This window comes from uncultured Piscinibacter sp. (assembly GCF_937952055.1).
In the GTDB taxonomy this organism is placed as follows: Bacteria; Pseudomonadota; Gammaproteobacteria; order Burkholderiales; family Burkholderiaceae_C; genus Piscinibacter.
In genome coordinates, this window is the sequence record NZ_CALFYO010000002.1 from 55,987 (window position 1) to 109,743 (window position 53,757).

Genomic DNA, 53,757 nt, shown 5'->3' on the forward strand with positions numbered 1-53,757 from the left:
CAGGGGGACTCGGCAAGCAACGTCGATATTCGGTCCCTCACGGAATTGGCAAATTCATCGTGCGCGGTCGCAGCTATATCGAGAACCGAGGTGACACTGTCACTTGGAGATCTCACGTATCCTGGGTTCGAGCTTCGGTGCACGATCCTCAAGCACGCAGAACTCGTAGACAAACTGAATTCGCTTGAGCGAGCTGACCCGATGGAATCGCTGAAGACTCGACTGGCCGCTGCAGCACAGCAGGGCGATCGAGGTCCCTCGAGAACAGACTCCGGTTCCCAAGCGAAGAAGGACTGCGACAAGATGACCTTGTCGTCGATCCTTCAAGGCGGCTCCTGCAAATAGCGCTCGTGCGCCCAGGACGCGCTCCGCTCCAAATCGCAATTTCACCGGCGACTTTCGGGGGGGACTAGCACCCGCCTTTCGAGTGGAAGCCTCGGGCTCGTCGTTCTATCTTCTTGTCCTCGGCACAGGCCGTCCGGCAAGGAGAGCGCGATGTCCACCCCAACCCCTACCGAGCCCACGGTCCCGACCGCGCGGAACGGCGAGCCCACCACGTTCCCTTCGGTCGTGCTCGAGGTGCTCCGAGAGATGCGGGAGCAGCGCCAGTCCTTCGAGCGCTCGGCTGAACTGGCCGCCAAGGAACGAAAGGCCGAGCGCCGCTGGCGCAACCTGTTCCAGGCCATGTTCTTCGGCGCGCCGGTGCTGCTCGGTCTCTTGTACTTCCTGTTCTTCCTGAACTCCACCGGCTTTCGCTGGGGGCCATTCGGGAACGTCGTGGGCATCGTCCGCATCGAGGGCCCCATCGGCGCCACGGAACGGGCCTCGGCCGAGAACATCATCCCGATCCTCGAGAAGGCTTTCGGCAATCCGAACGTGAAGGGCGTCGTGCTGCACATCGACAGCCCGGGCGGAGCGCCCGTGGAGGCCGAGCGCATATCGACAGCCATCAACGGGCTCAAGGCAAAGCACCGGAAGGAAGTTGTCGCGGTGATCAACAACCTCGGAGCGAGCGCTGCCTACATGGTCGCGCTGAACGCGGACAAGATCATCGCCGCGAAGTACTCGTTCGTCGGATCGATCGGCGCGATCATGGCCCCGTGGCAGTTGGACAAGGCCATCGCCAAGGTCGACGTCGCGCAGCGGGTCTACGCCTCCGGCAAGCTCAAGGCCTTCCTCAACCCGTTCACCCCGGTCAGTCCCGAGGTCGACCGGAAGGCCCAGCAACTCGTCGATCAAATGGGGGGCTTCTTCCTGGCCGAGGTGAAGGCCCGCCGGGGCCGGGCCCTGAAGTCGGGTGTCGACTTCGGCACTGGTGAGGTCTGGCCAGGCCCCGAGGCCAAGGAACTGGGTCTTGTCGACGGCGTGGCCACGGTGGATGACTTCGTGGCCACGCACTGGGGCATGAAGACCTACGACTACGGGCCGAGCGCCGACTCGTCACCCTTCCTGACGCGCTCACTGCAAGACGCCATTGCCGGCGCGGTCAGGCGGCTAGCGCTGAGCGGCCCCGCGGTTCAGTAGGACCGCCAGTTCGTCCGATAGTCAGTCCGACGACTGAGGTCGTACCGTCAGGTCCCAGAGGGACCCCTGCCACTTCGAGATCCTGCCCTCAGCTTCGCACTTGGGGCACTTCCAAACAACGGCATCATCCGCGGCCCGCACCGCGGTGACCGGACCCTTCTTGCACTTGAAGCACGTCGGTGCCGCCAGCGAGGCATCCGATTCGTCCGTGGCGTGGGCGACGACATCGACGAGAAACTGGGCCATCGCGCGCGCAGCGCCCTTGATCGGCGCGATCGCGCCGGACCCATCGAGGAAGTGTGTGAGGTCGGTGATGTACATCGAAGTCTCGGAAGTGCGCCAAGTCTAGCCAGCCCAGTGGTCGCTTCCCTCTGCCTTGGCAGTCAGGGCCAGGCCGGCCTTGGCGGTGTAGGCGATTCGGGACCTGCCCGCACCACGCCGCCGTGCGACCGCCAAGCGCCTGGCCGCTACTGCCGGTCGCCGAAGGTGCTTTGGCAGACGGCCCGATGCCCGCAGGTGTCGCACGCCTTCCGGCGCGCCGTCGGCGATGGCGCATGGCCCTGGCCGCGCCTCAGCTCGAGCAGCCTGCGGCGCATCGCCAGGACCTCGTTTTCGTCGAACAGGTCCACGCGGATCGCCCGAGGTTGTCCCTGGCCATGCTGTTTGACCGCCACGTAGGCCACCGAAGAAACGCGCTCGCCGGTCTCCTCTTGCAGAACCAGGCGCTGCACCGAGAGCTCGATGGCATCCGAGGCGTGCGCCGCGTAGTAGCCGCGGGTCTTCAGTTCCACCAAGTGGAGTTCGCCGCCTTGGCGATACGCGCGGTCGAGCCGGGCCACCAGACCAAGGCGCTTGGACTCGAACCGCTTCTCGGCGAACGCCAGCTCACCGTCGGCGATCTCGCGCGGCAACCAGCCCTCGTCCGGCCGATCCCGCTGACTCTTGAGCCAGCTGTATGCCGCTGCGAAGAGCAGCAGCCCCAGCAAGAGCAGCGCGCCTGCGCCGGCGTCGCTCATCGTGCCAGCCTTCGCGCGACCGCCCGTGCGGCCATCCAGCCCGCCAGGACGAGTCCGAGCCTCACGGCCGAGAGCAGCGGCGGATGGCGGCTCAGCAGTTCACACACCGCGGGCCCGAGGCGGTAGTACGTCGCGATGAGTCGCCGGCCTGGGGCGGTGCGGCGCAGGTAGAGGTCCCGGAACGCCCGCAGCGCACTGGTCTCGGCGCACTCGCCAAGCGCCAGGGTCGCGACGAAGCACCGGCCCTTCCGCTCGCTTGCTCGCGCGATGGCCAAGCTGTCCTTGTAGAACTGGTCGTGCGCCACGTTCCCACGATCCTGCGCCACGAGTTGCTCCGGCGACCGCTTCGCACCGTAGCGCCAGTCGAAGTGAGCCACGCGCTCGCAGTAGCCGAGCTGCGCCAGTTCGCTGGCACTCACCAGATCTCGATCAGTCCTTCTCATCCACTTCCCCGAACGCATCGGTCATCTCGGCGATGCTCTGGCCAACGATGGCGCCGCGGGGCGGCGCCAGCGGTACAGCGGCTGTCTGCCCCAGCGGCCTCAGCGACATCGAGATCGGCGGCGCTGCGTGGCCCCGGCTCGAGGTCGCCACGCCACCAAGGCGCCCATGTTCGACCAGCAGCCCGACTCCGGCCAGACCAAGAAGCCGCTTCACTCGCCTTCGAGCAGCGGTCATCCCGATGAGTTCGCGATGGAGCTCGGGGCACTCTTCCGCGCTGATGGTCACCTGCATCACGATTTTCGGTTGGGCTCCCATGGCTGGCTACGCTCCGATCTGAGCCACTTCGACTCGGGCCGGCGCCGTGGCGAACAACTGTGGGTTCTCACGCACGTACTGCTCGCCCATCAGCTGGAAGCCCTTCACGTTCGCATAGAGGGGTTCGTCCACCTCACTGATGGCGATCTCGGGGAACTTCCGCCGAATCGATGCGCGGTACAGATGCATCCCGCCACCCACCACCACGATGTGCTCCAGGTCGTCTGTCGCGCCCAGCTTGCCATGGAGCATCGAGACGGCTTGGTCGGCGATCTTCTCGATCGTGTTGTCGAACTTCTTGAGGTCAACGCTCCGCTTGTAGGCGCGCAGGGGCTTGCGGCTCCTCAGTGCCCTGTCGATCGCCTCAAGGTTCAGGTAGCCCCTGCCAGTCTCGCTCGCGATCGCGGCGGCAATCTTGAGCAGTATGTCGTGCACCCCACGGTTCACCGAGTCGCTCATCTTGCCAACCACCTTGCTGTCCAGCGTCACCAGCCAGTCGAAGGTGCGCGAGCCGGCGTCGATGACCAAGGTTCTGCCATTCCGGAGCTTTGCGTTCGCCTGATCACCGAAGACGGCATACATGGCCCCCTGCGGCTGCGCCACGACCAACACCCGTTTGACCTCGACCGTGCGATTGCGGCCCACCTCGAATTTGCCCGTCATCGCTTTCTGCAGGTCCGCCCTGCGGCGCATGTAGTCCACCACCGGCAGTCCGAGCACCAGCAGGTCGACCCTGTCGACCTTCATGAAGTGAAGGGCCCCAGCCGTGAACGCCCTGTACTCGGGGGTGCGCATGTAGTCGTCGTGATGATTCCGGCCCACGAAGCCGTCGGCTGCAAGCGCAACGTCGGGCCCCACCTCGTACCACATGCCGCCCACTGGCACGCAGACCGTCTTGCGCTTGCTGCCGAGCGCATCGTTCGAGTTGTCATGCGCACTGTCATAGGCGATCGAGGCGAAGTGCGCGCATTCGACCCTTCCGCCTTGCGCGGCCAGCACGTACTTGGTATTCCCGAAACCCACATCGATGGCTCTGACGATTGCTTCCATGGACGTTGCTCTCCGCATTGCGTTGACCGATGGCGACAGCATCGCCAAGAGTCCACGCGCCGCCAACCCGGAAAGGCGGGTCGTAGCCCCCCGGCTTTCTGCGGCCCGCAGCACGCCACGCGCTTTGGACGCGGCACTTGCGACGGACATTCACCAAGACAGCGCCGGCACCGCGTCGCCGATGTCCGTCACACATGGCGGCATCAGCGGCTCCGCGCCGCATCCTGGCTGCAGCTTTCGTCCTGATTCGGTGATGGACCATGGCTCTCGTACTTGACCTTGCTCGCGCCTTCGAGAGCTAGACGGGGAAGCAAGGAAGTCAAGGCCAGAGGAGATTGGATTCGGCAAGGCCGGCGACACACTAGCCACCGCCAGAGCAGCGCCATTGTTCAAGCCCTCCCGGTGTTGACAACCGAGCCTCGCATGGGTTCAACTTCTCCCCGAGCCTGTGCTGCCTGCCACAGCTCTCAATGCAAGCAGGCCGGTGTTGCGGACTCCGAGAACCCGCCGTTCGCAGTCGTGACCTGCACTTCAAGCCCCGGCCCTTCGAGGCCCTGCCGCGCCAGTCGCGGTGCCCTTATCTCCCCATCTCGATCCGTCAATCGGATCTGCCTGAGTGGCCTTCGTTGGCGGCAACGCCGCGGCTGAGGCCATCCGCTGAGCAGCCGTCGTGCTGCTCGCGACAACACCGTCGCCAACGTCGTCAACCCCTTGAGGGTTCTCGGTCATCACTGCCCGTCTGAGGTGGTGCGACCGATTCCAGGCGTGGCCCCGTGCGCTCCGATGGCAGGAGTGCGTTTCAAGCGGCGAAAGACGGTACCCCACGAACTCCCAGAAGCGCCTCGGCATGGACCGAGGTGGGCGCGTCGCATCCCTCGAGGTGTGTGCGTCATGTCGTTCACCGCCGTGGAAGCACGGCGGCGAGCTGCGGGAAACAGAGATTTTTTAACGCCTGCCTGGCCGCCCCGCGCGGCCGAACGCTTGAAACAACGCACCGCGCACGAGGGTCGGCGGTGCGGCCCTGCCCTTGACCTTCGACCTGCTCGCGCGACCCTGGACGCACGTGCGAGCTGGACTTTCGCGTCCGCACCCTTTGACGCGGCTGAAGTGGCTCGCCGGCCTTCAACGGAGCAAGAGATGTCGTCGAAGAAGCAGAAAGCCCCGCCTAAGAAGCTGGTCTATGCGCGGCGGTCGCCGGCGGGCGCGCCGAGGAACCCGCAGAACGTCCTCGACACGGCGCCGCAGGGCACGCGCGACTGGAAGCGCGTGCTCCATTGCGTGCTCGTGATCCACAACCAGGAGCACTCCAAGCTCATCAAGACCGTCTCCCAGAAGACCATGCTCGACCGCGAGCGCTTCTACTTCAAATTCTGGGACGACCTGCGCTTCAACACCACGTTCCGCGAGGCCGACCCGCGCATCCTCACGAACCGCCAGGTGCAGGCCGTCGCGCGGCTGTGGGCCGAGCGCAAGCTCTCGGTGGCCACGGTCCACAACTACCTGAGCTTCCTTCGCACCTACGCGGCCTGGATCGGCCGGCCCGGCATGGTCCGCGACGTCGCCACCTACTTCGGCGACGACTCGCACTACGTGCACCGCGACCGCACGGCCAACTTCGACCGCAGCTGGATCGCGCGCAGCGTCGAGGTCGAGGCCAAGATCGCCGAGGTCACTGCCTACGATCCCTGGGTCGGCATCCAGCTCGAGCTCTGCTACCACTTCGGCCTGCGCGCGAAGGAAGCCCGGCACTTTCGGCCGCACATGGCGGTGATCAACCGCGACGAGGCCAACCCGCGCGACACCCAGCACTTCCCGGACTGCGAGCGGTTCCTGCGGGTGCGCTACGGCACCAAGGGCGGCCGCCCGCGTGACATCCCCGTGCAGACGCCCGAGCAGGAGGCCCTGCTGCAACGCGCTCTGCAATCGGTGGCGCCGGGCCAGTACGTGGGCGCTCCCGGCCGCACCGCGACGCAGAACGCCAACCGCTTCTACAACGTCCTGCGGCGCTTCGGCATCACGAAGGCAGCCCTGGGGGTCACAGCGCACGGCCTGCGGCACCAGCACGCCAACGACCGCTACGAGGAGCTGACCGGTGAGCCGTCGCCGGTGCGCGGCGGTGCCGGCAATGGCGAGGGCGATGCCACCGCACGCCTGGCCGTCGCATCTGAGCTGGGTCACGGTCGCATCGCGATTTCGGATGCGTATTTAGGCAAGAGCCAGGCCCATGCACGCGCCACCGCGCCGGTAGGGGGCGACGAGGCTGTCGCGCCTCCGACTGCGTGACGGGGGCCGCCATGTGCAACGTTCGACATGTTCCACACAGCGCGAGCCGGAAGCTTTCGAGCTCAGTGCCCTCGCGGCGCATTGGCCAGCTCTCGATCACGCAATGGAAACTGGGCTTCGCCAACGTAGACTTGCGGCGTTACAGGAGAACGATTTGGCAAAGTCGTACGGCCAGCTTCAGGCCCAGATTCAGAAACTCCAGGCCGAGGCAGAGGCGCTCAAGGCAAAAGAGGTCAAGGAAGTCATCGCCCGGATCCGCACGGCCATCGAGCACTACGGCATCACGCCCGACCAGTTGTTCGGCAAGGCCAAGAAGGCCACGACGAGCCGGACCGCTGCGAAGAAGGCGCCGGCGCGCAAATCGGCCGCGAAGGGCAAGCCCGTGGCGATCAAGTACCGCGACGGCGACAACACCTGGACCGGCCGCGGCAACAAGCCGCGGTGGTTGGTCGCTCGGCTCGAAGAGGGCAAACAGCTCGCGGACTTCGCCGTCAGCTGAGTTTGTCGGTGCCCTTGGCCGGGCACCCAGTCGATGGCGGGCTCTTCCGGCGCGGGGCTGCAGTCCCGTTGCACCAGCCGAGCAGGCTGAAGCTGGCCGCCAGCGGCTGGGCGTCGGCAAAGGGCATTGCAGGCCCCTCGGGTCACGCCCACCGCGGCAGGTCGATGTCCTCCCACTCGCCGTCGGCCTGCAGCATCGGAAAGTGCCCTCGCGCCCGGCACTCGGCCAGCCGATGCAGTGCCCGCCGGAAGTCGCTGCGGCCGCGCTCCAGGAACGGGCGCATCGCACGGTATACGGCGACGGTGTTCGGCCGGCCCTTCTCGCAGGCGATGAAGGCCCACTCGGGTTCCTCGCCGGTGAGCTGGTAGACGCCCTCGCAGTACATCGCCGCGGACAGCGCGTAGCCGAGCCTGGCGCAGGAACGGCGGAAGCCTTCGAAGGTCACGTCCTCGGCGGACTTCACGTCGGCGAGCGTGCGGGCGTCGTGCCACCAGTCGATCTTGATCTTGCACTTGATCCCGGTGTCGGAGTCCAGCCAGACCAGCGCCACCTCGGCCTCGCCCTTGGCCAGCAGTTCGCGCGCCTTGCGGTGGGTCATCGCGTTATCGATGATCCGCTCGATGGGCTCCTTCCAGGCCTCGGGGTACACGGTGCGCCCGGCCGCCTGCACCATGCATTCGGCATAGCGCTGCTTGCCTTCCTTCCTGGCGCGGTTGACCTTGGGCATCGCGAAGAACCGCGACTCGAAGGTGTCGGGCTCCAGCAGCCGGCCGTGCAGCACCGAGCCGAACAGCAGCGCTTCGGTGGACTCCTCCGGATCGGTGATGCCGCTGAGGAAGTGCGCGGGGCTGATCAGCATGCGCTTGAGCTGGGTCGAGGAGACGGCGCTGCGGTCGCCGTGGTAGTCCTCGTTGCTCATGCCGCGCGTCACACCGAAGGGGATGTCGGGAACCTCGCGGGCTGGCGTGGCCGGCGCTTCACAGGCCTCCGCCACCTCGGTGTCGTCATCGTGCAGGTCGTTGCTCATCACGGTCTCCATTTCGCTGTTGCTACCTGATCACGATACGAAGGGGTCCTGCGTCTTCAAGGTCGGCGGGTGCGGTCACAACGCAAGCGGAGCCAGGGCACCCAGCCACTCTGATCCGTTGCATCCGGTGCCCGGCGACGGCGGCTGGTTTCGGCGGGGGGCCAGGTGGGTTGTTTCGGTTGGACGAATCTCGGCCGCCCTTGCATAGTCGCTGGGTCGGCACCGCGACCTTGCGCTGGCTCGCCGATGCTCACCTCGAGGTCAGGAGACGGTTCGTGAACTCTCTGCTGGAACGCCTGCGGCGCAGGCTTCGCGAGCTGGGCCGGCCCCTGCACGAGGGGCCTTCGTCGGACGGACGCAGATATTCATCTCACGCCCCAGCCAACGATGCTCCTCCGCGCCGGACTGAGATCGAGCTCTCCCACCCGAGCCGAAGCGCAGATCGGGCGGGGAGCGGCGAGCAAGCTCGGCTGTCGGCGCAACAGCCCCCACCGCCTGCGTCGACCCGCCTGAAGGCCGCCGTCTTCTCGAAGAAGCGTCAACCTATGCCGCAACGCCAGGCCGACACGATCTGGGGGCCGACGTCCTTCCTGGGCGCCAGTACCAATACGATCGACGGCTGTTCGGCGCCCCAACCACACTTGTCGAGGATTCCGATGTTCCAAGTGGATCCGGCAAGCGGCGCATCAGAACTGAACCAGGACACGCAAGCATGGCCGACGCAGCTGCCAACAGCGGCTATGGACGCCTTCACCGCCCCCGCCAGCCTAGATCCCTGGTCGTTGGGGCCGAACCGCGCCCCCCAGATGGCGGCTGCCTGCGCAGACCCATCCTCGCTCACATACGAAGGCGCTGCACCGCTTGAAGGCGCTCGCGCATTTGGGCCGGCGGTAGAGCACGCGGTGTCGCCACCTGAGGCCTCAGGGCACGACCTCCTGGGATTTACAGAGAGCGCATGGTAGGCTTGATTTCGTCACGAAATCATGCGCACGGACTCGACCAAACCTCGCCATGGCGGCACCCGAAAGGGTGCCGGGCGCAAGGCTGCCTATGGAGAGCCCACGAAAACCGTACGGGTGCCGCAGAGCCAGGTCTCCGTGGTTGTGGGCTACCTCGAAGGCCTCAAGCGCTCAGAGGCGTCTGGCCAGGCCGCCGGGCTGAGGCCGATCGCATCGCTACGTGAGGCGACCCCTGTGCCGGCACTCGGCCGCCGCGTGCGCGCTGGCAAACCCACTTCCGGCGACGACTACCAAGAGGACGCGGTCGATCTCGGCAAGCACCTGGTGCGCGACCCCAGCAGTACCTTTGTCATGAAGGTGGCCGGCTGGTCCATGCGTGACGCCGGCATCGCTGATGGCGACGAGTTGGTGGTCGATCGCGGCGTGACCCCTGAGGTCGGCCGCATCGTTGTCGCCGACATCGATGGCGAGCTGACCGTCAAGCGCTTGAAGCGCACCGCCACAGGATGGCTGTTGCAGGCTGCCAATCCCGACTTCGCCGACATCCCCGTCGGCAGCAAGAGCGAACTGAACATCTGGGGCGTCGTGACGCGCGTGCTCCACGCCGTCTAGACGCCCGCACTGACTTTGAAGAACCAGGAGGACCTCATGTCTCAAGCAAGCCGAATCGAATGGACCGAGGCAACTTGGAATCCGACCGTGGGCTGCACCAAGATTTCACCAGGGTGCAAGCACTGCTACGCGGAGACCATGGCCAAGCGGCTGCAGGCCATGGGCACGCCGGGCTACGAGAACGGCTTCAAGCTGACGATCTTGCCGGAACGCCTGGCCGAACCGCTCGCGCGCAAGAAGCCGACGGTCTACTTCGTCAACTCGATGTCCGATCTCTTCCACAAAAGTGTGGACGACAACTACATCGCTCAGGTCTTCGACGTGATTCGCCGCTGCCCGCAGCACACGTTCCAGGTGCTGACCAAGCGAGCAGATCGCATGGCCTCGTTCTTCCGGAACCGCGCGGTGCCAGACAACGCCTGGCTCGGCGTGTCCGTGGAAGATCGGCGCTATGGAGTTCCTCGGATCGCGGCGCTGCGCCAGGTCGACGCGCGTATTCGCTTCCTGTCGGTCGAGCCGCTGCTCGCCGATGTTGGCGCGTTAGACCTAACCGATATTCATTGGGTAATCGTCGGCGGAGAATCGGGACCCAAGGCCCGTCCTATGCAGCTCGAATGGGTCGAGAATGTTCGCCAACAATGTGAGGACCAGGGAGTGCAGTTCTTCTTCAAGCAGTGGGGCGGGTGGGGTGCCGATGGCAAACGCCGCTCCAAGAAGGCCAACGGCCGGCTGCTTCAAGGGCGCACCTGGGACGACATGCCAGCACTGTCCGCCCACGCCTGAAGGACCGCATGACGCTGAAGCAATACAACTGGAAGGACGGTCCTGACCTCATCCAACAGCACAGCGTCGCCAAGCACCGCATTCTTGAGGCCTACCTCGCCGCCTACTTCCGCACCCTGGTCAGTTCGCCGAACCAGGACGTTTTGAAGCTCACCCTTGTTGATGGGTTTGCCGGTGGCGGCCTGTACATCCACAACGACACGCGCGAGCCCGTCAAGGGCTCGCCCTTCATCTTCCTGCAAGCCACGCGGGAAGCCGAGTTCAGGATCAACCAGGACCGGCGCAAGCCCGTCCAACTCCAGGTCGACTACTTCTTCACCGAGGCCGACCATCACGCGCACGCGCACCTCCGTAAGGTGCTGACAGAGGAAGGCTACGGCGACAGGATCGGCAAGGACATCCACATCGACCACGCCCGGTTTCAGGACAGGGCTGACGCGATCATCGAGTTCATCAAGAAGAAGAGCCCGAAGAACGGTCGATCCATCTTCGCGCTCGACCAGTACGGCTACAAGGATGTGCCGACGGCCCTGATGCGCAAGATTTTCGAGGCGCTGCCGCGAGCGGAGATCATCTTGACGTTCAACGTCGACTCGCTGATGAACTTCGCGAACGACGGCGACCAGATGAAGGAGTTGCTCGACGGCATCGGGATTCCCGACATCTTCGCTGGCCGATCAGTGGGCGAAATCAAGTCGTCCGAGCGCGAATGGCGGCTGCTGCTGCAGAGCACCTTGTACCGGCGGCTGGTCGAGAACTGCGGTGCCAGGCACTTCACGCCCTTCTTCATCCGCAATCGTGGTGGCCACGGCGACTACTGGTTGATCCACATGTCGCAGCACCACCGCGCTCGTGACGTGATGACGGAAGTGCACTGGGCCAACAACAACCAGTTCATCCACTACGGCGGCCCTGGCCTCGACATGTTCCAGATGGTCGGCTACGACCCGGTTCACGACGCCGCGTTCCTGGGTCAATCTGGCCTGGGGTTCGAGTTCGACGACGTGGCTCGACGTGCCAGTATCTCCGCACTCGGCGCGCAGATTCCTCGACTCGTGTACGCCGACGACACGGGCATCGGCTTCGGTGAGTTGTTCGCCACCACGTGCAACACCTCGCCAGCTTCGAAGGAAATCTACCGCGAGTCGATCGGCATGCTGCTCACCGAGCGGGCCGTCGAGATCGTCGGCGCCGACGGCACCCGTCGTCGGTCGGCGGCTCAGATCAAGGACACCGACCAGATCATGTCGCCGCCGCAGCGAACGCTGTTCGTGATCTGAGCCGCCTCATTGATCCGTGCTGCCACATCATCTTCCGCACCCATGGAACCAACCACTTGCCAGGCCTGCAGCCAACCGCTCGTCGCCCACGACGCCGTCAACTACGGCTCCATGGAAAGCGGCTACCGGCCGCTGTGCGGCCGTTGCTTCAACGAGGCTGCGGCCAGCCAACTCGGGCTCCAAGGATTCGAGCACGTCGTGTTCGAACCCGTCCGCATGCTTGACGCACGTGGGATCGAACACGAGTTCCGGTTCCACACACGTCTATTTGGGCCCGGCGTATCGATCGACGCGTATGAGCTGCAGAACGGCTCCCCAGGCGGCTATCGCTTCCAGGTGATCGGTGACCCGGAGGATGACCCGCTGGAGCTGCTTGGCAAGCTGATTGGCAAGATGCGCCGTGCTCTCGCGCGCACCCATCTGGAAGAGACGAAGCACGGCCTGCAAGTTAACGACGGAATGGTCTTGCGAGGCACCGTTGGCAGCGATCCCGACGAGGGCCACGGCGTCCCTATGGTGGTCATCGATGGCCGCGACGTCTCCTGGGAAGAACTTGGCCGGATGGTCTCGACATTCGAGGGCTGGCAGTTCAAGCTGGAGTTCCGCGACCGCAGCGAAGAGGTCTGAACCGCCGTCCCTGATGCCTCGACGCGGATGGTGGTACCGGCAACGCGCGGCGCCTATGCCAGCCTGAGGCGCTCGCCCTCCTTGTCGAAGTGCAATGGCTTGGACCGACGCTTCGATGCGGGGTCATCGAGATTGACGACGGCGCCGGCTTTGATCAGGCGCAGCAGCGAGGCCTGCAGCTCACCTGGGAACCAGTCCGTTGCTTCGAGGATGTCCGCGAATGCGGCTTTGTCGATTCGGCGTTCGCCGCCGCTGAGGTAGTCACGCCAGTACGCATCGACATCACTCGGGCTGCTTCGTCCTTCGCCGGTCTCGTTCTTTGCATCGTCGGCGAACAGATCACCCATTCCCGTTGATCGTTCCTTTTCTTCCAACTTGGTCGCGGCCCGGACTCGCGTCTGGACGATGTCCACCTTCTCCGAGATTTCCATGAACTCGACGATCCCGGTGTGGTGGCTCGTCAGGTAGACCAGGTGGTACTTGGTCCGTTCCTGTGAAGGATGCATCACCCCGACGTAGGCAGTTCGGGCTCGGAACTCATTGCGTCCCGCTGGAATGCACGCTTTGACACCGTCGCGATACGCGCCGAGCAATGCGTGCTCGCGCTCACTGGGACTCATGCCCTCCACGTTGACCGATCGGCCCAACAGCTGGCGCATGTCCGCTTCGAAGGCCGGTATCGACATCGTCCGGTTGATGAAGTCGTAGATGAAGTTGATCAGGAACTCGGATCGAGGCCGCTTCAGCAGGGGCTCCATCACGTCGATGACGATCGGCGTCCAACCCTTGGGGTCCACGAAGAAGAACGTGAACGCCGACGGCCCACACCAACTGAGGATGTCGGAGCGGAGGTCAACGAAGTCGCCGTTGCGGCATTCGTGCTTGACCTCGGTGGTCGCTCGCTCAGCAAGAAACGAGGACAGCTTCTTGAATGCGGCCTTGTCCTTCTCTATGTAGAGCGCTCGCATGCGCGCATCCACACCACGCGTGGCCAATTCCTGTTTGCAGCCTGCGAGCGTCTTGAGCGACAGCGCGATCGAGGTCCCGTCCAGGTCTTCGTCGTCCGAGCCCCAAGGGCCCGCGAAGCAGTCGACGTAGCAGATTTCAGCCGTGCCGGTCTTCCGACCATTCATGCCGATGATCAGCACCAACTTTTCAAGATAGCTCTTCAGGAGCGTGTGCTTGACGAGCGCCGGTACGCGCCCTTCGTAGACTTCCGGAACCGCTCCTGCCATGACACCTCGCTCCCCGAAGTTGTCTCGTCAGGGTCGATCGCCCACCACCACACGAAGCCGGCGGTGTTCAGGTGGTCGAACGATCCTCTGCCGAGTTGTCTTGGAACCCTTGAACGTGTAGGCCACGGTGAGCCCACATCGGTCGAATCTGCGAGAGGAACGGGTCCTCCCTGAAGCGCTGACAGATGTATGCCAGCTGCTCGGCGCTCAGTTCGAGGGCTTCGGCAACGATCCGGTCCAACTCATCACGTGCCGAATCGAACTCGCCCTGCGCGCTTGATCCATGCGCAGACCTGATGGCAGCAGCAACTTCGGCGATGTTCCCTGCGACGGGGCACGCGCCAATGTAGGCAACAGGCACCTCGGCGTCTTCCGCCAACCGCTTGCGGTCGATCATGTACCAGAGCACAGCGCGAAGGTCGGCGTTGGGTACAGGAAGCTGAAACGCTCCTCCCTCACCTTGGAGGCCGGTTTCGGTGATCTCGATTCCATCCGGCAGGGCGTCGTCCGGTTCGTGAATCGGCAGCACGAAGCCATCGACCAGCGACGACCCGGATGCGATCAGCTGACTCACCGACTGGGCTGCCGATCCGGACAGCAGCGCCTCAACATGCCGCCACCGATCCGCGAGGTTCGCGTCCTTCTCTATGAGGGTTGCAGTTGCTGCCTCCAGGCGCTGACGGAGTTCGTCAGTCACCTGTGCGGGCATCGGGAGCAGGCCGAGAGTCTTTGGGTACCAATGGCAACCGAGGTCTTCGATGATGGTTGAGCGCAGGCAGGTAGCCGCCACGAACATCACAGGCCTAGAGAGGACCCACCCGTTCAGCGGAAACGCCACGCTGAGTTGAATCAGGTTCACCTTGTTGTTGAAGACCACATCGGGCGGCACCGCCGCAATGGTCGGCAGCTCCGACATTTCACGGGCGACGAACAGGCGCTCTGTTGCGAACAAGGCGTCGTACTTGTAGGTGCGAATCTCCGCTGGGGGCACTGTGCCGTCCCAAAGACCCACGGGTTCGCCGCGCAGACCTCCGGGAAAGATGTTCAGACCACGGTAGAAGCCTCGCCCAGTCGGGGTGAACATCTTCTTCCCGCTCGGCATCATCCCCTTGCCGATGAGCTTTCGGGCCTGCCACTCGAACTGGCCAGCCCCAGTCGGGATTTCCGCTGCGACGATGCCGCGATCTTTGCCGCGAACCTTGCGGTACACGGTCTGGATGTAGTCCCGCAGCTTGGCGCCAGCCCCGAGCTTCAGGAGGATGTCAACGTCACCGGCTTGCACCTTGCTCGTCAGCCAGTTCATGCCGCACCTCCGTCGCCGTCATCGTCGTCGGTGACTGCACCGAAGTAGCTTTCGACGAGCAAGTGCTTGCGCCTGATCTGCGATGACGTGGCACGATTGAGGTCGATCTGATCTGTCGCGCTGTCGTAGCACTCGGTCCCGGCGATCCGCATCGTCACCAGATCATCGTCCGTGGCCGGCGTGTTCTCCAGCACGATGATGATGGTCTGCTTCTTCACGCCTCGGAACGTCAGCTTGCGCAGCGCTTCGAGGTCGACGAGTTCGATGATCTTGTACTCGGCCAGCACGCCTCGCAGGCCTTCCGCGTAGCCGGCTTCGAGGACCGCGATGGGGATGATGAAAGCCGTCCTGCCACCTGGCTTCAGCCAAGTGCGCAACGCGCGGTAGAGGAACATGCAGTACAGGTCTACCTGCCCAAACATGATCCGCCCGTACGCCTTCTTGGTCCGCTCGTCGAGCGCAAGCCGGTGCGCGCGGACGTAGGGCGGGTTGGCCACGACCACGTCGTATTGACCGGTCGCGATAGCCTTCAGCCTTCGGCGCACCTGCGTGCCGAACGCACCAGAGAACTTGGCGCCTCCGCTGTCAGCCTGACCGAGGTCGAGTTCGCGCTCTCCCTGCGCTTCCATCGGCTGGTCGTAGGCGTCGAGGGACGTGTGCCCACCCTCGATCATGATGTGGGGAATCAACGCCTTGGCAGTGGTCTTCTGCTCGTCAGGGGTCAAGTAGGCGAATACGTCCAGCAGCTGCCACAGCATTTGAATCTGCGACAGCACGACTGAGAACGGGTTGATGTCGAGGCCGTAGATGCGCTGCAGTACGCTTTGAACAGCTTCGACGTTCAGGGCGTTGGATGATCGAAGCCGTTCCAGCTGCTCGTGAAGGTGTTCGACCAGGAACGTTCCCGAGCCGCACGCGGGATCGAGGACCGTGTCGGCCGGCTTAGCGTTGCAGCGTGCCAGCATGTAGCGGCAGATTTCCGGACGCGTGTAGACCTCGCCGAGCGCTCGACGCTTAGCGACATCGAGGTATTTGTCGTAGACCCCAGCGAGGATGTCGCCCTTGACGGTCTTGAAGTTCCAGCGAGACAGCAGCCACATCGCGTGCAACAGTGCGTCGCTCAGCGTCGGATCGTCACCTTGAACCGCCCAGTCCAGCGCCTCGGCCGAGAACACGCTTGAATACAGATCGCGCGCCTTGCGGTAGACCTCGCGCAGCAGGCCCTGCGCGCCGATGTTGAAGTGCTCGGCGAACTTGGAGAACTGCTCGATACCGCCATTGCAGATGTAGCGCTTGAGCAGGCCGTGGTCCTCGGCGAAGCGCACCATCAGCATCCTGGACAGGATCATCGACGCGGTCTCGTAGCCGAGCGAGTCGATCGCCTTGCCGGCGGAGGTCATCTTCCCCTTCTTGTCCTTCAAGTCGGAGAGCAACGACACCGGCTCGTCGAAGCCCATCCGGTAGGCAGTTCGGGGCAGGACGACGGTTTCAAGCTTCAGGGCCGAGACGTACGGCTCGATCGCCAGTACGACGCGGTCGACCGCGTTTTCGTAGGCGAGCAACTCGGCACCATGAAGTGACGAGGCTTTGGCATAGCTGACCTGGGGCAGCGTGGCGTCGGTCCAGGTGAGCTTCCAGTCGCCCCACTGCTCCTTCAGCGCATCGAGCGCACCGCGCGCCGTGCGAACCTGCCCGATCAGCACGTCACGCACGACGACTTCGACGGCCTCGCGAATCGTGCTCGCCGCAACGCGGACCGCGTCGATGAACTCGCGACGGGTCGTGTCTTCCACGTCGACGTAGGCAAAGCCAGTGACCCCCAGCTTGAATGCTTCGATCGCCGACGAGACGCGTGCAAAGTCCGAGCTGATTGGCCCGAAGGCCTTGATGAACTGATCGTCCTGCGACAAGCGCGACCACGTCCAAGCAAGCCGGTTGCGAACCTCACCGCCTGGATCGACCTGGTATCGGATGACGCGCTTCTGGTCGATCAGGTAGAAATGCCTCGTCGTGGAGGTGATGTACTTCCACTTCTCAGCAAGGACGGCAGCTTCGGACCTCGCCAGGTGGTTGCCTCGCTTGACCTCGATCGACGCGAAGACGTGGGAGGCCGTCACCATCGGCTTGCCCTTTTCGCCCATCAGGTACAGCGTCAGGTCCGGTGCACAGCGCGTCCCTGGAATCGGCGAGTCAATGACGACACTTCCGACGTCACAGCGCGACGGCGATGCCGCATCGGTCAGCAACTTCTTGAGGCTGTCGTATAGGTTTCGCTCGGCTCCTGGGGCTTCACAGAATGCCTGAATGAGTTTCGCTAGTCGCGGGTTCTTGGTCGCCATCGCTCTTCCTTGATTCCATGCTAGCAGGGGACCACGTGGTCTCGGTCGCGGCTGCGCCTTCCCAGCCCACGTCGCCGCCGCCGGGCGTTGCGTTACCGCACCGCAACAACTGGCGCGGTCTTCCGCCCGAGCGCGCTCGGCCACCTCCCCGTGCGGTCATCGCCGTTGCGCCGAGGAGTTCCGTCTGCAGGCACACACCTCCCGCGAACCGTCATCAGCGCTAGGCGAAAGCTCCTTGTAGGCTCCCTACGACCGCGCAGGCCGTGAGCAAGGCCAGTTCACGCCTGCACCCACTTTGACTCCCCCCGAACCGACGGAGCACGAGACCGATGGACAGCGAAGCAGCAAGATCCCGAAGTCTGTCCTCGTCCGCCTCTCGGGGTCGGCCACCGATGTTCGCCAGGAATCCTGGGGGGCTGCCACCGGCGTTTCGATTGGACGGCCAGCGCCCGCTTTGCGACAGTGATGCTCGGCCCCTTCAACGGAGATTCCGATGCGCCACCGCGACTGGCTCCCGGCCTTGCTCATGGCATTCTGGGCAACCTGCACCTTCGCCTGCACGGTGCCACGGGACTTGCGCCCCTACTCGCAGCGCCTGGCCGATGCACCGCTCGCCTTCATCGGCACCGTCACGTCCGTGTCTGGACTGCGCGTCACGTTTGCGGTCCATCACGCCATCAACGGCGCGCCGGGACCGTCAACCGCCGTCGAAACCCTGACGCCGTCCACGTGCTCCATCGCCTTCGCCGTTGGCCAGCGTTGGCTCTATGCGGGACCGGCCACGAGCCAGCCATCGGTCCTGCTCATTGCCAACGCGCGCACTACACCGGCAACAGACTTCGGCAGGCTTCGCCGCGCCGATGATGCCCGAGCGCAGTTTCCGGCAGCCTGGCAGGCTTGCACGGCGAATGCCCAGTGCGAGCCCGTGCCGATCGGGTGCCAGCGGACCGCGGTCAACTCGGCCAATGTCACAGCCGCTCGTGCTCAGTCCATGAAGATCCTGGGTGACCATCGGGCGATGGAGTGCGCGACCCCGCCGCAGGAGATCCAGCCCCTCGCCTCTCCACAGTGCATCGCGTCACGGTGCGGCCACTGGTTCCTGGATCTGCGCCTGGGCGTGTAGCCCGGCCGCGCCTCATCGCCGTGGCACTCACCCACCGACCCAAGTCCTCATGCAGTGGTGCCAGGCGCTGACCGCATCGGTCTGGTTGTCCACCACCAGTTCCAACCATTCCTGAAGCTCGGCCGAGGCCTCGTCGCTGGGCTCTTCGAACAACTGCAGGTCGTAGGGCGCTTTCGGCAGCTCAAGCTGTGAGGCGTTCCGGCGCACCCAGGCATGCATCACGTCGATGCGTTTGTCCGCCGTTCGGCCGATCGGAACCTGGCGACGGGCCGCGAAGTCCCAGGCCATCGAGTCGACGCTGGCGATGCGTGGATGGTCGCTGAGGAAGCGCAGGGCCGTTCCCTTCACCCCGAACAGGTGCAGGCCAACGCCACACGGCAAGACACGGTCGAGCGCCTCTACGATCGCCAGGATGCCGTTCGGTCCGTGCACATGGCGCCGGCACATCGAGCCCACGCCCAGCAGCTTCGGCCATGAAGCCAGCGGCAGATGGTCAAGCGACCACCGGTAGTGGTCGACCTCCCACCCCTGCACAACAGGCATTGGGTCGGGCAGGCCACGATCCCGTGCCCGCATGCGCACCTCGGACAGCAGCCGGCAGGTCTCGGCCAGCCGGAAGTACACGTCGATCTTGGACGACGCGATCTCGGGTTCGACGCACTGGTCCCAGCTGGCGTACCAGGCCCATGGCCAGCTCTCCACCAGGTCCAGGTACTGCTCGATCGTCCAAGGGAAACCGCGGTACCTGGACATCGCCACGAAGCCGGCGCTGTCCAGCGCAGCGTCCAGGCCGGCAAACTGCTCGGGGTCGGGCCGGCGCACGCTCACAACCTCCCCATTGCCATCGCGGTTCATGAAGGCGTTGGTGCTGAACAGGACGCTGTAGCCTGCATCCCTGGCAGCCTTGAGGATCCTGCCGCCGGTGGTCGGGATGCCGACCCGCAGAATAGGCCCGGCCTTGCGCCCGGCGCGCTCGACCGGCACTTCCAGGACATCGAACGCCATCACGCGCTTTCGGGCAGCTCGCGTTGCGTGGCGCCGACCGCCCTTGCCGCATCGGCGCCAGTCACCTCCCGCTCCAGGAAGCCCACGGGCATGCGCACCTTCGCGTCCATGAACACGAAGAGGTGGAACTGGTTCGCGGTGTCGACCAGGCGCGACTCGGCGGGGTAGAGCTCGAACCCTTCGTGCTCGGGCCCGACGATCGCGTTCTTGATCGCCTGTAGCTCGCGCCAGTCCCGGACCACCTCACGATCGCGACGCTTGATCGACAGCCACGCCACGTCGCCGAGGTTCGGCCCGAAGGGGTGTCGCAGGAGCTGGACGTTGACCTGGTAGGTTTCGCTCAGGAAGATCGACTGACAGCGCAACTGCTGCACCTGGCGCTCGGCCGACTCGACATCCACACCGAACCGCTGCGCGATGGCCGAAGCGTCGAATGCGCTCGCGGGCAACTCCGCCGCATAGAACGGCGCCAGCCGCTGCGTCGACGCTGCGGTCTCGCCCTGTTCTGCATGCTCCTGCGCCGATGCCCAGGCTGCGAACACGCTAGAGCGCGCCGGACCGAAGAGCGCCGTCGCCATCATCGGCCGGCTCAACACAAAGGCATAGCTGGCTTCGCGCTGGCATGGGCCCGTGGTTCGGCGAACACCGTACCCCTTGGCCTTGAGTTCAGCGATCGCGCTTTGGACCGAGTCCGTGTCGAGGTCGTTCATGCGAGGTGCCTGCAAGGTCCGTTGATTGGACCTTCAGGATCTCGCCGGCCACCTCGCCTTCAAGGTCTGCGTCTGGCCGAGACCGCAACGCTCAGGGCGCCCTGACCCGAAACTCGCTGGTGGTAGTCCAGGCCTCACCCAAGTCGTCGAATGCGCAGCTCGCGATGCGCCAGCGCGCGACATCGCGCCACTCCTTGGAGTACCGGTTGCGGCACTGGGCTGCCAGCATCCCGAGCGGCTGCCGGCGGAGCGGATGGTCTCTCGCCAGCTCGTGGAGCAGCCAAAACCGGTCGCCGGCAGAGCCGGCCCCCGTGTGGTTGTCGGGCACGCTCAACGCCTCCGCCGCGCCTTGACGCAGGCCTCCAAGCCTTGCGCGAATGCCTGCGCGCCACCGTTGGCCGGATGCCGGACAGCGGCGGCAGGCGCCACGCCAAGCCGGACCAGTTGCTCGGCCGCCTTCTTGCCGACTGCGACCACCGCAGCGCGCGGAAAGGCTGCCAACAGCAACCGGAGAGGCGTGCGGCCGTGGGTGAACTCTGCGTCGGTCGGCGTGCGATTCGAGCACGGGTCACCACGGTCGTGCGGATGCATCGGCAATGCGTTCCACATCACCACCCGCTCCGCGATATCCAGCGCGTACAGCGATCGCCAAACCAGCGTGGCCGAAGGCTCAGCAAAGGGACGGGCCCTCGAGGTCAACCGTCCCGGTGCGTCAACCAGCCTGGGCACGGCGCCGTCCAACACGTGCCGCTCGCTGGTGAAGGCCAGCCCCGTGTGTCGCATGCCCTGCCAGCCCGCCGCTTCGCCGCAGAGGATGAATTCCGCATCGCAGTCCAGATGTTGCTGCAGCCGCCGCTGCTTGGCAGCCGGCCCATTCGACCCGAGATCCTCTCCGCACACGTCGGCCCAGGGATTGAAGAGTCCTGGCACACCCTTGGGAAGCGCAGATACCAACGTCCGGGCCAGTTCCTCGGCCTCCATGGTGACCTCCTTCCTGGTCTACGACCCGAATCTGAACCGGGCGATCGGCGTCCCGCTGATGGGCGCGAGTTCGATTGTCCTGCCCGGTCCCAGCGGGTCACTTCGTCCCGGCCAGGAAGCTGCGGTGAAGTGCCTCATCCAGCTCAGGTAGTCCGCATAGGCGGTCGCCGGCTTGCCCGCGAAGTTCTCCCCGGTCAAGTTCCTGAAGATCACCTGCATGCTCAGTTCGTCACCCAGCCTGATCCACTCCCCGTTTTCGTCCCGGATCTCGTGGGTGTGGGCGTCCCTGGCCACCAGCTTCGACTTGTCCTCGACCATGACTTCGATCCTTTCGAGACCAGTCTGCCGGGCCCGGGCCCGCGTTCAAGCGCCACTGCGGATGCACCCGCCGTGGGGTGTGAGCGCGACCACCTGGCTTCCGCTGCGATCGGCCTGGCGCCTGTGCTGCGCAACGCCTTCCGCCCTCGGCGGGCGCTCCTTCGACTGCCCCACAAAAGGGGGTGCCGGCCGCGAGGACGAGCGACCTCACACCGGTGCCTCGTCGAGTTCTTCGAACAGATCGCCCTGGCTGGGGTACCGCACGGTCAGACGGCTGCGCAGGGTTTCGAGGGAGGGCTGTCCATGCAAGCCGTGGCGCTGCCGCCATTGCGAACGCCGCAGGATTTCGTCGACGCGCGCCGACTGGCCTTTGGCCGGCTGGACCAGGCCGAACGACAGGTAGGTCTCGTAGCCGGCCGTCCAGTAGCCTTCCGTCGTTCGGCGGTCTTTGAGCATGCGATCCAGCTCGAAGTCCAGGAACAGCCAAGCACCCTCCTCGTCGATCTCGCTGTCGCCCTCGACATCGATGACCGCCCTTCCGCTCGCGAGGGTGCGCAAGCCGGGTCCGCAGGTCTCCGCGAAGTCCTCCCAAGCCGGATTGCGCAGGCCGGTGACCTCCAGCGCCGAAGTCACGTCGTCGTTCCAGTCACCCACGTGGATCTTCCCGAGCTTGGGCACCGCCGTCTTCGGATAGGGCTTGATCGGGGGCGGCGTCCAGAGCGCGCCGTCTTCGACCTGCTTCCAGATCCTCAGCGCGCTGAACGGTTCGGCGATCGCATACTGCGACCAGCGGGCGTCGATCGCGATCAGTTGGGCGGCACTGATGATCTGCACACCCGACAGCTTCTGCGCACTCAAGGCGTACCGAAGCAGTTCGGCGAGCATCGCGGGCGAGTACGTGTCGGCGCCGACCTCGATGAACCCGTCCACGATGCTCCGCCCGACGTACTGCCTGCGCGACCAGTCGTACTGTGTGTAGGCGATGAAATCCCGCAGCGCGGCCAGCGGCGCCATGTAGCCGTAGCGATCCCGGTCGGTCTCGATCATCTGGCGCAGCGACCGGTCCTCCCGGACCGCGGTGCAAACCCAGCAGCCGAAGCGGCTGGAGCAAGGCTTGGAGTGCTTCTGCATCTCCGCGTCCGCCACCACGACGCAACTGCTGCCGCCGGCGGCCTGGTAGGTCTGCATCGTCTCCTCGAAGCGGCTGTAGGCCGGGATCACGCCGGCGTTGGCCAGGCCCAGGTACTGCCAGACGTCGTCCGCCGCCCAGTCCAACAGCGGGCTCAGCCGGAGGCGCCCCTCCGTGTCCGTCCAGAGCGACACCGCCTTCTCCCCGCGGCCCTTCACGCTCGCAGCACGGACGGCCGACTCGTCGCGCCGCACACCCGTCATGAGCACCGGCTGAGGCCAGCCCTTGGCCCCCAGCTCGCGCTCGATGAACGCTAGCTCCCGCTCGTTCGGCAGGCGCTTCAGGTCGGTCTGGCAGTCCCGCCGCGAGTCCGGAAAAGTCGGAAGCGCGCGGCCGCCGATCACGCGCACCGGGAACGTGTCCCAGAAGGCCGGGGTCGCCACCCGCACGACAGCGGTCACGCCATGCTCGCGGGCGAACCGGGCCGCCTTGGCGATCTCGCCGCTGACAAGGCGCTGGATCTCTGGGTTCTCGACGCCAACGTCGCTGTGGGCGATGACGACCATTGGGTTGCGGCCCTGCCTGGCCTGTTCGACGGCGGCGGTGAGCGCAAGGTTGAGCAGCACCGACGAGTCCTTGCCACCGCTGAAGAGCACGACCGCCGGCCGGCCGACTTCCATGAACGCGCCGATGGCCTGCAATGAGATGGCCTCGGGCGTCTCGTGGCGAAGGTCGATGAGTTGCTGCATGCGCGCTCCTGGTGACCACCAGGATCCCGCGCTCGGCGTCGCCTTCAAGGTCGACGAGACGAACCGTGCTCAGCGTTCGCGCTCCTCGCCGCGCAGCACTTTCGCCCACACAACCTTGCGCCCTTCCTCAGGACCCGCCTTGCGCGGCCGACCGGCCGAACCCCAGTGGCCGCCGGCGCTGCGTCCGATGGGGTCCCAGCCCGCGGCGTAGAGACTGGCCCCGCCTTCGCCTTCCGCCGTGTAGGTCACGAGGCGCCGATAGCCCATCGCGGAAGCCGCCTTGGCGATCGCGCCGAGCAGCTTGGTGCAGCCGTTGGTCACCGAGGGATCGACAGCCACCCGTCGAACCTCGGCCGTCAGGCCATCGTCCAGGTGTCGTGCCACCGGCCGCGCGCACACGGCCACACCATCCAGTTCCTGATCGGCAACACGGCGCAGGCCGACGGCGAACTTGTGTCCCTGGACCTTGCCCAGTCTTCGGTGCAGCCGCTCCACCACCAGGTTCGCCTCCCGAAGTCCGACCGGGACGACCTCATGCTCGAAGCGCGGCCGGGGTGCGACCGCCCGCCTGATCGCGGCGACGGGGTAAAACTCCGCGCTGCCCGGATGCCGCACGAGCTCGACGCGCACATCGCCGCTCGGATGGATCCAGTTGACACGACCCGGCCCCACACCGTCGACGATCACGTCGTCGTGCAGCCGGCACAGGCCCTGAGGGTGGTCCGACAGAGGCGGGGTCTCGTCGATGGCATCGCGTGCGGCCACGGCGTCGCTGAACCGGGTGAACACCGTCGCCGGCAAATGCAGGCCCGCCGCGGCACCAGACATCGAGTTGCGAACCAGCCAGAACAGCCGCGACGAGATCGAAGCGATGTCCACCAGCGGTTCGGGAACGGCGCCGGCTCTCGGCGCCAGGGTGGTCGAGTTCATGTTTGCAATCCTTCTTCGGTGTGCAGCGGCAAGTCGTTGGCCACCGCCTTCGCCCTGGCCAGCGTCATCAGTTCGCGGTAGCGCACCAGCACTGCGTCCCGGTCGGTGTGATGCACCTGCAGGCCGACCGCCTGCGCGACATCGCGACGGACCCCGGCGATCAGTGCCGCTTCGCCCGGTGTGGGCAGGACCGTGGGCCAGCCCTTCACGAAGAGCAGGTGGTCCGGCAGCCTGGCCTCGGCACTTATCCGCAACCGGGCACGCTCCTTGGCCTCCTGCAGCCGCGCGCGAAGACCCGCATCGAGCAGGTCCGGAGCCACGTCGCCGAGCCAACGGTGGCTCTGGAACGAGAAGGTGCTCGTGGCTTCCAGCGCCACCATCTCGCGGTAGATCGCATGGTTGTCGGCGCAGTTGCTCGACGCCCGAAGGTCATGCTCCGAGCCGAGCACGCAGAACGCGCACGAGACCCTCGTGCTGCCATAGAGCCGGTATGCCTCATGGAGTTCGTCGCCCCGGATGCGCACGTAGTCGTTGACGTCCCCGCGCCGCCAGCCCAGGAGGGGGTTCCAGGTGTGGCCCGCGCCGCGCTTGCGCGTCGTGCGCTCGTCCTGCTTCCAGGCCGGCATGCGCGCCCTCTTCGCGCTCTCTTCGCGCCGGATGCCCACGGCGGAGACGACGTCACCCTCGGGAAAGCGGCGGCGCATCTCGCGGGCGATGACCTGGCTCTTGAGCTCGGCCGTGCAAAAGCGCTGCGCGGCGGTGCTCCACGGCAAGATCAGCTTCACGCACTCGAGGTTCGCGTAGCGCGCGACGTTGGCGGTCCAGCGCGACAGCCACCGATCCATCATGTCGCCCGCGTTGCGGCGCACGACGATGAGTTCCACGCCGAGGCGCTGTGCCAGCCGTTCGCAGACAGGCAGGCTGTCCCTCCAGTCCACGCGGCCGAGGTCGGCGTGGATCAGGGAGCGCCGGCCCTGGTGACCGATGTCGTCGAGGTGCGCGCACACCCGATAGGCCAGCGCCTGCGAGTCACGCCCTCCGCTCACGCCTACGAACACCGGCGCCCCTGCAGCCAGGACATTCGCGACCTCGGATGGCACCTCGATCGAGAACCGTTCGACGTCCGCCATCAAGCCGAACAGGTCCGGCGGGCTCGCCGCGACGGCTTCGTCGTTGCAGTGGATCCTGATGATGTTCACGCACTCAGGCTACGAGGCACCTCCTCGTGTTCAAGGGGCACAGCCACACGCCCCATGCCGGGAGCACGAGCCGGCAGACGTTGTCCGAAGTCCTCATCGCCGTCTGCCGATCCACCGTCGGAGCGCTCCGGCCCGTGTCATCAGGCACACGCTGGACACATGAACCTGCGCCAGCTTCAAGACCTCGCGAGACCCCTACCCAGGGCCACAACCGAGTGGCAAACTTGCAGAGCTTCCTGCTGGCGATCGTCGCTGGTACAGCCTTCAACGAGAGCCGTCAACGGCTGGACTTGGAGTCCTAGGTGCCCTGCACCCTGGCGTTAGCGGTCGTGACCCGCACTTGAATCGACCGTCTTCGGACGGCCATGCCGTGCAAGCGGCGAATCCCGGCGCGCGCAAGCGGCCGAACCAGTCCGTGCTGGTTGGCGTCGATCCCGGTCGGCGCGCCTCCTTGTCGATGTGCACATGACACATCGGTCACGACGTCGGCTGCGCCAGCCCCGCAGGCTTTTTGCCTTCGTGCGTCTTCATCGCTTCGCGTGGCGCCGCGAAGTCCTCTGATCATCCGGCCTGCTGGATGACCTCGGCTGGGCACACCCGTGTGCCTGGCCCGAATCCCTGGGACGCAAGTCCTGAAGTGTGCGAAAGACCCATCGCTTCGGCGTGGGTCTCTTCGCCTGTCCATGGGCGCGCGATGGCGTCGCCTTCAACCCGAATGGGGAACGTTGCTTCTCCATCCGGGGGACGTGTCGTTCCCCTTTTGCATTTGTGCAAAGGAGAACGACCATGTCGAAGTCCACGGCTCACACCGTGTGCCGCCTTTGTGGCGGTAGTGGCCTGCCGCAACACCCCGTTGTGGTGGCCAGGAAGCCTCCGGCCCTGTGCACCGCGTTCGTCCGCCCGTCGGCCGACGTGGTCGTCCCGATGCCCCAACCGCTGCCGCTGGCTGCGTGAGGAGCACATGGACAAGCACCTGTGGCTCAGCCTGCTGCGTCTTGTCGACGAGGGCAGCGCTGAAGAGCTTCAGGCGAAGAAGGAAGAACTCCTTCAGAGCCTGGAGCGGCTGCGGATCACTCGCGGCCCTGTCCGCAGCGATGTCCTGCGGGTCGTGCGCCTGATCGACGAGGAACTCGTGTCCCGTCTTCATCTGGAGCAACGGCGCAAAGGACGTCGTTAGCGGAAGGTTCGAGGCGCCTCGCGAGAGCCTGCTTGTCGGGACGATCGAACACGATCGCCCACATGTAGGCCCGCTCGAGCGCTTCGCGCCCGCCATCGATGACTTCAAGAGTCTGGCCTGAACGATCCATCGTGATGGCTTCCTGTGAACACCGGCTTGCCGGCGAGTTCATGCTACCCCACGGGGACGCTTCGTCCCCTGCGGCCGGGTCGTCTCCGTGGACATCCAACGGAGCGAACCATGCATCAGCAATTGCCCAGCATCGGCCCCATCCACGGTCAGCTCGCCGCCCCGGTTCCACCGGATCGTCACGAGTTGGCCGAGGAGATGGCCTGGGTGCACCTGTACCGCGCCGTGCGCCAGCCTCCGGGCGCCGCGGAAGTGGTCAAGTACCTCAACAGCAACCCTGAAGCCAGGAGCCGCCACGAGGCGCTTTACCTGATCGCCTGCGAGACCTTGCATGCCAAGGCCCTGGCTGACGAACAGAGCGAGCGCACCGTGGCCGCGGTCCGCGCGATCTTCGTGACCGCGCCCATCAGCGTCCTGCAGTTGGCGACGGCCCTCGTCGTCGCCATTCCCAGGATCTTCTCCGGCAAGTCCACCGTCGACCCGAAGGCCTCCAGGCCCAAGACCGGCGCCTCGCGTGCCAAGGCACGCGTGGACGTGCTCGCGAAGCATCCGGAGGTCGCCGAGGTGATCACCGGGTTCGCCGCATCGCCGAGCACGGCGCCTGCGACTCCGGAAGCGCCGGCTGCCGCCGAGGCTCCCGCCTCACGCGGCGGCCAGGCAGCGTGACACCTCGTTGTCGATGAGCCACGCCAGGATCTCGTACTCACGGGACTCCTCGGCGTAGTAGGCCTTGCACTGCACAACGTACAGCGCCAGGCCGTCGAGCGTTCGAACGCCATCCACCGGGAAACCGGTGATGCGTTCGAGCCGTTCGGCCTCCTTGCGGGTCAGCCTGATCGCGTTGCCCAACCTCAACATCTTCGTCCTCTCGCGAACCTGCCACCGTGTCTAGCACGCGAAGTGCCGCCGTCAAGGGTCTCGTGGGGGCGCATCCCTAAGGACTGTCCAAGACGATGAACGTCGAAGCCCTTCAGATCATCGAACTCGACGCCGCTCGGGCGCCGGCACCGATGGTCGACCACTACATCCAGCTCGTGCGCAACAGCCTCGCGGAGTGCACGGCCGACACGGCCGAGTACGCGAACGCGCTGCTGCTCAAGCTCGAGCATCTGGCAAGCCACCAGCGCGTGCATGCCATCGATTCGAGCCAGACCCAGGTCTACCTGGCGCCCTGGCTCACCATCCCTTCGCCGTCCCTGCGGGACGCGGCCTGATCGTCCACCTGTGGGCCGTTCGATGCCTCGTGCATCGAACGCCCACCGGCGGTCTCAGCGTCGAGGCGGGGTGAGCGCCTCGATCCCGAACTCCGTGCGACCGGCACGGATGCGACCTCCCCAAGGCCGCGCATCGAGCAGGTGCCAACACGCCTGCGACTTCATCAACCCGAGCGGGGCACCCTACCCTCGGTCGGGGTGACGGCGCCTTCCTCGCACAACAAGAAGGGACCCGTCGTATGGCAACTCGCAAGACGAAACACCCGCCCAAGGGCGAGCGGCGTCGCCGCCTGACCATGTTCTTCAACAAGGACGCACGCAAGTCCGCGGCGGACGCGTTGAAGAAGGCGTCGTGGCTGCTCGCTGCAGCCAATGCGTACCTTGGCTTCGCCAAGGAATCGGTGGCCTACCTGGCCGTCGTCATCGTCGGCTGGTTGGTCGCGCAGACCCTGGCCGTCGTCCTCCTCAGCCTCGAGGAGGAACAGGGCTCGCAAGAGCCTGAGGAGCAGGGACATGCAAGACCTCCTGGCATCGTTGGCAAGCGCGCTCAACTATGACCCCGTCCTGGCCACCTACGCGCTCGCGTGGGTGGTCCTCGACCTGTGGGGAGCCGCTGCCCTGGCCCTCGCGTATCGCAGCCGCATGCATGAGCGGGCCGGCCAACTCCACCCGAGGCCGCACAGTCTGTTCCCGCACCGGTAACGCCGCCGTTCGGCGCACCCCGACATGCCCTGCACGATCACCCGATCTGCAGGGCATCGTCGTCTCTGCAGGTCCCTCAGCGCCAGTGGCGGACGAAGGGCCGCACCCGCCAGCTGATGCCGTCCGGACTGCTCGCCTCGGCCAGCAACGTCCGGCAGGCGCCCAGCTTGACGAACCGGCCTTGGCTGTCGAACTGAAAGCCCATGAGTTGGAGCGCCTGTCTTGAGTAGCGCTCGCGCTGCATGGCGTAGGCCGTCGGGGCACGCCGCCGCCTTGGCCAGTGATCCAGTTGCAGGCTCATCGCTTCTCGCTGTGCATCACTGCAGCGCTTCGCCGTCCCGCTTCATCCGGCGCCACTCCCACGGCGGCACCGGTGTCGCGTCAGCCCACAGTCCGAGGCGGGCTTCGCGCGCGTCGGCCTCTAGGCGGAGCAACTGCGGGTCCTTGCTGTACGCCCGATAGACCCAGGCCATGCCGCGCCGAACCTGTTCTTCGCTGACGTCCAGGCCGTCCACGGTCATCGTGACGATGGGCCGCCCGTTGCGGTCGACCTCGCGCCACTCGATGTGGACCTGCTTCTTCCAGACGAGCTGACGAAGCGACTGCTCGGCTCGCTGCCCCCAGGCCTGTCGATGTTCCGGTGCGTCGATCCTGGCCAGCCGCAACCGCAGCGGCCGGCCTTCGATGACCGCCGTCGCCGTGTCGCCGTCCGACACCGCCGTGATCACGACGTCGGCCGCGTGGCCGAGCTGGGCGGCCCTGGCTTCCACACCGGTCAAGGTCTCTCCGGGCCCTTGCGCCTGGGCTGCCACCTGCAGCGCGGCACAGGCGAGCACCGCGGCCACCGCCCTCGTCCCCGACCCCTTTGACAACACCTTCACCGCTGCTCCCCTACTTGCGCCGGCGGCCCTTGGCGCGTTCCACCCGCTGCAACTGGAGCCGCTGCCGCACCGCGGCCGTGTAGCACCATGCCACATCAAGCGTCTCGGTACTTCGCAGCCCCTTGGCCCGCAGTTCGATCACTCCGCCGACCACGGTCACGATCACCGCGCGCGGGCCCTTGTCTCGCACCACCGCGCTGGTCTCGCGCGTCACGGGCCGAAGCGACTTGGTCACCATGGTGCACCCGCAGTCGTCTTGAGGATTCCGGCGTTCAACGTCGTGTTCTCCTTGCCTGTGGTCAGGATCGCATCGCGTGCTGCGCCTTCAACCCCTGCCCGCCGGACGGCATCCTTCGCAGATCTGCCGCGAGGTACGCATCCGGCATGTCATCCGCATTGGCCTCCAGATGCCCGGGGCAACACCGGTCCCGGGCTGCGAGCTGCGCGAGCACGGGCAGCAGCATTCCCAGCGCGCTGGACAGTGGCTGTGCGTCTTGCTCGGCGAGCCAGCCGCATCCTTCGACCGCCGGCAGGATGGAGCCGCCTTGCCGCGACCAGCGCACGCACGTCTCGCACTGACCTTGCCGGCTCATCCCTCGACCCCCGCCCACTCGCCCTTGCCCACCGCCTCGGCCCGCTGAAGCATCGCGTGCCCCATCGCGCCGGTCGCCGCAATGAACGCTTCGCGACTGCGATGCCGAACACCGCGATCCGCGCCGCATAGCGGTCGATGCGACAGGCCGCATCCATCACCAAGACCGCACACGAGATCGAACGCCCCCGATCCGTCCAGCTCGACGATCTGCGTGTCAGCCAACGCGATGCCGAAGCCGCCGATCAGGTAGCGATGTGCGGCCGGCGCCAGCTGGTCGACGGCGTTGGTCACGCTGGCACCCGGGTTGCGGCCCCAGCGCTCCATGTCCACCAGCAGCAGCCTCGCCCGACCGGCCCGCTCGAGCACACCGGCCACCGCCAGCACACCGTCCTGCTGTCGAACGGGTGGCACATTGGGACTGGCGCAGAACAGGCGGAGGTGGCGGATCAGTGCTTGCGACATCGACGGTCCTTCGGGGTCTCGAAGACCATCATCCGAGCCACGCAAGACGCTTCAAGGGATCAACGCGGGCGCAGGCGCCGATAGCTCAGCCACTCGTCGAACGACTCGCACAGCCGAACAGACGCCTTCGCGCGGGTCAGGGCGACGTACAGCAGATTCACGTCCGCCTGATCCACCTCGTCGGCCGTCAGCTCCCTGCCGTCCTCGAAGAACCGCATGAAATCGTCGGCCAGCCAGACCTGGTCGAACTCCAGGCCCTTCGCCTTGTGCGCTGTCGAGAAGAACAAGCCGTCGAAGTCGCTCCAGGCGGCCTTGTCGAGCGCCACGTGCCGGGACCTGATCTGCTCCACCAGTGCCGGCACGCGCCCGCCGTAGTCCTCGACCACGCGCACCAGGTGCCTGAGCTCAGGGTCGGCGGCATCCTCTGCGAGTTGCTGCAGGTCCTCGAAGCTGCCGAAGCTGCGCAGGTAGGGGTCGCGGACAAGCCCGCCACTGCCCGCCCACAGGTGGTAGGCGTCGAGCAGCTTCTCCATCCGGTAGCCCTCGGGCCCGCCCACGAAGTGGTAGCGCCGATTGCTCGACAGGAACGAGATGGCTTCCTCGAACACGACCGCGTTCGTCCTGGCCAGCACCGCGAAGGAGCGCTTCGTGTCCACCGACAAGCGCGTGGCCGCCCGGCCGGCCCCGACGATGCGCAGCGTGTTGTCGAGCTTGAAGTGGCCCAGCAGGGCGTTCGCCACCTGCGCGAGACCCTCCCCGAAGCGGAAGCTGCGCGTGAGCTGCAGCCGCTGATCCGCCTCGTGAACCCCCAGGGCATTGGCCGACCCGCGGAAGGCGAAGATCTGCTGCGCCGAGTCGCCCACCAGCACCAGCCCGCCGCCCTGGCGCCGCACGATGTCGTAGGTGCACAGGTTGAGGTCCTGGGCCTCGTCCACGGCCACCAGATCCTGGCCTCGCAACGTCGGCTCGTCCATCTGGAAGAGCTTGAGGTACCCGTCATGGGGCAGGCGAAGCTCGCCACCATCGGTCCGGCACATCCGTCCCCAGGTCGCCCTGGCAACCTCGACAACGTTTCCCGGATCGGCCAGGCGCTCGGCGATGTCGGCCGGCACGTGCGAGGCATCGATCTGCGCGTCCAGCGAGCCGCACCAGTTCTGGATCGCCTGCAAGGCAGCGGTGGCCACCAATGGCCCGCATCGGAACGTCCGCGCCACCGAAGACGCGTAGGTCTTGCCCACCCGCTGCGGCGCCTCGCTGCCGAAGAACTCGACCGCCTTGCGCCAAGCGATGGAGTGGGTGGTGCGGCACGTGACGTTCGGCGGCATGCGCGCCGCGGCTTCCAACTGGATCGACTTGTTGAAGGCGAGATAGAGGATGCGGCTGCGCGGACGCGCGCCGGCGTACAGGCCGAGCGTCGTCGTCTTTGCCGTACCGGCCCCAGCCTCCACGACCAGCGACCGCGCATCGCTGGCGACGATGCGCTGCTGTTCCTCGGTCGGCTGCATCGGCGTTTCAGCCGCTCGCTACCAGGCGGTTCGCCTGTTCACGAACAGCGTCCGCATATGGCCCTGGTCCACCTGCGCCCAAGCACGGAACGACCACGCGCACACGGCGATATTGGTCGCATACATGCCGATGCTCCACCACAGGCCAACTCGCGCGCTCAACCCGATCAGCACGATGTTGGCGACGATCCAGGTCACGAAGCCTGCCCGGCGTTTGCGGGCCACCTGGACCTGCCCGAGCAGCGTGAGGATCCAGCCAAGCACCTGGAGTGCGCTGACCAACTGACCTTCCACCATGACGATCCCTTTCGTCGATTGCATGGGTTCATTCTTGGCTGGCGCTCGATGCCTTCAAGGGCTGGCCAGCGGAGCCCGAGGGCCTGAACACGATCGAGCCCACACTGCCTTGTCATGCTGCCGGGTTCGCGTCATTTGCGCCAACCGAAAGGCGGCACGCAGCACCCCCGTTCTGCGGCCGCCGCAGCGCCTGGCGAGCTACTCCGCCTGAATGCCGCGGGGCTTGCGTCGTCGAATGCCGAAGCGCTTCCACACCGCCGGGTTCACGTCGATGGGGCCTGAGCGCTTGGACGACAGGTTGACCAGCACACCGTGCTGCCTGATCGGCCCCTGGAACAACTCGTAGAGCAACTGCGACGCCCACCGCACCGCCATGTCGTTGACGAACAGTCCTTGGGATTGCAGCGAGATTCGCACCGAGCAGGATGGCGCGTCGTCCTCCTGTTGCTCCTCCAGCAGTTGAGGGAACAGCTCGGTGACACAGGGCAGCCGTCCCCATTCCTGCAGTTCGGGCAGCGGATAGGGCCTGGGCTGACCCAGCACCACCTGTGCCCCGCTCTCGGTGTTGCCGAGATCGAGCCAGTAGGTGGCACGCGATCCGCGTTGGAACAGGTTCCTGTGCAGGTCACGCCGCGAGCGCGCCGAGTCCACGCAGCTGATGACGATGCTCGGACCGCTTCCATGGTCTGTGGCCGGCGATGCGTCGTAGTGCTGCGGCACGGCGTCCCAGTCGAGGCCGAAGTACTGGTTCAGCCGGTGGATCGTCACCACCGCCTTGTGCAGCCCCACGTCGGCCGGGCTGTAGATCTGCCGCCCGACGTTGGACTCGCTCACCCGGTCGCCATCGAACGCCGTGACATGCAGGCCGTAGGGGTGGCCGAGCGCCCGGATCGCGATGTCCAGGCGAGCCAGGCAGTTGACCATCTGCGCACCGTTGCCCCCGACGCCCACCAGGTGAACCTTCACCCGCTGGCTCAGCAGGCTTCGTCCGATGCAGTGTTCCATGTCGATTCCGGTCCTCTCCCGAAGATGATCGTGGACCAGGCGTCCGCTTCAACCCCGGCGCGCGCGCCATCGGCAAGCTCGTCGGTGGTGGCCGCTCAGCGACGAGCCGCAGTGCACAATGAGGAGCGCATTCGATCCGTCCTTGCTTGTCCTCCCTGGGCAAGGCCTGATGCGTCTTCGGCGCCTCGGCGTTCAGCGTCGAGGCGCCTCTTCTATGCCGGCAGCGCGCCGTCCGGCTCGACGGCCCACGGATGAGGCAACTCCCGGAACAGGCCGTTCAGCGCGAGCCGGAACCTCGCGGTGGGTCGCTCACGGTCCAGGTTGCCGAAGACACCGCAGACCCGCACGCCCTGGTCATCCCGATCGTCTTCGCCCGACCAGAACGCGCCCAGCCGGCCATGTGAGTGAAGGTCGATTGCGACAAGCTCGTCTGCGGCCAACTCTTCGATCCGGTACCTCACGTGACCGGGCCCGACCTCGATGGCCTCATGCATGGCCAGGCGCAAAGCACCGCTGCGCGCGTCATAGACCAGCGCGCCAGCCGCCTCGTTGGGCATCGTCCCGCGCGCGGCGGCGATGAACCTCTCCAGCAATCCCAAGGGAATGACGCCGAAGGCGAACGTGATGGCCTCGGCCGCCGACCCGTACGGCAGGTGCATGCCGACCTCCGCGACCCGTGTCGTGCAATCGAGCCAGGGCGTCTTCATCTGCACGAACAGGCCGTTTCGGGCGAGCAGCATGCGCTGCCCGCTCGCGTGCGGCTCCAGCGCGCCGAACCGGGGCACGGCGACCACCGGGCAACTGACCCTGATGGCCACGTCGCGCGGGTCAGCCGTCATGCTTGGCTCCGCGGGACTGCAAGGCCTCGCCCAGGGTGCGGTCGAGGTCGACCAGCGTCCGCTCCGGAAACACGACATGCTTGCCGTCGAGCATGTCGCGCCAGAACCGGTAGGCCCCGCCACGGTAGCGTACGAGGTTGCTGTGCACGTTGGGATGCGTGAACCAGCTGTCGAAGAACGCGCTGGTCCATTCGTCGAGCTTCTCGGCCGTCGCGCGCTCCGGCAGGTCCACGTTGCCCACGCAAATCTGGCCGCTCTCCCAGACGTTGAAGTACGGCGCACGGAACAACCTCGTGCTGTCCTTCGGCCGCGCCGCCCCCTTGATCGCCCAGACAAACCACTTGCGCGCGGTCGTCACGCAGAACACCAGACCTGGATGGCTGACGACCTCGGAGCGTTCGCCGGCGATGAGTTGGTCTTCGGGGCACCGGAACCAGATTCGTCGCATGCCCGGGGGCACCCACCATGCGATCGCAGCCGAATCCTGGAAGATCAACCTGTCCGGGATGAAGCCGCCGTCCTGCCGCTTCATCAAGCTGCGGGCCAGGCGCAGCACTGCGAACGCCGTCATCGGGCGTCCGGGCAAGATCGTCGCGCCTCCGCCCTGGTTCGCGGCGATGTCGTGCACGGTCGCGAAACTTCCACCGCCCTTGCTCGCGTAGACCAGGATCGCCCGACGCAGATGCATTTCAGCGGGGCCTTCCTCGGTCACGCTGAACTTCACGTCTTGTTGAGGTTGGGTCATCGGAACTCCTTGCTCTCACGGTCACTTCGCGGACCAGTCTCCCTCGCAGAGTTGCCAGATCAAGCCGTCCAGCGCCCGTGTCGCCCGGCACCACGGCCGCATGGCGTCGAACCACCGGGCGAATGTCTCGTGATCCTCAACAGCGATCGTGAGGTCGCCGCAGGTCTCGAAGTAGTCGCCGCTCTCATTGACCATCTGCTCGTAGTCATCCAGCACACGACCGGTCAGTTCGTCCTCGCGGCCCCAGGCCAGGACGCCCGAGAAGCCGACGAAGCGCCCCTCGCGGAAGGACCAGTCGTAGGTGGGCAACTCCACGCCAAGCACGCTCATCAGGCTCTCGATCAGGGGGCGACGCGGTGATCTGATTCGGACTCGGCAATGCGCTGCAAGGTTCGTCGGCCGACTGGCCTCGACCGACCCCCGAGCGCCCAGCCCGGGAACGTGCTGTCGAACATCGCCCGCGTCACCATGTTGTCGCGCATGGCCTTACGCTCGTCGGCGTCATCGCCGCAGGCCTCTTCCAGAGCCATGTCCTCGTCGGACTCGCCGTACCAGTAGACATCGCTGGCGCACTCCATGACGATGGCGGGCGTGTAGATCGGCAACGTGCGAAACGCCTGCCGCTCCAGCACATGCAGCACCGTGCGGCCGAGCCTGGGCTGATGGCGCTCCAGGAACTCCAGTGCCGGCCCCACGCAGCGCACGCCGAAGGACTCGCCGCCCCACTCGATCGTGCACGACGGCCCCACAGCGTGCCCGGCATCGCTGCCGGCCTCACGCAGGTTCATCGCGAAGTACGGCCGGAGCATGCGCAGCGCACCGAGTTCACGGCGGACCCAACCCTCCAGCACAGCCTGGCAATTCCGGAGGTGATCCGGCCCCGGCCGCGCCGGCATCAGGGCAGCATCGACGATGCCGGTGCGCAGCAGTGTCCGAGCCAGCAGCGCCCCACGACGGCGCGACGCCTGTGGCACCAGCGTGCATGGAATGTCGTGGTCAACGGCGGGCAGCTGAAACATGGCTAGAACAGTGGCGGAAGGAGCGCACCGCGTACCACCATGCGGTCCTGTCGATCCCCGTGGGGCTGGCCGCGCATGTCTTCGGCGAACTGGTGGACGATGCTGCTCACGAAAGCCAGTTTCGTCTCGCCCATTGCGGCTTCAAGGGCTCCGGCCTCACCCTCTCCGGGCTGCGCGAGGAACCGGTCCAGCCGCGCGGCATAGCGCGCGACCGGATCGTCCTCAGCCCTTGGTGCCGACCGCGCGCTTGAAGGCGATTTCCTGGACGCCACGAACGACCTCACCGACCTGGGCCTCGGCCGTCAGCAACTCCGGGTACTGCGCGGCGTAGACCTCCTTGACTTGTTCGACGCTCATGCCGGGAATGTCCGGCAGCGTCATCCCGTTGTACTTGAAGCAACGGGCGAGAGCGGCAACGACGATGGACATGGTTGCCTCCCTTCACGCACCGAAGAGATCAGGCACGCCAGGTCCCGCAGCGGAAGTCGCGGCCGGCACGACAGCGGGTGGCGTTGCGGGCGCATCGTCGGCAGCGTCCCCACCATGCTCGTCGTCTACGTCGACGTCGCCGGCCGCCGCCTTGGGTGCTGCGACCCGTTGCGCGGGCTTGGTACCGGCCTTTGTCACGGCATCAGCACCCTTCTTCACCGCCGCAGCCTTCGCCGCTTCGATCACTTCGTTGGTCGCGGCCACCTGCTCGTCCAGGCTGGCGCGATGGGTCGAGTAGCTGAGCACGGCCTGCACGAAGCCGGCATCCAGTTCGTCGGGGACAGCCGTGAGCTTGAGCGGCATCGCCAGCGCGGGGACGTCCTTGCCGCCCTCCGAGTGCTTCGGCACCACCACCACGGTCATGAGGCCGCTGGCCTCGTCGGCCGACAGCAGCAGGCTGAACGCACCCTGTGCTGCCAGCGGGAAGAGTTCCTTGAACATCGCTTGAATCTCCTTGTTCGAGAGGGATGACCCTCGGATTGATCCTATCGGTCACCCCTCGTTTGTCGAGGCTCACGCCGCGTGCGCGGGCCCTGCCTCTTCTCGGCGTTCCGCGGGCGCATTGGCAGCCGCGTTCAACTCGAGGGCCGGCTCCGCGCGCTCGGCGTGTTTGAACTTGCGCCGGGGGTAGCGCATCGCCTTGGGCACCGCGCCCTTGTAGGTGAAGTCCTCGACCGCCAGCAGCGCCTGGATGAACTCGCTTCGCTTGCCGGCCTTGGCCTTCGCGTAGCGCTCGCCCATCGCCTTCTTCAGGCCGACTTCTTCCGCAAGCGACTCCAGTTCGCTCACCGTCAGCAATGCCAGATAGGCCTCGTTGAGCGTGAAGTGCCGCGCCTCGTCGACTTCGAGGTAGTTCAGCAGCGCCTCGAGGCCTTCGGTGTCGATGCCGTAGGCTGCGGACGCCGTGACCGCCTTGACAAGCGCCTCCAGCGCGCCTGCGTCCACCGCGTCGGCCTGCTCCAGCATCTTGCGCAGGGGAGCGTCACCCAGGTTCGGCTTCTTGATGCCGGCCAGCTTCACCGCCACGTCTGCATACCGATCCGCATGGATGGCTCGCGTTTCACGGGCCAGCACCAGGGCCGTCAGTGCGCGGTGGTTGCGCTCGCCCTGCACCATCAGTTGGTTCGCCACCGTCTTGCGCCAGAACTCGATGCGGTGCGCCACCACCTTGGCCGGCACCGTGTTGCGCGGCTTGGCACTCTCGGCGGGCGAGACCGCTGGCGCGGCGCCCTTGGTCTTGCTGTCGCCAGCCCCGGCCGCGTCCTTCGACGGCCCGGTCGGCTTGCTCGCTGCCCGCTCGGCCTTGCGCCGGGCGGCCACCTTGGTGCTGTTGCACGCGGCATCGAAGCACAGCGACTCGGCGACCTCGCCGTAGTGGCCCGGGATGGCCGACACGCTGCACCCGAAGTTCGCGCAGCCCTTGCAGGCCTCCATCTGCTCTGCGCCCACGCCCAGGGGGCCATCCGCCGCCACTGCGAGGGGCACGAAGCCATCTTCCGGCTTGATGAACCGGATCACCTGGAAGCGTTCGCGCAGCGGCTCGGCTCGCGCCGCCAGCGCCGCCATCGTGAGTTCGTCGTAGTGGGTCGGGTGCTGGCAGTAGCCCTCACCGATGGAGGCATCGAACAGGGCGGCCTGCTGCGCCGAGTTGTGCGAACAGCCCAGGCACTGCGCCGTGTCGAAGATGGCCTCGGACAGCCGCTTCGCGTACTGGCCGAGTTGCTTCTTCAATACCTCGACCGGCACCTTGTGCTGCAGGATGCCGGCCAGCACCTTGACCTGGCGGTCCTGTGGCAGGCCGGCCAGCAGTTCCGCGTGTCCGATGCTGATGTGCGGGTGACGCTCGATGACGGCCTTCTGGACCTCCGGCGCGCAGTTCAGCAGCAGCAGCCGGTTGTCCAGTTCGCGCGGCTTCCAGCCGAGCTGGTTGGCGGTCCTCTCCTTGTCGCCAGCGTTGAACCGCAGCAGATCGGCGGCCCCCTTGGCTTCCTCGATGGCGCTCGGGTTGTCGCGCCCCCTGTTCTCGATGATGCCGAGCGCCCGCGCCTCGGCGTCGCTCAGGTCCTCGATGGTGACCGGCATGTCGTAGGCGTCGCCATACTGCTCGCCGGCGACCATCCAGCGGCGATGGCCGTAGACGATCTCCCACACCCCGTCACGGCTGGGATGCGGTCGCACCATGATCGGACTCTTGATGCCACCGGCCGCCTTCACCTGCTCGCGCAGATCGGCAAGGGCCTTCGCGTCGTAGTGCTCCCGGTAGTTCTGGCCCGGCACGACCTGCCGCACCTGAAGGGTGGGCTGCACCGGCCGGTCCAGCGTCGTTGCGTCGTTCATTTCGACTCCTTCTGTCTGAGTGCGCTTCCTTCGAAGCGTGAAGCCATGTTCCCGCGGCCTCGGCGTCGCTCAAGGGTTGCGCCCCAGGCTCTGCGCTCGACCGGCTTGCGCCTGTGCCTCCGCAAGCGGGCGCCCGCCGCGGCCTCGCCGCGTCGGATGCCGTATCGAGCCCGGCCGCCTGTCGGTCGCTCTACCTCGGCCCCCTTCGATCCGTCTTCGATGCCGTTCGCGGCGGGTCGAGCCGGTCCGATGCAGGCATGTTTTCGCGCGCGGCCCGCACTTCAAGGTCGAAAGCTGCCCAATGAACCTGCGCCGCTGAAATCGAGCCGTTGCAGGCCACTCGCGCGATGGCCATACTGTTCGCACCTTGTCCGGCCATCGGCCGGTCCTCATCGCGAGGAGGTGCCCATCGCGCAAGCGATGGCGTTTGCGGTCGTGACCCGCACAAGAATCCCGTGCGCTGCCTTCGGGCAGTGCCATCCACCCCAACCGGGCAACAGCCCGGTGGCTGGTGCCCTCACCAAACGGAGCGCACCATGTCATCCACTCCGGCCCTCCCTGCGGAGGCTCCCTGGTTCCCTCCCGGTGTGACTCGCCTCGTCCGGCTCAAGCGCGAAGGCGCCTTGGGTCGCGGTGACCTGGTGGCCACGCGCCGCCTCGGAACCTGCGAGGTCGTCTCGATCACGTCCGCGCACTCGCTCACGGTGCGCGCGCTGGACAACCACACCCACGACCGCATCAGCGGCATCGACTTCGGCACGGGCGCCCGCCTGCGCGAACCCTGACCACGCCCGCGGCCCAGGCCGCATTCAACCCCCGAGGGATCACTGTCCCTCGGGGGGCCGGTGTTCCCTCTTCCATCAAGAGGTCCACACCATGAATCTCACCCTCCTGGATCGCGATCAACTCGAAGCGATCCTGCTGAATCCGTCCAGCGAAGCAGCACAGCCGCTCGTCTGCTCCGACAACGCCGTCGTGGCCTACCTCCCGGTGCCCGCCACCGCGCGCGACGGGCGACTGCGGCACGTGCTCGCAGCGGCTCACGAACTGCTCACGCGCATCGCAGCCGAGGCGATCCGGGGTCGCTCGCTGATCGACTCACCCACGGTCATGAAGGACTTCCTGCGGGTGTACTTCGCCGGCGCGGAGCGCGAGACCTTCGTCGTGGTCTTCCTCGACGCGAACCATCGCGTCATCGAAGTCGAAGAACTGTTCGCCGGCACGCTGACGCAGACCTCGGTCTATCCGCGGGAAGTGGTCAAGCGCGCGCTGCACTTCAACGCCGCGGCCGTGTGCCTGAGCCACGTGCATCCGTCGTCGCAGACGGAGCCGAGCCGGGCCGACGAGGCGCTCACGAGCGCCCTGCGCCAGGCGCTGTCGCTGATCGACGTGCGGGTCATCGACCACATCATCGTCGCAGCCAACGGCAGTTCTCTGACCTCGATGGCTGAGCGTGGACTGCTGTGACCGAGCTCACCGACAGCGTGGGCGACCACTGGGTTCCTGCCTGCGGCGGCACCGAGCGGCCGACGAGAACACGCACAGGTCGGACGCTGCTCTTCATGTGGAACACCACCAAGGGCGAGCACGCGTACTACGACTGCGAGCGCGACATCTTTCTCACCGATGACGAGGCCCGCGCGGCGTTCGCCCTCGACTGAGGGTGCGGCCGGCCCGGCCCACACCCCATCCACTTCACACGGCGCGCCGCAATGGCGCGCCGCCTTCGGAGCATCTTCATGCAATACATCGAAATCGGCCCGGTCCCGGGCGAGGAGAACTGCGCCCAGGTGGGAAGTCCCGACTACACCGAGGCCTCGCTGCGCGAGTGCGAGGTCTTCCGGCGCATGCTGTATCGGCTGTTCCCGGTCCCGGAGGGCCTGCCGGTGGCCTACGTCGGCCGCACCCATCCGCACGACTTCGGCAACTACCGCGAGGTCTCGATCCGGTACGACGACGCCAACAACGAGGCGGTCGAGTTCGCCTTCGAGGTCGAGCGCTCGGCGCCGGCTTCGTGGGACTCGATCGCCCGGTACGAACTCGCCTGGTACGAGCGCAAGCGGGCATACGACGTGGCGGTGCGAGAGCAGCGCCTACAGCCCGAAGAGGTGCCGCCGCAGTTCGGCACCCTGACGCCGCCGAACCTGCCACCGAACGCCAGCTTCTCCGAGATGCTGGCGAGCCATCCGCTGTGAAGCGTCCCCCTGCTGGCCACTGAGTCGGCCAGTCAACCATCCCTGAGAGGGCGCTCGCCGCACGCGGCAGCGCCCTCTTCTCTTCTTCAAGGAGAACCAGATGAATCCCCACACCACTCCGGCCGTCGACGAAGTCGGCCGGCTGGTCATCCACTTGCCCGACGACGCCACCTTCTACGGTGCTCGGTCCTATCTGCCGATCGCACTGGATCTGGTGGAGGGCGTGAAGACGCCGTCACTGTTGCGTCCCGACCCGCAGGGCATCAACTACATGGCTCAGTACGAGGTGTTCTCTGCGCTTTGCAGCGACCGCGCCCAACGCACGGTCGATCAGACACTGCTGGTCGGAGGCCAACCGACGAAGCCCGAGCGCTACCTCGGGCTCTGGCGCGACGCCATCGCGGCCTCGGTCTCAGCGGAGTCCGCCGCGGAGGAGCATGGCATCCGGGTCGTCGCAGTTCTGCAGGCACCGCTGGCTGCCATGGCCAGCGCGAAGTCCTCGTGGACCTGTTGCCCGTTCGGGACCTTCGCCGCCTTTCAGGCCAGGTACGCCAAGCAGATGGACCTGACGGACGATGGGGCCTTCACCCTTGAGCTCGACCTGGCCAGGCCAGGTGCGGCTCGTGACGCCTACTACGGCGCTTCGATGATCTGCGCCGTGCTCAGGCGTGAGCCTGCGGCATGGCGCGCCTGCATCGAGCTGCGCAAGACCACCGCCGGCCGGCCCGGGCAGGCCTCGCTGTTCGCAATCGCGGAGACCTGACATGTCCTACCGCATCGAATACCAATGGGCCAGTTGGAAGCTGAACGCTGGTCCAGACACAGGCGGCGTCGACCGCTTCGTCGTTGCGATCGAAGGGGGCGACAACAACCTCCGCGATGCCGTGACGGGCAAGCGCGCAAGGAGTTGGGAGGTCTGCATGCTCGGCAGCGCGGAGCAGGTGCTCAAGCAGGCCGTCTACTTCGCCGGCGCCTGCGAGGGTGGCTCCCTGAAGCCGGGCTCGCGGGACTGCTCACCGGAAGCGTACGTCCGGCGGATTCGCCGCCTCATCGAAGACGGCGCGCAGCCGGCGTGCGGCTCCTGGTACCCGTCCATTCGCGTAGCCGAGGCGCACCCGCTCGCGGTCCACGCGACGGAGTTAGATCTCCCGATCGAGCGCGAGCAGCGGTATGGCGAATGGTTCGCGCGAGTGGCACTGTCCAACGAGCGGCGCAACTTGATCTTCGACTTCGCCGACAGGTTCCCCGACCTGCGCGGCTGGCAACTGGCAGCCGTCGGCGGTCTGCCGGTGAGCTGAGTCCGATTCCCTCGCCCCTGAGCTGTAGCTCAGGGGCCTCTCTTGAGCCCCTAGCCATGGAGGATCCAGAGAGGCCCTGCTGGCGCGTTGCAGAAGCTGTGCACCTATGCACTCCGCGTCAGGCGCCGAGACCCGCTGTCCACCAACGACCAGACACCCGTGCCGCCGAGGCGGCCGGCCGTGCACGACCCTAAGCCGCCGGTCGGTTAGATGATGAAGCTCCGCGCATGCGCTACAGCCGGCGAGACCTCAGGCTCTCCACATCGGCCAGTTCGACCGAGGTTGCCCGCGTCCCGCCGAGTACAGCCCCGCCTCGGCGTCTTTGAACAGCGACGTCACGAAATCGGTGAAGGCGCGCACCTTCGGTGCAGTACCGCGGCCGCGGGCATACATCAGATGAACCGGCGGTGCTTCGCTGTCCCAATCGGCCAGCAGCCACACGAGATCGTCGTTCGTCGCCAGCAATGGATCCACGTTGTTGCTCGGCAGCCGCGCGATGCCGAGCCCGGCCAACGCCATTTCGCGCATGCGTGAACCGTCGTCGATGCTCAGATTGCCATGCACTTTGACATCGACAAGGCGGGCGCCCTTCTGGTAGCTCCAGATGTTCTGGGCGCGCCCCGTGGGCAGCACGTGCACCAAGCAGTTGTGCCGTTCCAGGTCCCGCGGCTCCTGTGGCGTGCCGTGGCGATCCAGGTAGCTTCGCGCAGCGACAGTTCTGAAGCGACGCTCGGCGATCCGATGCGCCACCAGGTTTGAGTCCGGCGGGTCACCCAGGAAGACCGCGACGTCGAAGTTCTTGGCTTCCAGGCTGACCGCGCCCGTGACGATGCTGACGTCAAGTTCGAGTCCCGGGTATCGGTGGAGAAACGCCGGCAGATTGGGCACGATGTGGGAGTGCGCCGGGCTGCTGTGCAGCGCCACGCGCAGCCGGCCCCGGGCCAGGCTGCGCATCCCGGTCAGCTCTCGCTCGGCGGCTTGTAGCTCGGCGACGATCGTGCGGCAGCGGGCATGAAAGCGCGCACCTTCCTCGGTCAGCGACACGCCACGAGCAGTGCGTGTCAGCAGGCGCACACCGAGCGATCGCTCCAAGGTCGCGATCGCCTTGCTTACTGCGGACGGCGTCAGGCCGAGCACCGCAGCAGCGGCGGCAAAGCTCTGGAGTTCAGCCGCCCGAACGAAGACACCGATGCTACGCAGGTTCTCCATCGACTCGCTCTCCTATGGCGCTTCCCTTGCAGTTGCGCAGACATGAGTTTTTTTCACGTTCATTGTGCCGCGCCCTAGCTGGCGTGCGCGCCTCGTCATGACTAACGTAGCACCACTCCGCTACAACCTCATCGAGTTGCCATGAATCGCCTGCGTCGTTCGATCCTCCTGTTCGCTCCTGCCGCCGCCATGACCTTCTCCCCGGCACTGGCACGGGCCCAGTCGTATCCAGTGCGACCCATCAAGGTGCTCACGGGGGTGGCGGCCGGCTCGTCGCCCGACGGTGTGCTGCGCCAGGTCGCGCAAGTGCTTGGCAGCTCAATGGGGCAGGCGGTCATCGTTGAGAACCGACCCGGCGCGAACGGCATCTTGGCTCTCGAAGGCCTGAAGAGCAGCTTGGCGGACGGGCACACGATCGCCATGGTTGCGTTCTCGCAGATGAGCGTGAATCCGAGCCTGATCGCACCGATGCCGCACGACCCGTTGCAGGACTTCGCGCACATCGGCATCTTCTGGCGCGGACCGCAGCTGTTGTCGGCGAGCGCCGCATCGCCCGTGTCGTCGCTCGGCGAACTGCTCGCTATGGCCAAGACACGCCCCGGGCAGCTGCGCTACGGCTCGGCCGGCAACGGCTCGCCCGGGCATCTGTTCATGGAACAGCTGAAGCTCGCCGCAGGTGCCGCGATGGAACACATTCCCTACAAGGGCACTGCCGCGATCGTCGCAGGCCTCAGCGGCGAAATCGACCTTCTTATGGACGGCGTGTCGCCACAGATCCCGCACATCCGCAGCGGCAAGCTGAAACCGTTGGCCGTGTCCGGCACGCAGCGGCTTGGCGTGCTGCCCGACGTGCCGACTTTCGAAGAACTCGGCGTCGCTGGCATTGGCACGGTCTGGCTGGGCTTTGTCGCGCCGAGAGGAACGCCTGCCGCGGTCGTGGGCCGGCTCAACCAGGAGCTGCGGCGCGCGGTGGAATCGCCGGAGTTTCGCGGCGCGTCGGAGAGCCTTGGAAGACTCGTCACGCCCGGCACGCCGGAAGCGATGACCGCGACGATTCGCGAGGAGATCCCGCTGTGGCGGGCGATCGTGCAGCGCGCGCAGATCAGACCCGAATGACCCATGACGACGACCTGCGGCCCAGTGTCGATCATGCGACCGACCTCGGAATCCTTGCATGCGCCTGCCGGCACTGCGCCGAGAGGCGCTTATCTGGCGGTGCTCACGTGGGCCTTCACGTTCTTCAATACTGTGCGTGTGCTGGCCTATCTGCCCACGATCTGGGCCATCGCGGCCTCTGGTGATTCAAGCCAGCATTCGGCGTGGACCTGGCTGACCTGGGCCGGCGCAAACGCCACGATGGCGGCCTGGCTGTATGAGCACAACGAGCGACGCGCCAATCGCGCCTTCGCAGTGAATGCCTGCAACGCGACCATGTGCGTACTGACGCTGCTGACTATCTTGGCGCACCGCGCGTGATCAGGCACGTCGTCAACCAACTTCTGGAGTGCAGCGCGACTGCGAGTTTCCAATCAAGGGTTCGTCGTGAGGCGAGCACCACAGATCCCTCAGCGCTGTGACTTCCTGGCGGAAGCAAATGACGGCTGATGGCCGGCCGCGAGAGTTCGCCTGGACATTGCGTGCGACGTCGATGCGGCCGACAGCGGACAGCGGATGCCCAAGGTCGCCTGTCGATCGCATCGGCGCCGCTCGCGGCTGGCCGCTGGCCGGCGCCCCACGACCCACTGCCGTCATTCGACGCTGCCGGAAGCTGTCGGGCACGCGGGGCCTTGGCGCCGCTCGCTTCGTTTCCAGGAAGCTGACGTTCGTGGCCACCGGGAGTCGTCCAAGTTTCATGGCCCGATGATCAGGCAGCGGCCGCGAGGCTGCGCGCGCTGTACCCGTCGCACCGCAGCGTGACGCCGCTGCTTCGCGCCTTCGTGGACGTCGTCGCCGAATTTGCGCCCAAGGCGCTGAATGTGACGCCGCACCACGCTGGCCTGGGCGCACCGATGGTGCCGTCCGCGGACTCGGGCGCTTAGCTGGCAGCCCCTCGGCCGACACCGGGACAGCGCTGCGGTCGAACGTTCGGCTAGCCGACACGCGATGCATCCGCAACCGGTCGCGGCCCGATGAAGGCGAATTCGCGATCGTCGTCGGCGACGACATCCGTCGACAGGGTCTCGGCGAGGCGTTGATGAGTGTCGTCATCCGCGGTGCGGCCCTGATCGGCATCCGGATGCTCGTCGGCATGACGCTCGCAGACAACCTTCCGATGCTCTTCCTGACGTCCAAGTTCGGATTCCGGCGCTTCCGTCGCGACGGTGATGCCAACGTGATCCATCTTGAACTCCGCTTCAACGAGGTCTTGGCGACGCGCTGAACTGCGGCGGCCCGCCGCGGGGATTGCCCCAGGCCCCCTCACAGGCCCATGCGATGCGAGCGCTGCAGAACGGACCCAGGCGCCGACTATGGTATTTACCTATACTGTGTTCAGTAAATAGGTCTAGTCTATGCACTGAAGTGCGGACGTCTCCGCATGATCATCACCAAACGAGGAGATCGCGTGAAGCCCGTAGTCACCGTCACGAACTGGGTGCACCAGGCAGCGCTGGACCGGCTGTCCACCCGCTGCGACGTCATCGCCAACAAGGACCGGGAACCCTGGCCAGAGCATGTGCTGCTTGAGAACCTGGAGCGCTCGGACGCCGTCGTCACCTTCATGCCCGACATGATCGGCGAGTCGGTCCTGGCGCGGGCCCGGAAGCTGAAGATGGTGTCGTGCTGCCTGAAGGGCTTCGACAACTTCGACATCGAAGCGTGCAGCCGGCATGGCGTGCTGGTGTCGATCCTTCCGGACCTGCTGACTGTCCCCGGCGCAGAGCTGGCGATCGGCCTGATGATCGCCGCGGGCCGTAACGTCCTGGCCGGTGACAGCTACATCCGGCGCGGCGAATTCAAGGGCTGGCGGCCGCGCTTCTACGGAACCGGCCTCGAAGGCAGCACGGTCGGCATCATCGGTCTCGGTGCGGTCGGCAGTGCGATCGCCGAGCGGCTCGTCCCGTTCCGCTGCACGGTCAGGTACGCCGATCGCAATCGCAAGCCGCGCGAACTGGAGGACCGCCTGAAGGTCTCGCATGCAACGCTCGAGGACCTGCTCCAGGAGAGCGACTTCGTGATCGTCGCCGTCTCGCTGACACCGCAGACGCATCACATCATCAACAAGGAGCGCCTGGCAGCGATGAAGCCGGGGGCAATCCTCGTCAACTTCGCACGCGGCTCCCTCGTCGACGAGGCGGCGGTGGCCGATGCGCTCGCTTCCGGCCACCTGGGTTTCTATACGGCCGACGTGTTCGAGTTCGAGGACTGGGCCATCCCGGACCGGCCGAAAGAAGTTCATCACGGGCTCATCGAGAACTGGAGCCATACGCTGCTCACGCCGCACATCGGGTCCGCGGTCACCCGTGTGCGCGAGGAGATGGCGATGCAGGCGGTGGAGAACGTCATCGCGTTCTTCGACGGGCAGACGCCCCAGGGCGCGCTCAATGCGGCCGCGGTCGCGGCCTCCGCGGGGATCGAACGCAATGCTTAGCCTCACACAGCTTTCGGCCTATGTCGCCGTCGTCGAGACGGGAACGTTCCAGGCCGCCGCCGAGCGGCTCGGCGTCTCCCAACCGACTGTCTCGCAGAGCCTGCGCAGTCTGGAGGCGCATTTCGGCGTAGCCCTCATCAGCCGCAACAGGGTCCGGTGCGAGCCCACCGCCGCCGGCAACAGACTCCTGCGGCACGCCAGGGCCATCACTCGCCTGGCCGCGGTCGCCGAAGAGTCCATGCTCAGGCCCCGGGTCTCCATCGGTGCGAGCGGGAACGTCGGGACCTACCTGCTGCCGCCGTTCCTCAGGCGCTTCCTCGACGCTGGCCACGGCACTAACAGCTTCGATGTGACCATCGCCAGCAATCCCGAGCTGGCCCGCTCCCTCGAATCCGGCGAGGTCGACGTGGCCGTGATGGAGTGGTGGGACGGGCGTCCCGGATTCAGCGCCCGTACCTGGCGGCGGGAGGAACTGGTGGTGATCACCGCGCCGGACCATCCATGGGCCGGCAGATCGGCCGTCACCCGCAAGCAGCTCTTGGCCACGCCAATGATCGGCGGAGAGGCCGGGACCGGCACCGGGCGACTGCTGCGCCGCCTATTCGGCGCATCCGAGAAGGAACTGCAGGTCTCGTACACGATGGCTAGCACCGAGGGCGTGAAGTCCGCGGTGAGGGCGGGACTGGGCATCTCCGTCGTCTTCGCCGCGGCGGTGGCGGACGAGGTTGCCGCCGGCACCCTGCATGCGCTGCGTGTGTCCGATGTCCCGATCACCAAGGACCTGCAGATCGTCATGCCGGCGGACTCGCCTGCGACGAGCCCCGCCACCAGATTCGCCGATCTGCTGACAACGCAAGCCGCCTAGCGGCGCCGACGCCTCCCGAGCCGCTGCAGCCGTCGGCGCGGCGGCACACCCACCGAAGGATCGAGTCATGTCCCATGTCATGTCGGACAGGAGTGTTCACGCCCGTCCCCCGTCCCGCTATCCCGAGCTCGAGCGGGCCGGAATGCCTCCCGCGCAGCAGGAGGCATTCGCGCGGTTCCGCCTCTGGCGGATCCTCATTCCAGTGGCCGTCTGGTACAGCTTCTACTACCTCGGCCGGCTGAACTGGGGCATCTGCCTTCCCTGGATCACCCAGGAACTGAAGATCACGCCGCTTCAGATTGGCATGGTCGAAGCAGTGCTGTTCTGGACCTACGCCGTCTCGACCTTCGGTGCGGGCCGGGCGAGCGATGTTGTGGGATCGCGGCGGCTTCAGCTGTCCGGGGGCATCGGAACAACGCTGTTCAACATCTGCATGGGCGTGCAGAGCGCCTTCACCGGCTTCGTCGGGTTCATGGGACTCAACGGACTGGCCCAGGGCCTGGCCTCGGCGCCGACGACGCGCCTTATCGCGCAGTGGTTTCCCCGCGCGAGGCGGGGTTTCGCCAACGGCGTGTTCGTGACCTCGTTCAGTTCCTCGACCGTCATCGCCTGGCTGGTCGTCGGCTACACGGCGGCCCACTTCGGATGGCGCGAAGCCTTCATCTGGCCGCTCCTCGTGTTCGTCCTGCCCTCCACGCTGCTCCTGTACGCCCTGGTCCGCGATACGCCGCAGCAGGCGGGCTTCCCCGCCTACGTCGAGGAGAAGGACGACAGCGATTCCGCACAGGCCGAGGCGCTCAGCGCTGAAGAGGTCAAGGGTGTCCGCGCCTGGCTGACGCTCCTGCGGAACTGGCGATTCGTCCTGGCCTGCCTCGCCTCATTCACCGTGTACATCGCCCGGTTCGGACTGCTCACCTGGGTGCCGCTGTTCTTCGCCGAGACCGCGGGCATCAAGATCAAGGACATCCCGATCATGACGGTCGCCCTGCCCGTCGGGATGCTGCTCGGTCCGCTGGTGGCGGGCTGGATCTCGGACAAGGTGTTCCATGCGAAGCGCTACCCGATGATCCTGACCTACATCGCGGGCGCGGTCACCGTCCTCGGCGTCATCGCCGCAGTGCCGCTCAAGGTGATGGGATTGGGCTGGGCGATGGTCCTGCTCTTCCTCGCCGGGTTCTTCGTCCTGGGCGTGCTTGGCACCATGTGGACGCTCGCCATCGACTTCGGCGGCCGCACGCTGCCGGGAACCGCGGTCGGCACCCTGAACTTCTTCAACTACCTCGGGGCGGGCTTCCAGGGCATTCTGATCGGTGGCATCCTGAACTACAGCGACCGCAACTGGTCGCTCGTGTTCACCACTGTCGCCGGACTGCTCATCGTCGGCGCGGTGCTGTCGGCCCTCGTGCGCAAGTGAACATCGCCGGCGCGCCGAGCGCCCCGAGCCTTCGACGTCAGCCGTCGGTCGCAGCGACATTTGCCGTGCGGTGGCGACGGGCGTCGAGAAGTGTGCACGGAGTCATCTTGCCCAGGCTTAGTCCGCATGGCGGCCTGCCCCGCGGTGCAGGGCCCGGCCGCCATGCGGCCCGGTGCCCAGGGTCAAGATGCGCCACCGAGGGCTCGTGAAGAACACGGCTCGGATCGTCACGCGGGTCGCGCTGGGCAAGCTGTGGACGGCGCGGCGGCAAATGATCGGAGCGGCGGGATGAGTACGCCAGCAGTGGTCGCATCGGCGGCTCCGCACCGGCTGAGCGCCTCGCGAAGCCACGCAAGCAACACTGTCTGAACCGCCCTAAAGTAGCGGCATGGGTGCAGACGAGCTTCAGTACGTGTCCGCTCTTGCCGCTCTCGTGCAACGCGTCGTCGACGAAAGCGGCGACCCTGCAGGGTTCGATGCACTCGCGTGGACTCGGCAGTGGATCAATGAGCCGGTTCCGGCGCTTGGCGGTGCGTGCCCAGCCGAGCTTATGGGAACTGCAGAAGGCAGGGCGGTCGTCGAGACGTTGGTCATGCGAATGCAGTCGGGCTCCTACAGCTGAGTGCTCCGACGCTGGCGTGCCTTTGTCAGCCGCGTGCACCGGTCTTCGGCGACTTGAGCAGCCTGCACGGGCTCTCACTCGTCCATCAACCTCGCTGCGAACGAGTTCAGACCCTGCTGCCTGAAGTACCCCACCAGCGATGCTGTGGTTCGGTGTCCTGTCAAAGCCATGGTCTCACCGAGTGGTACGCCTTGCCGCCCCGCTTCGGTGACGAAAAAGGAGCGCAACGAGTGTGCAGAGAACTCCGAACTGATGACAGCACCTTCTCGAACGAGTCGAGCCGTATCTGCCCGGTGGTGATCCCATGGTCCGCCACCAAGCTTGGATTCGGGGCAAAGGTGACATTCAGGCCTGCGTCTCTGATGGCTTGGCGGTCCATCGCGCCGAAGTAGCCCGCGTTGCCAGGGATGACGAGATCGCGCTCGCAGAAGCACTCTTCACCACCGAGGTACAGAGGAAGCCGCGGCCGCAGGCGCTCCCTGAAGGCCGCCAGGAACCCAGCCATTCCACCGAAGTGGTCGACGTGGCCATGGCTGAGAGCCATTGCGTCCAGTCGGCTTGGGTCGATTCGAAGCACCGACAAGTTGTTCAGCAGCGTGCCAGGCGTGTACCCGAAGTCCAGAAGCACCCGTCGGGTTTCCGGTCCTCGAGCTGACTCCGCATGCAATGAGAGCCCCCACTCGTTCTGGAGCGTCCTAAGTGGTTCGTCCCGCTTGGGCGAGACCATGAAACCGGTCCTGCCAACGGTGAGGGAACCACGGGTCCAGCGGACGCTCGAACGCGTGGTGGTACGAGTCGGTGACCACCGTGATGGTCAGCCGCTCGACGCGGGGTGCCGTCTCCGATGGTGAGAGAGGGGTTGCCAGTGTTGCCCTTCCGCCGAGCAGACCTCCGGCCGCGAGTGCAGCCAGCGATCGACTGCCCCTGATGAGCAAGTCCCTGCGGCCACTTTCGCCGAGGTACGGTGAGGGATCGTCCTCAGAAGTCATGTTGCCTCCGGGCCTGCAGGTGGTTGGCTTCCGTCCGGGTTGCCATTGCGTTGCGGGGGCCGTCCACGGTCAACCGAAGGTCGGCATCGCGAACTGCGCCGACGAGGTGCCGGTCGGCCAACGCTGCATGACGCTCTTTTGCTTGGTGTAGAAGCGCAGCCCTTCCTCACCGTAGATGTGCATATCACCGAAGAGGGAGCTCTTCCAGCCGCCAAAACTCGTCCATGCCATCGGGACGGGCACAGGAACGTTGATGCCGACCATCCCGGCCTCCACCTCATCGGAGAAGCGTTGAGCCGTGGCCCCGTCCCGAGTGAAGCAAACCGCTCCGTTGCCGAATTCGTTCCTGTTGATCAGGCCGATGGCTTCATCCAGGGTGGAGACCCGCACACAGCACAGCACCGGCCCGAAGATCTCTTCTTGATAGATCGTCATCTCAGGTGTCACGCGATCGAAGAGCGTTCCCCCCAGGTAGTGCCCACGGCCACACCCAGACATCACGTGGGTTCTTCCGTCCACGACGCACATGGCGCCTTCTTGAATGCCGCTTGAGATGCAGTTGGAGATCCGTCGCCTCGCGTCGGCCGTGATCAGGGGTCCCATCTCGGTACCCGCAACGCCGCCGGGACCCAGTCGCAAAGCTCGGATCCGATCCGCCAGTGCCGGGACGAGCCGATCCCCGGTCGCTCCGACGAGCACTGCCACGCTCACGGCCATGCATCGCTCCCCAGCCGAGCCGAACGCGGCGCCCATCAGACCGTCGATTGCTGACTCCATGTCGGCGTCGGGCATGACCACGAGGTGGTTCTTCGCTCCACCCAGAACACACGAATCAGGCTCGAGGTCATACAAAGACTCCTTGATGGTTGACAGCAATCTTGTGGAAGCCACCGCAAGGGGTGGCTGTTGCACTATCGGCCCCGCCCTGACGGCGATTCAGTCAAACATCAAGCTCTGAATTTGCGTGTTCTCGAAAGCCAAACAGCCTGTTCGCCGCGCTCAAACAGCGACCCGCTGGCTGCGGCTTAGAAGCCGAGTGCTTCGCCAATCACGTCACGCACGATGTTCAGAACGAACATCTGGTTGAAGCCGTGCCAGCGCCCGTACTTCTCTCGCATCGGGTAGTACACGGCATCGAAGTAGCTGCCAACTTGGTTGTCTCGCACGCCCACGGATCCGGCTCCACGGATCTCCGTTCCTTCAGCCCGCGTCAAGCAGTCATCGGTTGCAGCGCAGACGCCTGGGCGCGACGCAGCTTGGCGATCGAGAAGAGATGGAACCAGAGCCACAGCGGCGCAGGAAGGAACACCGCGTACATCATGGGGTGGTGAGGCCCGATTTGAGGCAGCAGCACCAGCGCCAAGGTCGAGGCGACGACGAGGATGTCGGCCAGGCCGAAGAGGTTGGCGAACCACGCACGGCGCGCGCCGTCAGCGCCTGCGGCCACCGCGTAGGCACCGATGAGGCCGAAGAACCCGGCACTGATGTGCGTGATGCCGTCGATGATGCCGAACGCCTGGGGAAGGTCGCCCGTCGATGCCTGGACCAGGAAGCCAGCTCCGAAAAACACGCGCACGCCTTGCAGCAGGAGGAGCTGGTCGTTGCCCAACCCATTGACGAGTGCGCGGACAGGTTTGATCGCCAGGAGCAAGAGCCCAACAAGACCGACCCCGGCGAAGATGACCATGAGGAACGCCAAGCCCGAGATGTCTTGTGGGAAGAGGCTTCGTGTCGACAGCCCCAGGTGGAGGATCGTCAGCCAGGCGGCGAATGCCGCGAGCAACGCTGGAAGCATTCGTCCGAGCGAGGTTCGCAGCGACACGACCCATAGCGAGAAAACGATCATCAGTGTGTCGAGGCCGATCATGGTCAGGACCGAAGCGGTAATGGACATGGTGCGAAGCGGTGGTTAAGATGGATTCGCAGGTTATGCACCGCAACCAGTTGTCTCAATGACTGAATCAACCGTTTCGTTTGCCAAAGCTACTGCGAGCGCTGCAGTAAGTGGCGCATTTGACGATGCCCTCAGGGCGTTGAGCATCGCCGGCAGCTTGCTGTTGAGAGAGCGGTACGTCGCGCCTTGGGCGGTCACCGTCCCCTCGTCCACGGAGCTGTGCAAGGTCCTGGGGCTGCCGCCCCGTACGCGCGCTGTTGCCTTCCACATGGTCGAGTACGGTCGCTGCGACGTGACCACTGGGGGCGAAGAGCGCGTCTCGCTGTCGGCTGGCGAAATGGCCATCTGCTTCGGTGGCGAGGCTCACCAGATCGGCATCGGCGAGCGATCCATGCCCATGCGGATCGCCGATCTGCTGTGGGGTGCAACGAACACCCGCCAACCCGAGGCCACGGGCCGCTCGGCAGACGCGGCGCTGACTTGCGGGGTGTTCTTGCTTCACAACGCCCAGTTCAACCCACTCATCGAAGCATTGCCCTCGGTGGTGATGACCTCGCTGACACGCTCGGGGGAACTGCACAACTTCTCCGGTGTTGCACGACTGCTGCACCACGAACTGGACCGGCCAACCGGCGGGAGCGCTTACGTGATCGAGCGACTGTTGGAGGTCTTGTGTGCCGAGGCGCTTCGCGCCCACACGGAGTCCTCGCAGGGCGGCGAGCATGGTTGGTTCCGCGGCATCCGAGACCCGGTTGTTGGCCGGGTTCTGGCGGGCATACATGCCAGGCCCGGTGAGAGCTGGACTGTCGACCGCATGGCTGCTGAGGTCGCTATCTCGCCATCCCG

At 66.0% G+C, this 53,757-nt stretch carries 62 protein-coding genes and 4 pseudogenes (2 of these 66 cut by a window edge); 27 read left to right on the forward strand and 39 right to left on the reverse strand.

Features of this window, described 5'->3' with window-relative positions:
• Both Q0599_RS00365 and Q0599_RS00370 read left to right on the forward strand, forming a co-directional pair.
• Positions 1–345, forward strand: the 3' portion of a protein-coding gene (locus tag Q0599_RS00365; protein ID WP_298824099.1) for a hypothetical protein. Its footprint begins 270 nt before the window's first position; the window shows 345 of its 615 coding nt (coding positions 271–615); its start codon lies off the left edge, out of view; its stop codon occupies positions 343–345.
• Between the two features lie 339 nt (positions 346–684).
• Entirely contained in the window at positions 685–1,524 is an 840-nt protein-coding gene (locus Q0599_RS00370) for a S49 family peptidase (protein WP_298824101.1), read from the forward strand.
• Between the two features lie 21 nt (positions 1,525–1,545).
• On the opposite strand, the gene Q0599_RS00375 is transcribed toward Q0599_RS00370, so the two are convergent.
• From Q0599_RS00375 to Q0599_RS00395, 5 genes are all read right to left on the reverse strand, one after another.
• Positions 1,546–1,845 (reverse strand): hypothetical protein, encoded by a 300-nt coding sequence (locus tag Q0599_RS00375; protein WP_298824103.1) that lies wholly within the window; start codon positions 1,843–1,845, stop codon positions 1,546–1,548.
• A 146-nt stretch (positions 1,846–1,991) separates the two neighbouring features.
• Complete coding sequence (locus tag Q0599_RS00380; protein WP_298824107.1) at positions 1,992–2,540, reverse strand: PD-(D/E)XK nuclease family protein; 549 nt, start codon at positions 2,538–2,540, stop codon at positions 1,992–1,994.
• Entirely contained in the window at positions 2,537–2,959 is a 423-nt protein-coding gene (locus tag Q0599_RS00385) for a CFI-box-CTERM domain-containing protein (protein ID WP_298824113.1), read from the reverse strand. The genes Q0599_RS00380 and Q0599_RS00385 overlap by 4 nt, the downstream gene beginning before the upstream one ends.
• A gap of 10 nt (positions 2,960–2,969) precedes the next feature.
• On the reverse strand, positions 2,970–3,275 hold the full coding sequence (locus Q0599_RS00390; RefSeq protein WP_298824116.1) for a hypothetical protein: 306 nt from the start codon (positions 3,273–3,275) through the stop codon (positions 2,970–2,972).
• Between the two features lie 30 nt (positions 3,276–3,305).
• Positions 3,306–4,349 (reverse strand): PRTRC system protein D, encoded by a 1,044-nt coding sequence (locus Q0599_RS00395; protein WP_298824119.1) that lies wholly within the window; start codon positions 4,347–4,349, stop codon positions 3,306–3,308.
• An 891-nt stretch (positions 4,350–5,240) separates the two neighbouring features.
• On the opposite strand from Q0599_RS00395, the gene Q0599_RS00400 reads away from it, so the two are divergent.
• Positions 5,241–6,632 (forward strand): integrase domain-containing protein, encoded by a 1,392-nt coding sequence (locus Q0599_RS00400; RefSeq protein WP_298824122.1) that lies wholly within the window; start codon positions 5,241–5,243, stop codon positions 6,630–6,632.
• 154 nt (positions 6,633–6,786) lie between these two features.
• Positions 6,787–7,131: an H-NS histone family protein gene (locus Q0599_RS00405; protein ID WP_298824124.1), complete on the forward strand. Its 345-nt coding sequence runs from the start codon at positions 6,787–6,789 to the stop codon at positions 7,129–7,131.
• Between the two features lie 142 nt (positions 7,132–7,273).
• On the opposite strand, the gene Q0599_RS00410 is transcribed toward Q0599_RS00405, so the two are convergent.
• Positions 7,274–8,158 (reverse strand): PD-(D/E)XK nuclease-like domain-containing protein, encoded by an 885-nt coding sequence (locus Q0599_RS00410; RefSeq protein WP_298824125.1) that lies wholly within the window; start codon positions 8,156–8,158, stop codon positions 7,274–7,276.
• A gap of 983 nt (positions 8,159–9,141) precedes the next feature.
• Here Q0599_RS00410 and Q0599_RS00415 point away from each other — a divergent pair.
• Genes Q0599_RS00415 through Q0599_RS00430 form a run of 4 tightly spaced genes read left to right on the forward strand, consistent with a single transcriptional unit; the run spans position 9,142 to position 12,419 of the window.
• On the forward strand, positions 9,142–9,729 hold the full coding sequence (locus Q0599_RS00415; protein WP_298824126.1) for a LexA family transcriptional regulator: 588 nt from the start codon (positions 9,142–9,144) through the stop codon (positions 9,727–9,729).
• A gap of 36 nt (positions 9,730–9,765) precedes the next feature.
• Positions 9,766–10,512: a DUF5131 family protein gene (locus Q0599_RS00420; RefSeq protein ID WP_298824129.1), complete on the forward strand. Its 747-nt coding sequence runs from the start codon at positions 9,766–9,768 to the stop codon at positions 10,510–10,512.
• The gene (locus Q0599_RS00425; RefSeq protein WP_298824131.1) at positions 10,404–11,792 is read left to right on the forward strand and encodes a three-Cys-motif partner protein TcmP; all 1,389 of its coding nucleotides are present in this window, start codon (positions 10,404–10,406) and stop codon (positions 11,790–11,792) included. The genes Q0599_RS00420 and Q0599_RS00425 overlap by 109 nt, the downstream gene beginning before the upstream one ends.
• Positions 11,793–11,834: 42 nt before the next feature.
• Entirely contained in the window at positions 11,835–12,419 is a 585-nt protein-coding gene (locus tag Q0599_RS00430) for a hypothetical protein (RefSeq protein WP_298824133.1), read from the forward strand.
• Positions 12,420–12,472: 53 nt separating this feature from the next.
• Here the strand turns inward: Q0599_RS00430 and tcmP are convergent, their stop codons facing one another.
• From tcmP to Q0599_RS00445, 3 genes are all read right to left on the reverse strand, one after another.
• A complete protein-coding gene (gene tcmP, locus Q0599_RS00435) occupies positions 12,473–13,654 on the reverse strand; it encodes a three-Cys-motif partner protein TcmP (protein WP_298824137.1) in 1,182 nt (393 codons plus the stop codon).
• 67 nt (positions 13,655–13,721) lie between these two features.
• Positions 13,722–14,957, reverse strand: coding sequence for a hypothetical protein (locus Q0599_RS00440; protein WP_298824140.1), 1,236 nt, complete (start codon positions 14,955–14,957; stop codon positions 13,722–13,724).
• Positions 14,954–17,296, reverse strand: coding sequence for an N-6 DNA methylase (locus tag Q0599_RS00445; RefSeq protein WP_298824143.1), 2,343 nt, complete (start codon positions 17,294–17,296; stop codon positions 14,954–14,956). The genes Q0599_RS00440 and Q0599_RS00445 overlap by 4 nt, the downstream gene beginning before the upstream one ends.
• 493 nt (positions 17,297–17,789) lie before the next feature.
• Here Q0599_RS00445 and Q0599_RS00450 point away from each other — a divergent pair, with 493 nt between their 5' ends.
• Entirely contained in the window at positions 17,790–18,419 is a 630-nt protein-coding gene (locus tag Q0599_RS00450) for a hypothetical protein (protein WP_298824145.1), read from the forward strand.
• 27 nt (positions 18,420–18,446) lie between these two features.
• Here the strand turns inward: Q0599_RS00450 and Q0599_RS00455 are convergent, their stop codons facing one another.
• The 7 genes from Q0599_RS00455 to Q0599_RS00485 all read right to left on the reverse strand — a co-directional run bounded on the left by Q0599_RS00455 (position 18,447) and on the right by Q0599_RS00485 (position 25,440).
• Positions 18,447–19,424 (reverse strand): hypothetical protein, encoded by a 978-nt coding sequence (locus tag Q0599_RS00455; RefSeq protein ID WP_298824147.1) that lies wholly within the window; start codon positions 19,422–19,424, stop codon positions 18,447–18,449.
• Entirely contained in the window at positions 19,424–20,134 is a 711-nt protein-coding gene (locus tag Q0599_RS00460) for a hypothetical protein (RefSeq protein WP_298824149.1), read from the reverse strand. Before Q0599_RS00460 ends, Q0599_RS00455 begins: the two co-directional genes overlap by 1 nt.
• Positions 20,135–20,464: 330 nt before the next feature.
• Positions 20,465–21,115, reverse strand: a complete 651-nt coding sequence (locus Q0599_RS00465; RefSeq protein ID WP_298824152.1) for a uracil-DNA glycosylase — start codon at positions 21,113–21,115, stop codon at positions 20,465–20,467.
• 18 nt (positions 21,116–21,133) lie between these two features.
• Positions 21,134–21,433 (reverse strand): hypothetical protein, encoded by a 300-nt coding sequence (locus Q0599_RS00470; protein ID WP_298824154.1) that lies wholly within the window; start codon positions 21,431–21,433, stop codon positions 21,134–21,136.
• 207 nt (positions 21,434–21,640) lie between these two features.
• Positions 21,641–23,311 carry a phosphoadenosine phosphosulfate reductase family protein gene (locus tag Q0599_RS00475; RefSeq protein ID WP_298824157.1) on the reverse strand — a complete coding sequence of 557 codons (1,671 nt, stop codon included), beginning with the start codon at positions 23,309–23,311 and terminating at the stop codon, positions 21,641–21,643.
• A gap of 69 nt (positions 23,312–23,380) precedes the next feature.
• On the reverse strand, positions 23,381–24,241 hold the full coding sequence (locus Q0599_RS00480; protein ID WP_298824160.1) for an XF1762 family protein: 861 nt from the start codon (positions 24,239–24,241) through the stop codon (positions 23,381–23,383).
• The gene (locus tag Q0599_RS00485; protein ID WP_298824162.1) at positions 24,238–25,440 is read right to left on the reverse strand and encodes a phosphoadenosine phosphosulfate reductase family protein; all 1,203 of its coding nucleotides are present in this window, start codon (positions 25,438–25,440) and stop codon (positions 24,238–24,240) included. Before Q0599_RS00485 ends, Q0599_RS00480 begins: the two co-directional genes overlap by 4 nt.
• Before the next feature lie 961 nt (positions 25,441–26,401).
• On the opposite strand from Q0599_RS00485, the gene Q0599_RS00490 reads away from it, so the two are divergent.
• Positions 26,402–26,617 (forward strand): hypothetical protein, encoded by a 216-nt coding sequence (locus Q0599_RS00490; protein ID WP_298824164.1) that lies wholly within the window; start codon positions 26,402–26,404, stop codon positions 26,615–26,617.
• Between the two features lie 240 nt (positions 26,618–26,857).
• Positions 26,858–27,412, forward strand: a complete 555-nt coding sequence (locus Q0599_RS00495; protein WP_298824167.1) for a hypothetical protein — start codon at positions 26,858–26,860, stop codon at positions 27,410–27,412.
• On the opposite strand, the gene Q0599_RS00500 is transcribed toward Q0599_RS00495, so the two are convergent.
• Entirely contained in the window at positions 27,389–27,604 is a 216-nt protein-coding gene (locus tag Q0599_RS00500) for a hypothetical protein (protein WP_298824170.1), read from the reverse strand. The two genes, Q0599_RS00495 and Q0599_RS00500, sit on opposite strands and share 24 nt — an antisense overlap.
• A 95-nt stretch (positions 27,605–27,699) precedes the next feature.
• Between Q0599_RS00500 and Q0599_RS00505 the strand changes: the two genes are divergently transcribed.
• Positions 27,700–27,960, forward strand: coding sequence for a hypothetical protein (locus Q0599_RS00505; RefSeq protein ID WP_298824173.1), 261 nt, complete (start codon positions 27,700–27,702; stop codon positions 27,958–27,960).
• Between the two features lie 296 nt (positions 27,961–28,256).
• A complete protein-coding gene (locus Q0599_RS00510; RefSeq protein WP_298824175.1) occupies positions 28,257–28,517 on the forward strand; it encodes a hypothetical protein in 261 nt (86 codons plus the stop codon).
• Between the two features lie 221 nt (positions 28,518–28,738).
• Here Q0599_RS00510 and Q0599_RS00515 read toward each other — a convergent pair whose 3' ends face one another.
• The 15 genes from Q0599_RS00515 to Q0599_RS00585 form a co-directional block, all read right to left on the reverse strand.
• Positions 28,739–28,963 (reverse strand): hypothetical protein, encoded by a 225-nt coding sequence (locus tag Q0599_RS00515; RefSeq protein WP_298824178.1) that lies wholly within the window; start codon positions 28,961–28,963, stop codon positions 28,739–28,741.
• A gap of 16 nt (positions 28,964–28,979) precedes the next feature.
• A complete protein-coding gene (locus tag Q0599_RS00520) occupies positions 28,980–29,507 on the reverse strand; it encodes a thermonuclease family protein (RefSeq protein ID WP_298824181.1) in 528 nt (175 codons plus the stop codon).
• A 46-nt stretch (positions 29,508–29,553) separates the two neighbouring features.
• Positions 29,554–29,781: a hypothetical protein gene (locus tag Q0599_RS00525; RefSeq protein WP_298824184.1), complete on the reverse strand. Its 228-nt coding sequence runs from the start codon at positions 29,779–29,781 to the stop codon at positions 29,554–29,556.
• A 61-nt stretch (positions 29,782–29,842) separates the two neighbouring features.
• Positions 29,843–30,106: a hypothetical protein gene (locus Q0599_RS00530; protein ID WP_298824187.1), complete on the reverse strand. Its 264-nt coding sequence runs from the start codon at positions 30,104–30,106 to the stop codon at positions 29,843–29,845.
• A gap of 26 nt (positions 30,107–30,132) precedes the next feature.
• Complete coding sequence (locus tag Q0599_RS00535; protein ID WP_298824190.1) at positions 30,133–30,600, reverse strand: hypothetical protein; 468 nt, start codon at positions 30,598–30,600, stop codon at positions 30,133–30,135.
• A 59-nt stretch (positions 30,601–30,659) separates the two neighbouring features.
• Entirely contained in the window at positions 30,660–32,105 is a 1,446-nt protein-coding gene (locus Q0599_RS00540; RefSeq protein WP_054018123.1) for a UvrD-helicase domain-containing protein, read from the reverse strand.
• Between the two features lie 18 nt (positions 32,106–32,123).
• Positions 32,124–32,426 carry a hypothetical protein gene (locus Q0599_RS00545; RefSeq protein ID WP_298824197.1) on the reverse strand — a complete coding sequence of 101 codons (303 nt, stop codon included), beginning with the start codon at positions 32,424–32,426 and terminating at the stop codon, positions 32,124–32,126.
• Between the two features lie 174 nt (positions 32,427–32,600).
• Positions 32,601–33,407 (reverse strand): PRTRC system ThiF family protein, encoded by an 807-nt coding sequence (locus Q0599_RS00550; RefSeq protein WP_298824199.1) that lies wholly within the window; start codon positions 33,405–33,407, stop codon positions 32,601–32,603.
• 212 nt (positions 33,408–33,619) lie between these two features.
• Positions 33,620–34,246 (reverse strand): PRTRC system protein A, encoded by a 627-nt coding sequence (locus tag Q0599_RS00555; RefSeq protein WP_298824202.1) that lies wholly within the window; start codon positions 34,244–34,246, stop codon positions 33,620–33,622.
• The gene (locus Q0599_RS00560) at positions 34,236–34,991 is read right to left on the reverse strand and encodes a PRTRC system protein B (RefSeq protein WP_298824204.1); all 756 of its coding nucleotides are present in this window, start codon (positions 34,989–34,991) and stop codon (positions 34,236–34,238) included. The genes Q0599_RS00555 and Q0599_RS00560 overlap by 11 nt, the downstream gene beginning before the upstream one ends.
• A gap of 21 nt (positions 34,992–35,012) precedes the next feature.
• Positions 35,013–35,321 (reverse strand): hypothetical protein, encoded by a 309-nt coding sequence (locus Q0599_RS00565; protein ID WP_298824206.1) that lies wholly within the window; start codon positions 35,319–35,321, stop codon positions 35,013–35,015.
• 11 nt (positions 35,322–35,332) lie between these two features.
• Complete coding sequence (locus Q0599_RS00570) at positions 35,333–36,010, reverse strand: PRTRC system protein F (RefSeq protein ID WP_298824209.1); 678 nt, start codon at positions 36,008–36,010, stop codon at positions 35,333–35,335.
• A gap of 222 nt (positions 36,011–36,232) precedes the next feature.
• Positions 36,233–36,439 carry a PRTRC system protein C gene (locus tag Q0599_RS00575; protein WP_054018129.1) on the reverse strand — a complete coding sequence of 69 codons (207 nt, stop codon included), beginning with the start codon at positions 36,437–36,439 and terminating at the stop codon, positions 36,233–36,235.
• A 12-nt stretch (positions 36,440–36,451) separates the two neighbouring features.
• Positions 36,452–36,940: a PRTRC system protein E gene (locus tag Q0599_RS00580; RefSeq protein WP_298824216.1), complete on the reverse strand. Its 489-nt coding sequence runs from the start codon at positions 36,938–36,940 to the stop codon at positions 36,452–36,454.
• 72 nt (positions 36,941–37,012) lie between these two features.
• Entirely contained in the window at positions 37,013–38,836 is a 1,824-nt protein-coding gene (locus Q0599_RS00585) for a PRTRC system ParB family protein (protein WP_298824218.1), read from the reverse strand.
• A gap of 536 nt (positions 38,837–39,372) precedes the next feature.
• On the opposite strand from Q0599_RS00585, the gene Q0599_RS00590 reads away from it, so the two are divergent.
• The 6 genes from Q0599_RS00590 to Q0599_RS00615 all read left to right on the forward strand — a co-directional run bounded on the left by Q0599_RS00590 (position 39,373) and on the right by Q0599_RS00615 (position 42,329).
• Positions 39,373–39,621 (forward strand): hypothetical protein, encoded by a 249-nt coding sequence (locus tag Q0599_RS00590; protein ID WP_298824221.1) that lies wholly within the window; start codon positions 39,373–39,375, stop codon positions 39,619–39,621.
• A gap of 91 nt (positions 39,622–39,712) precedes the next feature.
• A complete protein-coding gene (locus tag Q0599_RS00595) occupies positions 39,713–40,303 on the forward strand; it encodes a RadC family protein (protein WP_298824226.1) in 591 nt (196 codons plus the stop codon).
• Positions 40,300–40,497 (forward strand): hypothetical protein, encoded by a 198-nt coding sequence (locus tag Q0599_RS00600; protein ID WP_298824229.1) that lies wholly within the window; start codon positions 40,300–40,302, stop codon positions 40,495–40,497. Before Q0599_RS00595 ends, Q0599_RS00600 begins: the two co-directional genes overlap by 4 nt.
• 78 nt (positions 40,498–40,575) lie before the next feature.
• Complete coding sequence (locus Q0599_RS00605) at positions 40,576–41,031, forward strand: hypothetical protein (protein WP_298824232.1); 456 nt, start codon at positions 40,576–40,578, stop codon at positions 41,029–41,031.
• A gap of 100 nt (positions 41,032–41,131) precedes the next feature.
• Positions 41,132–41,794, forward strand: a complete 663-nt coding sequence (locus Q0599_RS00610; RefSeq protein ID WP_298824234.1) for a hypothetical protein — start codon at positions 41,132–41,134, stop codon at positions 41,792–41,794.
• Between the two features lies 1 nt (position 41,795).
• Complete coding sequence (locus tag Q0599_RS00615; RefSeq protein ID WP_298824236.1) at positions 41,796–42,329, forward strand: hypothetical protein; 534 nt, start codon at positions 41,796–41,798, stop codon at positions 42,327–42,329.
• 249 nt (positions 42,330–42,578) lie between these two features.
• Here Q0599_RS00615 and Q0599_RS00620 read toward each other — a convergent pair whose 3' ends face one another.
• Positions 42,579–43,538, reverse strand: coding sequence for a LysR family transcriptional regulator (locus Q0599_RS00620; RefSeq protein ID WP_298824238.1), 960 nt, complete (start codon positions 43,536–43,538; stop codon positions 42,579–42,581).
• A gap of 141 nt (positions 43,539–43,679) precedes the next feature.
• On the opposite strand from Q0599_RS00620, the gene Q0599_RS00625 reads away from it, so the two are divergent.
• A complete protein-coding gene (locus Q0599_RS00625; RefSeq protein WP_298824240.1) occupies positions 43,680–44,654 on the forward strand; it encodes a tripartite tricarboxylate transporter substrate binding protein in 975 nt (324 codons plus the stop codon).
• 3 nt (positions 44,655–44,657) lie between these two features.
• Complete coding sequence (locus tag Q0599_RS00630) at positions 44,658–45,014, forward strand: hypothetical protein (RefSeq protein ID WP_298824242.1); 357 nt, start codon at positions 44,658–44,660, stop codon at positions 45,012–45,014.
• Positions 45,015–45,627: 613 nt separating this feature from the next.
• On the opposite strand, the gene Q0599_RS00635 is transcribed toward Q0599_RS00630, so the two are convergent.
• Positions 45,628–45,879, reverse strand: a complete 252-nt coding sequence (locus Q0599_RS00635) for a hypothetical protein (protein WP_298824245.1) — start codon at positions 45,877–45,879, stop codon at positions 45,628–45,630.
• Between the two features lie 195 nt (positions 45,880–46,074).
• Here Q0599_RS00635 and Q0599_RS00640 point away from each other — a divergent pair, with 195 nt between their 5' ends.
• From Q0599_RS00640 to Q0599_RS00660, 5 genes and pseudogenes are all read left to right on the forward strand, one after another.
• Positions 46,075–47,127 (forward strand): phosphonate dehydrogenase, encoded by a 1,053-nt coding sequence (locus Q0599_RS00640; protein ID WP_298824247.1) that lies wholly within the window; start codon positions 46,075–46,077, stop codon positions 47,125–47,127.
• Positions 47,120–47,992 (forward strand): LysR family transcriptional regulator, encoded by an 873-nt coding sequence (locus tag Q0599_RS00645; RefSeq protein ID WP_298824251.1) that lies wholly within the window; start codon positions 47,120–47,122, stop codon positions 47,990–47,992. The genes Q0599_RS00640 and Q0599_RS00645 overlap by 8 nt, the downstream gene beginning before the upstream one ends.
• Before the next feature lie 67 nt (positions 47,993–48,059).
• Entirely contained in the window at positions 48,060–49,406 is a 1,347-nt protein-coding gene (locus Q0599_RS00650) for an MFS transporter (protein ID WP_298824253.1), read from the forward strand.
• A 184-nt stretch (positions 49,407–49,590) separates the two neighbouring features.
• Positions 49,591–49,698: pseudogene (locus Q0599_RS00655) on the forward strand (IS5/IS1182 family transposase); the annotation flags it as partial.
• A gap of 96 nt (positions 49,699–49,794) precedes the next feature.
• Positions 49,795–50,028 carry an MbcA/ParS/Xre antitoxin family protein gene (locus tag Q0599_RS00660; RefSeq protein ID WP_298824255.1) on the forward strand — a complete coding sequence of 78 codons (234 nt, stop codon included), beginning with the start codon at positions 49,795–49,797 and terminating at the stop codon, positions 50,026–50,028.
• A 74-nt stretch (positions 50,029–50,102) separates the two neighbouring features.
• Here Q0599_RS00660 and Q0599_RS00665 read toward each other — a convergent pair.
• The 5 genes and pseudogenes from Q0599_RS00665 to Q0599_RS00685 all read right to left on the reverse strand — a co-directional run.
• Positions 50,103–50,273, reverse strand: a pseudogene (locus tag Q0599_RS00665) (integrase); the annotation flags it as partial.
• Positions 50,274–50,563: 290 nt separating this feature from the next.
• A pseudogene (locus tag Q0599_RS00670) lies at positions 50,564–50,755 on the reverse strand (MBL fold metallo-hydrolase); the annotation flags it as partial.
• 331 nt (positions 50,756–51,086) lie between these two features.
• Positions 51,087–51,839: pseudogene (locus Q0599_RS00675) on the reverse strand (aldehyde dehydrogenase family protein); the annotation flags it as partial.
• A 203-nt stretch (positions 51,840–52,042) separates the two neighbouring features.
• Entirely contained in the window at positions 52,043–52,183 is a 141-nt protein-coding gene (locus Q0599_RS00680) for a hypothetical protein (protein ID WP_298824257.1), read from the reverse strand.
• Between the two features lie 44 nt (positions 52,184–52,227).
• The gene (locus Q0599_RS00685) at positions 52,228–52,911 is read right to left on the reverse strand and encodes a hypothetical protein (protein ID WP_298824259.1); all 684 of its coding nucleotides are present in this window, start codon (positions 52,909–52,911) and stop codon (positions 52,228–52,230) included.
• 58 nt (positions 52,912–52,969) lie between these two features.
• On the opposite strand from Q0599_RS00685, the gene Q0599_RS00690 reads away from it, so the two are divergent.
• Positions 52,970–53,757 carry the 5' portion of an AraC family transcriptional regulator gene (locus Q0599_RS00690; RefSeq protein WP_298824261.1) on the forward strand. Its footprint extends 241 nt past the window's final position, so the window shows 788 of its 1,029 coding nt (coding positions 1–788); its start codon is at positions 52,970–52,972; its stop codon lies off the right edge, out of view.

What these genes read in the sequence shown, in the direction of transcription:
- Q0599_RS00515 (WP_298824178.1), bottom strand. Translation starts at nt 28,963, where the DNA reads ATGAGCCTGCAACTGGATCACTGGCCAAGGCGGCGGCGTGCCCCGACG.
- Q0599_RS00555 (WP_298824202.1), bottom strand. Translation starts at nt 34,246, where the DNA reads ATGACGGCTGACCCGCGCGACGTGGCCATCAGGGTCAGTTGCCCGGTG.
- Q0599_RS00430 (WP_298824133.1), top strand. Translation starts at nt 11,835, where the DNA reads ATGGAACCAACCACTTGCCAGGCCTGCAGCCAACCGCTCGTCGCCCAC.
- Q0599_RS00560 (WP_298824204.1), bottom strand. Translation starts at nt 34,991, where the DNA reads ATGACCCAACCTCAACAAGACGTGAAGTTCAGCGTGACCGAGGAAGGC.
- Q0599_RS00420 (WP_298824129.1), top strand. Translation starts at nt 9,766, where the DNA reads ATGTCTCAAGCAAGCCGAATCGAATGGACCGAGGCAACTTGGAATCCG.
- Q0599_RS00400 (WP_298824122.1), top strand. Translation starts at nt 5,241, where the DNA reads ATGTCGTTCACCGCCGTGGAAGCACGGCGGCGAGCTGCGGGAAACAGA.
- Q0599_RS00480 (WP_298824160.1), bottom strand. Translation starts at nt 24,241, where the DNA reads ATGAACTCGACCACCCTGGCGCCGAGAGCCGGCGCCGTTCCCGAACCG.
- Q0599_RS00610 (WP_298824234.1), top strand. Translation starts at nt 41,132, where the DNA reads ATGAATCCCCACACCACTCCGGCCGTCGACGAAGTCGGCCGGCTGGTC.
- Q0599_RS00535 (WP_298824190.1), bottom strand. Translation starts at nt 30,600, where the DNA reads ATGTCGCAAGCACTGATCCGCCACCTCCGCCTGTTCTGCGCCAGTCCC.
- Q0599_RS00510 (WP_298824175.1), top strand. Translation starts at nt 28,257, where the DNA reads ATGTTCTTCAACAAGGACGCACGCAAGTCCGCGGCGGACGCGTTGAAG.
- Q0599_RS00565 (WP_298824206.1), bottom strand. Translation starts at nt 35,321, where the DNA reads ATGAGCGTGCTTGGCGTGGAGTTGCCCACCTACGACTGGTCCTTCCGC.
- Q0599_RS00640 (WP_298824247.1), top strand. Translation starts at nt 46,075, where the DNA reads ATGATCATCACCAAACGAGGAGATCGCGTGAAGCCCGTAGTCACCGTC.
- Q0599_RS00595 (WP_298824226.1), top strand. Translation starts at nt 39,713, where the DNA reads ATGAATCTCACCCTCCTGGATCGCGATCAACTCGAAGCGATCCTGCTG.
- Q0599_RS00635 (WP_298824245.1), bottom strand. Translation starts at nt 45,879, where the DNA reads ATGGATCACGTTGGCATCACCGTCGCGACGGAAGCGCCGGAATCCGAA.
- Q0599_RS00375 (WP_298824103.1), bottom strand. Translation starts at nt 1,845, where the DNA reads ATGTACATCACCGACCTCACACACTTCCTCGATGGGTCCGGCGCGATC.
- Q0599_RS00490 (WP_298824164.1), top strand. Translation starts at nt 26,402, where the DNA reads ATGGACAAGCACCTGTGGCTCAGCCTGCTGCGTCTTGTCGACGAGGGC.
- Q0599_RS00650 (WP_298824253.1), top strand. Translation starts at nt 48,060, where the DNA reads ATGTCCCATGTCATGTCGGACAGGAGTGTTCACGCCCGTCCCCCGTCC.
- Q0599_RS00685 (WP_298824259.1), bottom strand. Translation starts at nt 52,911, where the DNA reads ATGTCCATTACCGCTTCGGTCCTGACCATGATCGGCCTCGACACACTG.
- Q0599_RS00440 (WP_298824140.1), bottom strand. Translation starts at nt 14,957, where the DNA reads ATGAACTGGCTGACGAGCAAGGTGCAAGCCGGTGACGTTGACATCCTC.
- Q0599_RS00585 (WP_298824218.1), bottom strand. Translation starts at nt 38,836, where the DNA reads ATGAACGACGCAACGACGCTGGACCGGCCGGTGCAGCCCACCCTTCAG.
- Q0599_RS00505 (WP_298824173.1), top strand. Translation starts at nt 27,700, where the DNA reads ATGAACGTCGAAGCCCTTCAGATCATCGAACTCGACGCCGCTCGGGCG.
- Q0599_RS00550 (WP_298824199.1), bottom strand. Translation starts at nt 33,407, where the DNA reads ATGGAACACTGCATCGGACGAAGCCTGCTGAGCCAGCGGGTGAAGGTT.
- Q0599_RS00415 (WP_298824126.1), top strand. Translation starts at nt 9,142, where the DNA reads ATGCGCACGGACTCGACCAAACCTCGCCATGGCGGCACCCGAAAGGGT.
- Q0599_RS00410 (WP_298824125.1), bottom strand. Translation starts at nt 8,158, where the DNA reads ATGAGCAACGACCTGCACGATGACGACACCGAGGTGGCGGAGGCCTGT.
- Q0599_RS00460 (WP_298824149.1), bottom strand. Translation starts at nt 20,134, where the DNA reads ATGAACGACCTCGACACGGACTCGGTCCAAAGCGCGATCGCTGAACTC.
- Q0599_RS00620 (WP_298824238.1), bottom strand. Translation starts at nt 43,538, where the DNA reads ATGGAGAACCTGCGTAGCATCGGTGTCTTCGTTCGGGCGGCTGAACTC.
- Q0599_RS00660 (WP_298824255.1), top strand. Translation starts at nt 49,795, where the DNA reads ATGGGTGCAGACGAGCTTCAGTACGTGTCCGCTCTTGCCGCTCTCGTG.
- Q0599_RS00475 (WP_298824157.1), bottom strand. Translation starts at nt 23,311, where the DNA reads ATGCAGCAACTCATCGACCTTCGCCACGAGACGCCCGAGGCCATCTCA.
- Q0599_RS00630 (WP_298824242.1), top strand. Translation starts at nt 44,658, where the DNA reads ATGACGACGACCTGCGGCCCAGTGTCGATCATGCGACCGACCTCGGAA.
- tcmP (WP_298824137.1), bottom strand. Translation starts at nt 13,654, where the DNA reads ATGGCAGGAGCGGTTCCGGAAGTCTACGAAGGGCGCGTACCGGCGCTC.
- Q0599_RS00545 (WP_298824197.1), bottom strand. Translation starts at nt 32,426, where the DNA reads ATGCAATCGACGAAAGGGATCGTCATGGTGGAAGGTCAGTTGGTCAGC.
- Q0599_RS00580 (WP_298824216.1), bottom strand. Translation starts at nt 36,940, where the DNA reads ATGTTCAAGGAACTCTTCCCGCTGGCAGCACAGGGTGCGTTCAGCCTG.
- Q0599_RS00445 (WP_298824143.1), bottom strand. Translation starts at nt 17,296, where the DNA reads ATGGCGACCAAGAACCCGCGACTAGCGAAACTCATTCAGGCATTCTGT.
- Q0599_RS00455 (WP_298824147.1), bottom strand. Translation starts at nt 19,424, where the DNA reads ATGGCGTTCGATGTCCTGGAAGTGCCGGTCGAGCGCGCCGGGCGCAAG.
- Q0599_RS00645 (WP_298824251.1), top strand. Translation starts at nt 47,120, where the DNA reads ATGCTTAGCCTCACACAGCTTTCGGCCTATGTCGCCGTCGTCGAGACG.
- Q0599_RS00450 (WP_298824145.1), top strand. Translation starts at nt 17,790, where the DNA reads ATGCGCCACCGCGACTGGCTCCCGGCCTTGCTCATGGCATTCTGGGCA.
- Q0599_RS00390 (WP_298824116.1), bottom strand. Translation starts at nt 3,275, where the DNA reads ATGCAGGTGACCATCAGCGCGGAAGAGTGCCCCGAGCTCCATCGCGAA.
- Q0599_RS00590 (WP_298824221.1), top strand. Translation starts at nt 39,373, where the DNA reads ATGTCATCCACTCCGGCCCTCCCTGCGGAGGCTCCCTGGTTCCCTCCC.
- Q0599_RS00380 (WP_298824107.1), bottom strand. Translation starts at nt 2,540, where the DNA reads ATGAGCGACGCCGGCGCAGGCGCGCTGCTCTTGCTGGGGCTGCTGCTC.
- Q0599_RS00395 (WP_298824119.1), bottom strand. Translation starts at nt 4,349, where the DNA reads ATGGAAGCAATCGTCAGAGCCATCGATGTGGGTTTCGGGAATACCAAG.
- Q0599_RS00370 (WP_298824101.1), top strand. Translation starts at nt 685, where the DNA reads ATGTTCTTCGGCGCGCCGGTGCTGCTCGGTCTCTTGTACTTCCTGTTC.
- Q0599_RS00495 (WP_298824167.1), top strand. Translation starts at nt 26,858, where the DNA reads ATGCATCAGCAATTGCCCAGCATCGGCCCCATCCACGGTCAGCTCGCC.
- Q0599_RS00500 (WP_298824170.1), bottom strand. Translation starts at nt 27,604, where the DNA reads ATGTTGAGGTTGGGCAACGCGATCAGGCTGACCCGCAAGGAGGCCGAA.
- Q0599_RS00470 (WP_298824154.1), bottom strand. Translation starts at nt 21,433, where the DNA reads ATGGTCGAGGACAAGTCGAAGCTGGTGGCCAGGGACGCCCACACCCAC.
- Q0599_RS00465 (WP_298824152.1), bottom strand. Translation starts at nt 21,115, where the DNA reads ATGGAGGCCGAGGAACTGGCCCGGACGTTGGTATCTGCGCTTCCCAAG.
- Q0599_RS00540 (WP_054018123.1), bottom strand. Translation starts at nt 32,105, where the DNA reads ATGCAGCCGACCGAGGAACAGCAGCGCATCGTCGCCAGCGATGCGCGG.
- Q0599_RS00575 (WP_054018129.1), bottom strand. Translation starts at nt 36,439, where the DNA reads ATGTCCATCGTCGTTGCCGCTCTCGCCCGTTGCTTCAAGTACAACGGG.
- Q0599_RS00570 (WP_298824209.1), bottom strand. Translation starts at nt 36,010, where the DNA reads ATGTTTCAGCTGCCCGCCGTTGACCACGACATTCCATGCACGCTGGTG.
- Q0599_RS00525 (WP_298824184.1), bottom strand. Translation starts at nt 29,781, where the DNA reads ATGGTGACCAAGTCGCTTCGGCCCGTGACGCGCGAGACCAGCGCGGTG.
- Q0599_RS00615 (WP_298824236.1), top strand. Translation starts at nt 41,796, where the DNA reads ATGTCCTACCGCATCGAATACCAATGGGCCAGTTGGAAGCTGAACGCT.
- Q0599_RS00625 (WP_298824240.1), top strand. Translation starts at nt 43,680, where the DNA reads ATGAATCGCCTGCGTCGTTCGATCCTCCTGTTCGCTCCTGCCGCCGCC.
- Q0599_RS00605 (WP_298824232.1), top strand. Translation starts at nt 40,576, where the DNA reads ATGCAATACATCGAAATCGGCCCGGTCCCGGGCGAGGAGAACTGCGCC.